At 51.4% G+C, this 57,671-nt stretch carries 45 protein-coding genes and 5 pseudogenes; 28 read left to right on the top strand and 22 right to left on the bottom strand.

Annotated elements, in window-relative coordinates:
* The first annotated feature begins 101 nt into the window (after positions 1–101).
* The gene (locus SAQUA_RS00505) at positions 102–1,241 is read left to right on the top strand and encodes an MFS transporter (protein WP_380673848.1); all 1,140 of its coding nucleotides are present in this window, start codon (positions 102–104) and stop codon (positions 1,239–1,241) included.
* A gap of 109 nt (positions 1,242–1,350) precedes the next feature.
* Here SAQUA_RS00505 and SAQUA_RS00500 read toward each other — a convergent pair whose 3' ends face one another.
* A complete protein-coding gene (locus SAQUA_RS00500; protein ID WP_380673849.1) occupies positions 1,351–1,893 on the bottom strand; it encodes a CS1 type fimbrial major subunit in 543 nt (180 codons plus the stop codon).
* 422 nt (positions 1,894–2,315) lie between these two features.
* On the opposite strand from SAQUA_RS00500, the gene SAQUA_RS00495 reads away from it, so the two are divergent.
* Positions 2,316–2,876 (top strand): isochorismatase family protein, encoded by a 561-nt coding sequence (locus tag SAQUA_RS00495; protein ID WP_380673850.1) that lies wholly within the window; start codon positions 2,316–2,318, stop codon positions 2,874–2,876.
* A 2-nt stretch (positions 2,877–2,878) separates the two neighbouring features.
* The gene (locus tag SAQUA_RS00490) at positions 2,879–3,796 is read left to right on the top strand and encodes a GlxA family transcriptional regulator (RefSeq protein WP_380673851.1); all 918 of its coding nucleotides are present in this window, start codon (positions 2,879–2,881) and stop codon (positions 3,794–3,796) included.
* A gap of 135 nt (positions 3,797–3,931) precedes the next feature.
* Here SAQUA_RS00490 and SAQUA_RS00485 read toward each other — a convergent pair whose 3' ends face one another.
* The gene (locus SAQUA_RS00485) at positions 3,932–4,588 is read right to left on the bottom strand and encodes a helix-turn-helix transcriptional regulator (protein WP_380673852.1); all 657 of its coding nucleotides are present in this window, start codon (positions 4,586–4,588) and stop codon (positions 3,932–3,934) included.
* Positions 4,589–5,960: 1,372 nt separating this feature from the next.
* Positions 5,961–6,884 (bottom strand): LysR family transcriptional regulator, encoded by a 924-nt coding sequence (locus tag SAQUA_RS00480; RefSeq protein WP_380673853.1) that lies wholly within the window; start codon positions 6,882–6,884, stop codon positions 5,961–5,963.
* 449 nt (positions 6,885–7,333) lie between these two features.
* On the opposite strand from SAQUA_RS00480, the gene SAQUA_RS00475 reads away from it, so the two are divergent.
* Together SAQUA_RS00475 and SAQUA_RS00470 are read left to right on the top strand one after the other, a co-directional pair.
* Complete coding sequence (locus SAQUA_RS00475) at positions 7,334–8,749, top strand: M20 family metallopeptidase (protein ID WP_380673854.1); 1,416 nt, start codon at positions 7,334–7,336, stop codon at positions 8,747–8,749.
* Positions 8,746–10,023: an MFS transporter gene (locus tag SAQUA_RS00470; RefSeq protein ID WP_380673855.1), complete on the top strand. Its 1,278-nt coding sequence runs from the start codon at positions 8,746–8,748 to the stop codon at positions 10,021–10,023. The genes SAQUA_RS00475 and SAQUA_RS00470 overlap by 4 nt, the downstream gene beginning before the upstream one ends.
* A 560-nt stretch (positions 10,024–10,583) precedes the next feature.
* Here SAQUA_RS00470 and SAQUA_RS00465 read toward each other — a convergent pair.
* On the bottom strand, positions 10,584–10,862 hold the full coding sequence (locus SAQUA_RS00465; protein ID WP_404413226.1) for a transcriptional regulator: 279 nt from the start codon (positions 10,860–10,862) through the stop codon (positions 10,584–10,586).
* Positions 10,863–11,712: 850 nt separating this feature from the next.
* Here SAQUA_RS00465 and SAQUA_RS00460 point away from each other — a divergent pair.
* Both SAQUA_RS00460 and SAQUA_RS00455 read left to right on the top strand, forming a co-directional pair.
* Positions 11,713–12,609 (top strand): transcriptional regulator, encoded by an 897-nt coding sequence (locus SAQUA_RS00460; protein ID WP_380673857.1) that lies wholly within the window; start codon positions 11,713–11,715, stop codon positions 12,607–12,609.
* A 334-nt stretch (positions 12,610–12,943) separates the two neighbouring features.
* Positions 12,944–14,188 (top strand): MFS transporter, encoded by a 1,245-nt coding sequence (locus SAQUA_RS00455; protein WP_380673858.1) that lies wholly within the window; start codon positions 12,944–12,946, stop codon positions 14,186–14,188.
* A gap of 52 nt (positions 14,189–14,240) precedes the next feature.
* Here SAQUA_RS00455 and selB read toward each other — a convergent pair whose 3' ends face one another.
* From selB to SAQUA_RS00440, 3 genes are read right to left on the bottom strand one after another with little or no spacing between them, the layout of a single operon-like run.
* Positions 14,241–16,082 (bottom strand): selenocysteine-specific translation elongation factor, encoded by a 1,842-nt coding sequence (selB, locus tag SAQUA_RS00450; protein WP_380673859.1) that lies wholly within the window; start codon positions 16,080–16,082, stop codon positions 14,241–14,243.
* Positions 16,079–17,470: an L-seryl-tRNA(Sec) selenium transferase gene (gene selA / locus SAQUA_RS00445; RefSeq protein ID WP_380673860.1), complete on the bottom strand. Its 1,392-nt coding sequence runs from the start codon at positions 17,468–17,470 to the stop codon at positions 16,079–16,081. The genes selB and selA overlap by 4 nt, the downstream gene beginning before the upstream one ends.
* A gap of 6 nt (positions 17,471–17,476) precedes the next feature.
* Complete coding sequence (locus SAQUA_RS00440; RefSeq protein ID WP_380673861.1) at positions 17,477–18,118, bottom strand: DcrB-related protein; 642 nt, start codon at positions 18,116–18,118, stop codon at positions 17,477–17,479.
* Positions 18,119–18,192: 74 nt separating this feature from the next.
* Between SAQUA_RS00440 and SAQUA_RS00435 the strand changes: the two are divergent.
* Positions 18,193–18,428, top strand: a pseudogene (locus SAQUA_RS00435) (SymE family type I addiction module toxin).
* A 298-nt stretch (positions 18,429–18,726) separates the two neighbouring features.
* Here SAQUA_RS00435 and SAQUA_RS00430 read toward each other — a convergent pair.
* The 3 genes from SAQUA_RS00430 to SAQUA_RS00420 all read right to left on the bottom strand — a co-directional run bounded on the left by SAQUA_RS00430 (position 18,727) and on the right by SAQUA_RS00420 (position 19,567).
* Complete coding sequence (locus tag SAQUA_RS00430; RefSeq protein WP_380673862.1) at positions 18,727–19,029, bottom strand: hypothetical protein; 303 nt, start codon at positions 19,027–19,029, stop codon at positions 18,727–18,729.
* Positions 19,016–19,183, bottom strand: coding sequence for a hypothetical protein (locus tag SAQUA_RS00425; RefSeq protein WP_404413125.1), 168 nt, complete (start codon positions 19,181–19,183; stop codon positions 19,016–19,018). Before SAQUA_RS00425 ends, SAQUA_RS00430 begins: the two co-directional genes overlap by 14 nt.
* 87 nt (positions 19,184–19,270) lie before the next feature.
* Entirely contained in the window at positions 19,271–19,567 is a 297-nt protein-coding gene (locus SAQUA_RS00420; RefSeq protein WP_380673863.1) for a hypothetical protein, read from the bottom strand.
* Positions 19,568–19,667: 100 nt separating this feature from the next.
* Between SAQUA_RS00420 and SAQUA_RS00415 the strand changes: the two are divergent.
* Together SAQUA_RS00415 and SAQUA_RS00410 are read left to right on the top strand one after the other, a co-directional pair.
* A pseudogene (locus SAQUA_RS00415) lies at positions 19,668–19,889 on the top strand (XRE family transcriptional regulator); the annotation flags it as partial.
* Between the two features lie 74 nt (positions 19,890–19,963).
* Positions 19,964–20,251 carry a SymE family type I addiction module toxin gene (locus tag SAQUA_RS00410; RefSeq protein WP_380673864.1) on the top strand — a complete coding sequence of 96 codons (288 nt, stop codon included), beginning with the start codon at positions 19,964–19,966 and terminating at the stop codon, positions 20,249–20,251.
* 104 nt (positions 20,252–20,355) lie between these two features.
* On the opposite strand, the gene SAQUA_RS00405 is transcribed toward SAQUA_RS00410, so the two are convergent.
* The 4 genes and pseudogenes from SAQUA_RS00405 to SAQUA_RS00390 all read right to left on the bottom strand — a co-directional run.
* Positions 20,356–20,652: a hypothetical protein gene (locus SAQUA_RS00405; RefSeq protein ID WP_380673865.1), complete on the bottom strand. Its 297-nt coding sequence runs from the start codon at positions 20,650–20,652 to the stop codon at positions 20,356–20,358.
* Positions 20,649–21,323, bottom strand: coding sequence for a hypothetical protein (locus SAQUA_RS00400; RefSeq protein ID WP_404413123.1), 675 nt, complete (start codon positions 21,321–21,323; stop codon positions 20,649–20,651). Before SAQUA_RS00400 ends, SAQUA_RS00405 begins: the two co-directional genes overlap by 4 nt.
* A gap of 185 nt (positions 21,324–21,508) precedes the next feature.
* Positions 21,509–21,757 carry a hypothetical protein gene (locus tag SAQUA_RS00395; RefSeq protein ID WP_380673867.1) on the bottom strand — a complete coding sequence of 83 codons (249 nt, stop codon included), beginning with the start codon at positions 21,755–21,757 and terminating at the stop codon, positions 21,509–21,511.
* Positions 21,744–25,006, bottom strand: a pseudogene (locus SAQUA_RS00390) (hemagglutinin repeat-containing protein); the annotation flags it as partial. The pseudogene SAQUA_RS00390 and the gene SAQUA_RS00395, both read right to left, overlap by 14 nt.
* A gap of 450 nt (positions 25,007–25,456) precedes the next feature.
* On the opposite strand from SAQUA_RS00390, the gene SAQUA_RS00385 reads away from it, so the two are divergent.
* From SAQUA_RS00385 to SAQUA_RS00375, 3 genes are all read left to right on the top strand, one after another.
* Positions 25,457–25,780, top strand: a complete 324-nt coding sequence (locus tag SAQUA_RS00385; RefSeq protein ID WP_380679126.1) for a helix-turn-helix domain-containing protein — start codon at positions 25,457–25,459, stop codon at positions 25,778–25,780.
* Between the two features lie 83 nt (positions 25,781–25,863).
* Positions 25,864–26,088, top strand: coding sequence for a SymE family type I addiction module toxin (locus tag SAQUA_RS00380; RefSeq protein WP_380679129.1), 225 nt, complete (start codon positions 25,864–25,866; stop codon positions 26,086–26,088).
* Entirely contained in the window at positions 26,085–26,429 is a 345-nt protein-coding gene (locus SAQUA_RS00375) for a hypothetical protein (protein WP_380679132.1), read from the top strand. Before SAQUA_RS00380 ends, SAQUA_RS00375 begins: the two co-directional genes overlap by 4 nt.
* Before the next feature lie 596 nt (positions 26,430–27,025).
* Here SAQUA_RS00375 and SAQUA_RS00370 read toward each other — a convergent pair.
* The 3 genes and pseudogenes from SAQUA_RS00370 to SAQUA_RS00360 form a co-directional block, all read right to left on the bottom strand.
* Positions 27,026–27,865 (bottom strand): hypothetical protein, encoded by an 840-nt coding sequence (locus tag SAQUA_RS00370; protein ID WP_380679135.1) that lies wholly within the window; start codon positions 27,863–27,865, stop codon positions 27,026–27,028.
* A 262-nt stretch (positions 27,866–28,127) separates the two neighbouring features.
* Positions 28,128–28,682 carry a hypothetical protein gene (locus SAQUA_RS00365; protein WP_380679138.1) on the bottom strand — a complete coding sequence of 185 codons (555 nt, stop codon included), beginning with the start codon at positions 28,680–28,682 and terminating at the stop codon, positions 28,128–28,130.
* Positions 28,669–31,347 (bottom strand): annotated as a pseudogene (locus tag SAQUA_RS00360) (hemagglutinin repeat-containing protein); the annotation flags it as partial. The pseudogene SAQUA_RS00360 and the gene SAQUA_RS00365, both read right to left, overlap by 14 nt.
* Between SAQUA_RS00360 and SAQUA_RS00355 the strand changes: the two are divergent.
* Positions 31,318–31,581: a SymE family type I addiction module toxin gene (locus SAQUA_RS00355; protein ID WP_404413120.1), complete on the top strand. Its 264-nt coding sequence runs from the start codon at positions 31,318–31,320 to the stop codon at positions 31,579–31,581. The pseudogene SAQUA_RS00360 and the gene SAQUA_RS00355 sit on opposite strands and share 30 nt — an antisense overlap.
* On the top strand, positions 31,578–31,997 hold the full coding sequence (locus tag SAQUA_RS00350; RefSeq protein ID WP_404413121.1) for a hypothetical protein: 420 nt from the start codon (positions 31,578–31,580) through the stop codon (positions 31,995–31,997). The genes SAQUA_RS00355 and SAQUA_RS00350 overlap by 4 nt, the downstream gene beginning before the upstream one ends.
* 37 nt (positions 31,998–32,034) lie before the next feature.
* Here the strand turns inward: SAQUA_RS00350 and SAQUA_RS00345 are convergent, their stop codons facing one another.
* Together SAQUA_RS00345 and SAQUA_RS00340 are read right to left on the bottom strand one after the other, a co-directional pair.
* Positions 32,035–32,427, bottom strand: coding sequence for a DUF6911 family protein (locus SAQUA_RS00345; protein WP_380671819.1), 393 nt, complete (start codon positions 32,425–32,427; stop codon positions 32,035–32,037).
* A pseudogene (locus SAQUA_RS00340) lies at positions 32,427–35,150 on the bottom strand (hemagglutinin repeat-containing protein); the annotation flags it as partial. The pseudogene SAQUA_RS00340 and the gene SAQUA_RS00345, both read right to left, overlap by 1 nt.
* On the opposite strand from SAQUA_RS00340, the gene SAQUA_RS00335 reads away from it, so the two are divergent.
* The gene (locus SAQUA_RS00335) at positions 35,121–35,384 is read left to right on the top strand and encodes a SymE family type I addiction module toxin (protein ID WP_404413120.1); all 264 of its coding nucleotides are present in this window, start codon (positions 35,121–35,123) and stop codon (positions 35,382–35,384) included. The pseudogene SAQUA_RS00340 and the gene SAQUA_RS00335 overlap by 30 nt on opposite strands.
* Complete coding sequence (locus tag SAQUA_RS00330) at positions 35,381–35,725, top strand: hypothetical protein (protein WP_404413119.1); 345 nt, start codon at positions 35,381–35,383, stop codon at positions 35,723–35,725. The genes SAQUA_RS00335 and SAQUA_RS00330 overlap by 4 nt, the downstream gene beginning before the upstream one ends.
* A 37-nt stretch (positions 35,726–35,762) precedes the next feature.
* On the opposite strand, the gene SAQUA_RS00325 is transcribed toward SAQUA_RS00330, so the two are convergent.
* From SAQUA_RS00325 to SAQUA_RS00315, 3 genes are all read right to left on the bottom strand, one after another.
* Positions 35,763–36,131: a hypothetical protein gene (locus tag SAQUA_RS00325; protein ID WP_380679802.1), complete on the bottom strand. Its 369-nt coding sequence runs from the start codon at positions 36,129–36,131 to the stop codon at positions 35,763–35,765.
* On the bottom strand, positions 36,128–46,669 hold the full coding sequence (locus SAQUA_RS00320) for a hemagglutinin repeat-containing protein (RefSeq protein WP_404413118.1): 10,542 nt from the start codon (positions 46,667–46,669) through the stop codon (positions 36,128–36,130). Before SAQUA_RS00320 ends, SAQUA_RS00325 begins: the two co-directional genes overlap by 4 nt.
* A 74-nt stretch (positions 46,670–46,743) precedes the next feature.
* Positions 46,744–48,468 carry a ShlB/FhaC/HecB family hemolysin secretion/activation protein gene (locus SAQUA_RS00315; protein ID WP_380678588.1) on the bottom strand — a complete coding sequence of 575 codons (1,725 nt, stop codon included), beginning with the start codon at positions 48,466–48,468 and terminating at the stop codon, positions 46,744–46,746.
* Between the two features lie 505 nt (positions 48,469–48,973).
* Between SAQUA_RS00315 and SAQUA_RS00310 the strand changes: the two genes are divergently transcribed.
* The 11 genes from SAQUA_RS00310 (at position 48,974) to SAQUA_RS00260 (ending at position 57,558) form a co-directional block, all read left to right on the top strand.
* Positions 48,974–49,714: an XRE family transcriptional regulator gene (locus tag SAQUA_RS00310; protein ID WP_380678590.1), complete on the top strand. Its 741-nt coding sequence runs from the start codon at positions 48,974–48,976 to the stop codon at positions 49,712–49,714.
* A gap of 517 nt (positions 49,715–50,231) precedes the next feature.
* Positions 50,232–50,774, top strand: a complete 543-nt coding sequence (locus tag SAQUA_RS00305) for a hypothetical protein (RefSeq protein ID WP_380678592.1) — start codon at positions 50,232–50,234, stop codon at positions 50,772–50,774.
* A 3-nt stretch (positions 50,775–50,777) separates the two neighbouring features.
* On the top strand, positions 50,778–52,358 hold the full coding sequence (locus SAQUA_RS00300) for a DUF3383 domain-containing protein (RefSeq protein WP_380678594.1): 1,581 nt from the start codon (positions 50,778–50,780) through the stop codon (positions 52,356–52,358).
* 9 nt (positions 52,359–52,367) lie between these two features.
* Positions 52,368–52,808: a DUF3277 family protein gene (locus SAQUA_RS00295; RefSeq protein WP_380678596.1), complete on the top strand. Its 441-nt coding sequence runs from the start codon at positions 52,368–52,370 to the stop codon at positions 52,806–52,808.
* A gap of 2 nt (positions 52,809–52,810) precedes the next feature.
* Entirely contained in the window at positions 52,811–53,218 is a 408-nt protein-coding gene (locus SAQUA_RS00290) for a phage tail assembly chaperone (RefSeq protein WP_380678598.1), read from the top strand.
* An 11-nt stretch (positions 53,219–53,229) separates the two neighbouring features.
* Positions 53,230–53,406 (top strand): DUF6889 family protein, encoded by a 177-nt coding sequence (locus tag SAQUA_RS00285; RefSeq protein WP_380678600.1) that lies wholly within the window; start codon positions 53,230–53,232, stop codon positions 53,404–53,406.
* Positions 53,396–55,186 carry a lytic transglycosylase domain-containing protein gene (locus SAQUA_RS00280; protein WP_380678602.1) on the top strand — a complete coding sequence of 597 codons (1,791 nt, stop codon included), beginning with the start codon at positions 53,396–53,398 and terminating at the stop codon, positions 55,184–55,186. Before SAQUA_RS00285 ends, SAQUA_RS00280 begins: the two co-directional genes overlap by 11 nt.
* A complete protein-coding gene (locus SAQUA_RS00275) occupies positions 55,186–55,794 on the top strand; it encodes a phage baseplate protein (RefSeq protein ID WP_380678604.1) in 609 nt (202 codons plus the stop codon). Before SAQUA_RS00280 ends, SAQUA_RS00275 begins: the two co-directional genes overlap by 1 nt.
* Positions 55,791–56,099, top strand: a complete 309-nt coding sequence (locus SAQUA_RS00270; RefSeq protein WP_380678606.1) for a phage baseplate plug protein — start codon at positions 55,791–55,793, stop codon at positions 56,097–56,099. The genes SAQUA_RS00275 and SAQUA_RS00270 overlap by 4 nt, the downstream gene beginning before the upstream one ends.
* Positions 56,099–57,190, top strand: a complete 1,092-nt coding sequence (locus SAQUA_RS00265) for a hypothetical protein (protein ID WP_380678608.1) — start codon at positions 56,099–56,101, stop codon at positions 57,188–57,190. The genes SAQUA_RS00270 and SAQUA_RS00265 overlap by 1 nt, the downstream gene beginning before the upstream one ends.
* Positions 57,190–57,558, top strand: coding sequence for a hypothetical protein (locus SAQUA_RS00260; protein ID WP_380678610.1), 369 nt, complete (start codon positions 57,190–57,192; stop codon positions 57,556–57,558). Before SAQUA_RS00265 ends, SAQUA_RS00260 begins: the two co-directional genes overlap by 1 nt.
* Positions 57,559–57,671: the final 113 nt, after the last annotated feature.

Here is a 57,671-nt window from a genome sequence, read left to right as displayed (position 1 = left end):
AATTGTCCGATTATAGATATAAACTGTCTTTTTTATTGTAATCGCCAAACCAATCGGCAGCTATCATTTCCACATTGTTTGATTGATAAAGTAAAAATAACATGAATAAAAATATAGGCTTGGTATTACTTACCGTTCTGATGATGTTTCCTCAAATAGTAGAGACCATCTACAGTCCAGCCTTAACCCATATTGCGCATGGCTTTCGGGTCAGTCCTGAAGAGGCATCTCAAACCCTGTCATTGTACTTTTTTGCCTTTGCGTTTGGCGTCGTATTCTGGGGACGAGTTTGTGATATTGCGGGGAGACGCCCCGCCATCCTCGGCGGTTTGCTGTTGTATAGCGTCGCTTCCTTGATTGCATTGTTTAGTCGGCTGTTTGAAGTCCTTCTGGTTGCCAGAATGTTGTCAGCTTTTGGAGCGGCGGTCGGCTCCGTAGGCACGCAAACCATGATCCGCGATACATTTCAAGGAACGGCATTAGCACGTGTATTTTCAGTTATGGGGATAGCTCTGGCAGTCAGCCCTGGAATAGGTATGTTGGCAGGCGCAGCACTAACCCGCTTTTGGGGTTACCAGGGTGTCTTTGCCGGTTTGGCGTTATTGGCAGCTACCCTGATTGGCTGGTCGGTAATAAAACTACCAGAAACTCGCCCTGAAAATGTGAAAACCGCGCCATTGATGCAAACCTTGGCCAAGATGATTATGGATCGTGGTATCTGGCGTACTGCCTTCCTGGTTGCATTATTCAATATCAATCTGTTCAGCTACTACCAGTTGGCTCCTTTTCATTTTGCAAAGTCAGGGTTATCGCCAGAGATGCTTGGGTATAGTGGGTTGTTACTGACTTTGGGCGTAGGCATCGGGGCCTGGGTGAACAAGTTTATGCTGAAGAGGAATGCAAACTCCGCATATCTGGTGTTACTCGCCGCGATAACATCAATAATTGGCAGTATTGTTATAGCTGTATTATTGATGATTAACAGTAAATCATTTATGTGGCCAATGCTGCTGATTGTCATGGCTTATGGGATTGCCATTCCTAATATTCTGGCCTCAGCACTTGCCCACTACTCTGACCGTTTGGGGACGGCTGGTGCCGTATTAGGCCTGTTTTATTATTTACTGCTCGCTTGCGGGTTGGCTCTGGCAGGGTGGAACCAGCATCTGGGAATTGTACTGATGTGTAGTAGCATTTTGGCATTACCATTAGCCTTCAATGCCTATTTCAGGGGCCGCTAGTGAAATATAAGGCCCTCTATACCCACACTTATAACGATATGATATTCAGCAGAGAAACACCCAGAGTATCGCTACTCTGGGTGCAAAAACGCTGCAACCTGCCCGCAGGCTAAATGGAATTTACCGGGACCTCAAACAGCATCACCAAGTCGCCAGTATACAACCCCTGAATATCGGAGCCTCTGGCGGCGGCCGGGGCTTTTGCGTTAACCTGAAGTTGATAGACACTCTCATAACCTTTACCCACTTTCGCCTTCTGAGTAAAGGTCTGGGCTAAACCGTTGGCGCTGAGATCTTTGCCGTCACTACCAGGCTGGGCAAACTTGATGTTAACCCCTGCCATTTTATAGGCAGAATCCGAACGGGTAATTTCCAGAGGGTGCGCCAGGGAAACTGTGAACCCCTGCGTGGTACTCCATACCTGCACCGGTATGCTGTTGGAGAAGTTTGTTTGAGTCCCGTCTGTTGGTGCCAGACTTACCGTGCTATACCATCCGTCACTAGCAGGCTGGGATACATAAATGTTGTCGCCGATGGTGGCGGTGATCCGGATGGTTTTTGTAACACCAGCATGTTGCTCTTGTGCCTGGATCATCCCTGAAAAAAACAGCAGTCCGCTCGCAACTATCACTGCTAATTGACTGTTTTTCATGTTTAAACACCTATTCAGCTACATTAATCATTACCGATAAGGCTGCAAACAGTTCAGTTTCTGATCCCTTTTGTATTACCCCCACAAGCCGCTGTAGATGAAACCTGCAAACCATTTCAGACAAACGGTCAGGCTCCTGCCATCTGAGAACTCCAATCTTGAAGCAACATCATTTGGTTAACGGAGGGGTACCTTTGCGGCACCCACCTTCTCCAATAAAAACACCATTATGGATGGTCAGATAATTATAGGTACGAATACGGCACATATCAGTTTTTGGTGGCAACTTATCATGGGCATAACGTGCAAAACCTTTGGGATCTTTCGGTCCGTTACTGACGTAATGATGGCCGTTTTTGGCATTCTATTCCGCTAATTACCTGTGCAATATAGCACCGCACTTATTCTTGATAGGGCTCAAAATGTCACATAGCGCGTTATTAATCATCGATGTTCAGCAATCATTTCAACACCGCCCATTTTGGCAGGAGGACGATCTGCCCGCATTTCAACAGGCGCTGCAACGTCTGATCGCCGGTTGCCAGCAACAGGGTGTAGCACTGGTTGACATATTCCACACCGCTGCCGAAGGGCCATTCTCTTTAGCATCGGGCTATGTCAAGCGGTTACCATTCCTTACTCACCAGGCAGACGTAACGGTTTATAAACAAGTGCACAACGCGTTGACCGATTCAGGCCTCGATGCTTGGTTACGTGAACGCCAGATCGACCATCTGATTATCAGTGGTATGCGCACCGAGCAATGCTGCGAAACCACCACGCGTGTCGCTTCAGACTTGGGCTACAAAGTGACATTCGTGACCGAAGCCACGCTCACTTTCCCGATGTATCACCCTGATGACGCTCTCTTTACCCCTGAGCAGCTAAAACGGCATACTGAGACAGTGCTGGTTAACCGCTTTGCCACGATTGCCAACGTTGATGATGTTTTGGCGCAACTTAATGCCGCGATACAGGAATAATCATGTCCAGAGCCGTTTACTTTTTGATGCTGCCCAATGTGCTTTCACTGGATGTCAGTGGTCCGGCAGAAGTTTTACGGCTTTCTGGGCAGTTCCAATTGCATTATGTCAGCCCGGTGCCACAAATCAGTTGCTCCATTGGTATGACGATAGGCCAACTTGCGCCGTTACCACAGCAGTGGGCAGAAGGAGATATTCTGGTCATACCGGGGGTTTCAGATTCAAGGCAGTTCTTTGCCAGTGATGAAGCAGAACAGGCTCGGCGGTGGCTTCAGACACTACGTCCAGCGCTGGAGCTGCGGCAGATCAGTCTGGTGTGCGTGTGTTCTGGCGCGCTGCTGGCCGCTCAGGCAGGGTTGCTGGACGGTTATCACTGTACCACTCACCACAATGTACTCGAACGCCTGCGCCAGCAAGCATCCACCGCACAGGTAAGGGAAAACCGTATTTTCGTTGAAGATCGCGGCGTACTGACCAGCGCAGGGGTAACGGCAGGTATTGATCTTGCCTTACATTTGGTCAATCAATACTGCGGTGCCAACAGTGCGTTGGAGATCGCACGCGAGTTGGTGATCTATTTCCGCCGCTCTGGGGACGATCCGCAGCTATCCCCTTGGCTACGTTATCGCAATCATCTGCATCCCGCGGTTCATCGCGCTCAGGACATAATGGCAACCGAGCCGGAGGCCGATTGGTCAGTTCCCTTGGTGGCAGAAAAAGCCCACATCAGCAGCCGCCATCTGGCACGGTTATTCCGCCATCATATTGGTATCAGCGTGCGGGAATATCATGAACAACTGCGGCTGGCGGTAGCTCAACAACGGTTACAACAGGGTTACGGTCTGGAAAAGGCGGCGCTGACAGCAGGTTTTTCATCAGGCCGACAACTTCGCCGGGCGCAACAGCGCTGGCAAACATAGCTAGGCTGTGTCCCTTTAACTGTCCGTAGTGCCATCGCAGCCCCAAAAGCCCGTTATCAAGGCGGAGGGTGAAGGGCAGAGTGGCCCTCTGTTCAAACCCGACAACACCACTGCTGCTTGCAGGTGATGGAGATATCAGACTCTGTGATGTAATAACTGATACATAAGTTCACGATTATTACCACTGGTCAACAGGCCATTCAGAGAACGGATACCCAGCTTATGCAATGCTGACTGCTTATGGCTGCTCACCGTTTTGTAGTTGATGCATAACTTGTGAGCAACTTCATCTGGTGATTTTCCCTTCAGCAGAAAGCCCAATACGCTGAGTTCGCGATGTGTTAAGGGTGCCACCAACAATTTAAACGTGCGTGGTGATAAATCAACAGAAAAATTTAATACGCCTATCAAATGGTTGCGCATTTCTTTTAGCGTCGAGCCATTGTCTATAATTGCATAGACATTATTAAGACCTAAGATATAATCCTTCAGCCCTCCCATACTGTTAAGTTGAGTCATAATAATTACTTTAGCATCAGGGAAAGATGATGGCACTGTTTTTATAATAAAGGAGAGTATCTCGCTGGCATTATTACCGTCACTCTGCAATCCAAGAATAAAAAAATCGACACCGGGTTTTAACATCAATTGAGAAACATTAGATTGTAATTGTTTGTCTTCAGCAACAATATTGATAGGGAATTCTTCACTCAACTCTAACAAAAGTGACTTTAACCCTTCACGGGTGTAACCACATGTATGTTGTAAAAAAATGTTTACTCTATTACTCATGGTTTTCTCTCCTGAAACCTATTTATACTTAGGTGAATTTCACTTTGTATATATTGGCAAGTTTAAAAAAAACCTGCCTTCTCCGTGTGTACTATCCCATGATAATTGAGAGCAGCCATTCTATTAATAGTGCCTTTAAAGTACGCAATACTCGCCTTGCTTCAATTAGGCTGCGGGCTTGGTTATCCGGCGCTTCGATAGGGTCTGCCCCTTCGGTGCCACTGCCAGCAACGTTAATATAACTCTAGTTAGTTATTAGACCATCCTTTACAAAGCAGGATACAGTTGATTCATCCTATTAATAACTAACAATAAAATTAATTTTAAATTTATCTTCACACGGCCTATAATAATGACCGCACGGGTCTGATATAACAAGCTAAAGTAAGTTACCTAGCTTGGCTGGTAATATCTTATTTCAATACTTGCCGAAAATTAAATCACTCAGGCGTTACTCATCCATCCTGTAAATAAATAAAATAACGTAACCGCCCCATTGAAAAACAGGCTGATTTCATCGAGTGTTTTTAAACAGGCAAATATTATTAATTAATGTACAGTGATTTTACCTTTGAGCAACAAACAGAGTAACCCGCGCCATATACGTTTTAATAAAACTCTTTGGAAGACTAAGGGAGGTCGGATTTTTCCTTGTCTCGTTAACTCTTTCCAGAGATACTGATTGGAAGATCATAAATTAAACTCATCCAAAATACATTTTACAATATTATCTTTATCAATAAGATCCTGAGTGAAATTCATTAACAAGGAAATCGGCAGTCTAGCTTGCACCTTGTTTAGAGAGACAGGCTTGAAAAACACTGAGTGCCCAGAAGCCTCTTCACCGTAATACAGTAGCTGTCTGTTGGCAATTTTGAAGAGAATATCATCATAGTGTGAAAATCCATAAATCCTATTATTTATATACATCTCGGTTTATTATTTCGCTATGAAAACCAAAATAACAAGCCTCCCTTGTTGCCGTACATTATAGAATCAACTCTTACATGGCAACCGTTCTAAAAAGATAGTATTGCTATCTGGCATGATTTAAAATTAGCATTAAATATCAACATTTATTTTAATTTAAAATTTTAAACCAAGAAGTTAATTTTAATCAGTGATTAAAGTTGCAATTACTGTAAGTTTATCATTAGTCAGAAAATATAAAATTTGCCAAAAAAAAGACGCAACCTCTTTAATCTATAAATTTAAGTTAATATTCAATAAGATATAAATCATATGATGATTAAGATTCGTCTGCTATTAGAGTGTGCCATGACCTATTTCATATAAGTAAAAGTGCCTTATTTATTTTTAAAATTAGCACTTCTAATATATTGGTGATTTAACCTGCCCTTTCCCCATTAATTCACAACGCGAAAGTCTCGCGCACGGCCCGATCTTTCTCGCTTAATGTCTGACTGACAAATACCAAAAACGAGTTCAAAGCGGCGCTACGCTGCCGTCCTATGGGGAGTTGGAGCTGCAACGTTCGCTGGCTGAGCAGTTCGACAGCGAAAGATTTCAGGATTAACCCCTGAGGTTGCAAAAGTGGCATTGCGGTGAATTGGCTACAGATAGTCACCGAAAGAGGTGAACCGAGCAAAAAGTTATGCAGTGTTGAGAAATTGTCACAGGTGAGTACAGGTTCAATGAATATCCCACTCATTTGACAAGAGATATCAAACAGTTGGCGAACTGTAGAGCCGGGCTCGGGCAAACATACCGGATAGTGGCAAAGATCTGCCAACGCCACCTCTCTGGCTGCCAGCGGATGTGCCCGGTGCATAAGCAACAGTACTGGCGCTGGCCACGAGGCAATGACCTCTACATCACGCTCTGGGTGGAGGCTGAACTGCAATACCAGGTCACACTCACCATGACGTATCAACTGTGCCAAGGTTTTACTGTCAGCCACCGTCAACACAAAGCTCACCGTGGGATACGCTTCACGAAAGTGGGCCATCAGTTGCGGTACCAGTATAAAAGCCAAGCCATTGGTACAGGCTACGCGCAACGTTTTGCTGCGGGTATCATTGAGTCCCTTGATCTCCGCGAGTGCCAGATCAATATCCAGCAGGCTCTTGCGGACATATTTTTCAAAAATCTGCCCGGCTTCGGTCAATATCATTCCACGTGCGTGGCGTTCAAACAAAGGTTCGCCGACCTGCGCTTCCAAGCGTTGTATCTGTCGGCTGATTGCCGATACCGCCACAAACAGTTGTTCGCTGGCCGCACTGAGTGAACCGCAATTGGCGACCATCAGGAAAAACCGCACTTCGCTGCTGAGCATTAACGTCCTCATCTTGATGCAAACATCACGAAAGAGCAGACTAGGCTGTGTCCCTTAATTGCACGCGAGCGCCGCTGGCGGTCATTTGCGCACAGGGCAAGGCGTGAGCCGCGAGGTTTGGTGGACCAAATAAGCGGCGAACAACGCCGCAATGCGCGCAAATGGCCCCAGCCCGAAGGGTCGCGCCCCAAAAGCCCGTTCGAAGTAAAGTCGGGCTTGAACAGAGGGCCACTCTGCTCTTCGCCCTCCGCCTTGATAACGGGCTTTTGGGTCTGCGACGGCACCACGGGCAATTAAGGGACACAGCCTAGCGTTGCTTAAAAAGCAAAGCTTGTTTGTTAAATGAACAATTGTAGCAACATTGGATTTTAGCTTAGATAGACACTTAACAAATAAGAAAAATAAAAACAACATAACTCAAACACAACGCAGACATAACGAGGTCAATAATGACAGGTGAACAAGCCGTTGCATTGGCGATGAGATATTTTGACAGTGGAGAATTCCGCCAGGTGTTGGCACGCCGTGTCACGCTAGCAACGGAAAGCCAGCGCGAAGATCGTGATGCCACCATTATGCAGTATCTTGAACAGGAGATTATGCCACCACTTCGCGCACTGGGTTTTGAACTGCAGCTGTTTGAAAACCCGGAAGCAGCCAACCGCCCATTTCTGATTGCCATCCGCATTGAAGATCCCGCATTACCTACCCTGCTGAGTTACGGCCACGGTGATGTGGTGTTCGGTGATGACGAAAACTGGCGCACAGGCCTTTCGCCTTGGGTACTCAGCGAAGAAGATGATCGTTGGTATGGCCGTGGTAGCGCAGACAACAAGGGGCAACACAGCATCAACCTGGCCGCACTGGAGCAAATTTTCCACGCGCGCGGCGGCAGGTTGGGTTTCAACTGCAAAATTATCTTTGAAATGGGGGAAGAGATCAGTTCCCCAGGTTTGGCCGCTATCTGCCAACAACAGCACGAACTCCTGCAAGCCGATCTGTTTATCGCCTCTGATGGTCCAAGGCTAAACGCCATTCAGCCCACTTTGTTCTTGGGTTCACGTGGCTGTGTCAATTTCCGTCTGAGCATTCATGCACGGGAAAACGCCTATCACTCCGGTAACTGGGGAGGATTACTCAGTAACCCTGGAACACAGTTGGCAAATGCCATTGCCTCTATGGTCAACCAGCATGGGCAGTTACAGATTGCTTCACTGAAACCCTCGTCGTTGGATGACACCATGCGCACCATCCTTCAAAACCTCAGCGTGGGGGGCCAAGTTGGCGACCCAACAATTGATGAGAACTGGGGAGAGGCAGGCCTGACGCCAAGCGAACGTTTATACGGCTGGAATACGCTTGAAGTCTTGGCCTATCAAACCGGCAACCCGGCACGCCCGATGAATGCTATTCCTGGCAGTGCCACAGCGGTATGCCAATTGCGTTTCGTGGTGGGTACCGACTGGCAGCATCTGGTAAAACACGTGCAGGAACACCTGGAATCAAAAGGTTTTCATAATATAGAAGTGGAGTGGTTACGGGGCTCACCCGCCACCCGCCTCAACCCTCAGGATCCGCTGGTCCCCTGGACCCTGGATATCATCGAAAAAGCCAGCGGCAAGAAACCGGCGTTACTGCCCAACCTGGGTGGTTCACTGCCGAATGAAGTATTCGCCGATATTCTTGGCTTACCTACGTTGTGGATCCCCCATTCCTACCCCGCCTGTGGTCAGCATGGGGTCAATGAACACATGCTGAAATCGATTGCTCGTGAGGGTTTGCAGATCATGACCCGTCTGTTCTGGGAACTGGGCGAAAAAGGCAGTGCAGTACTGGCACAACGTCAAGTGGGAGAGAGATTATGAGCACCATTGCACAACAGACTGAGGCCGTGACAAAACCGCAGTTATATAAAACGTTGTTCGCCACCTGCATCGGCAATGCGTTGGAATGGTTCGACATCGCCGTCTATGGCTTTTTTGCCAGTTATATTGCCCATGCCTTCTTTCCAACCGAGGATCCGACCGTTTCATTGCTGCTAACCTTTGGCAGTTTTGGCATCTCCTTTCTGATCCGCCCAGTGGGTGCTGTCGTACTGGGAGCATATGCCGATCGCGTTGGCCGCAAGAAAGCATTGCTGATGTCGATCAGCCTGATGTTGCTGGGTGGGGCGATCATTACCTTTATGCCTTCCTACGCTACCATCGGGCTGGCTGCTCCATTACTGATCCTGGTTGCCCGCTTGATTCAGGGCTTTTCAGCCGGTGGAGAGTTTGGCAGTTCAACCGCTTTTCTGGTTGAACACTTTCCCGAACGCAAGGCGTTCATCGCCAGTTTTCAGTTCGCCACACAGGGGGCAAGTACGCTGATGGCCTCAGCCTTCGGGCTTGGCTTGTCACAATGGTTAACGGAAGCCCAAATTCAAGATTGGGGTTGGCGTATCCCCTTTGCCTTCGGGTTGTTGATCGGCCCTGTGGGGTTGTATATCCGCCGCCATGTGCATGAACCAGCCAGTTTCCAACGGCATGAAAAACCAAAAGCACCGCTGAAGTTACTGGTGGGAAAACAAAAAAACCTGCTGCTGATAGCCATTGGGCTAATGGTAATTTCCACTGCGGTAAACTACATGCTTAATTATGTCCCAACCTACGCGACGAAGAACCTCAACCTGTCTGGTTCGGTGGCGTTTAGCGCGACGTTGCTGGCGGGAGTAATTTTGACCGTGGTTACGCCTATAATGGGCTTATGGGCAGAAAAAGTCGGGCGTTTGCCGCTGATGTGGGGCTCTTTGATACTGCTGATACTCACCATTTACCCCGCCTTCAGGATGGTGGTAAACCACACGACGCCAGCCACACTGATGCTATTGGTTGGCTGGATGGCGCTGCTTAAATCCATTTACTTCTCAACGGTGCCTTCGGTCATGGCAGATCTGTTTCCTATGGAAACACGAGCAAGCGGTATGGCGATTGGTTATAACGTTGCGGTGACGGTATTTGGCGGCTTTGCGCCATTTATCTGTACATTGCTTATCACCGCAACCGGCACCAGCTTGGCACCGAGCTATTACCTGATGGTGGTGGCAATCCTCAGCGGTTGGGCACTGTTAAGCAGCAGGAAACATCTGCGTACCGCCTGATACCGAGAAAACAGGGATGTTTTCTCACAAGGAATGATGCAGAGCTTTCATATACTGGCTACTGACGAACCCCGAGCCTGGGCAGAGTCAGTATGCCTTTCCGGCTGCCGCGCTATACTAGGGATACCGCCTGAAATGCGGCTTAATGACAGAATCGCAGAACCATCCCGTAATCATTAACAAAACTGCCGCTGATGTTACTATCGCCATTGGCGGTTAGATCCAGAACCATAGTCGAACACGGTAGTATCATCGCACTCTCACGTCTTTCCCCCTGACCAACAGGCTCACGAAATAGGCATAGTATCGTGTCAGGTTATTCGCCTGCATCTCCCCCTGAGAGTTCAGTTTGCAGTCAGTTCACGATTGGAGTGATGCGACTTATTGAAGTCACCTTAGTCAGGTTTGCTGAACCGAATGCAACGTCCAGGGAGGCACTTTTCACATCTATTCATACTTACCTTGGTGTCGTTAAACCATTTTAATATTCACTAGAATGACGTTTTTATACCTATGAAATACTGGCACCTGATGTTCGTCACGTTATTAATTGAGCAATATTAATTAATATTTAATGAATGGACTTTTGAGTTACATACGGAGTAGCCAACACCATGAACATTCTCAATGAAATCGGCTGGAAGACCGATAGATGATAATTTTTTTCTTAATTCGTTTATGGTTTGCCATAACCGTTGGTTGGATGACGATAAACTGAACTCATCCCAAACGCTCTTTAATATGTCATCTTTATTAATCACATTTTCTTTTCGATTCAATAGCAAAAAAGTCAATAGCCGCGACTGGATCTCATTGAGAGAGACGATTTTGAAAAACATGGAGTTCTCAGAAAGTTCATCGCAGTAATGCAATAGCTTTCTATTGGCAATATTGAATAGAATGTTATCATCGAGCAAAAACCCGTAAAGTCTATTTTCCATATATATCTCGGTTCATTATTTCGCTTTTAAAAACAAAAATAACAAGCCTCCCTTGAGCTGCACATTATAGAATCAATCGTCTCAATGGCAACTTATCCTAAACGATAATGTTTCCATTATTCCCATAACACCAAACAGTTTAATATGCTAAGTATTTGTTTTTAATCAAAATTAAAACCCAAAAATAAAGCAAAGCACAGCACTATTATTGCGCGAATACTCCGAAATTTCTGTTAGTCAAAAATATCGAATATAAGTAAATTACAGTTTTAAAAGCTAAAAAAAACAAAAAGTTGTTTTTATTTATAAACATAAAATAAATGATAACTCTAGGAATAATCTATTAACCAAGCAATCAATATGGCCAAAATGGGGCCTTTGAATGATAATGAATATCATTTGACCGCCATTTACCTTACAGATCCTATGGCCATGTTAAGAATTTACTTACATTCCGCAACCTGCCTGATGGGATAAATAGTAACCCACCAATAGGATATTTCTTGCTGAACTAGTATTAATTGTCCTTAATAATTAAAATAACTTTATTTTTCAGTATTTTATATAAAAATATTAAGTGGGATAATATTGAATCTTTAGTTTCCTTTAGTTGCTCATCTCTTTGATTCAGATTTTAACTTAACAATATGATTTTAAATTGAAATACTTGAATAAGAAAAATCAGTTGCTATAGTTATGTTTATACTTATGATTTTTTTCTCCTTAGCTCATCGGCAGGTGATTGAAAATGAATGAAAAATTTTTAATCAACGATTCTGTTTTATACTCACCAGATGAGCATAGATTAACGCCATTAGGCTCACGGGGGCGTGAAACCGTACTGAATGCTCCGGTCAATCGCTGTTTACTGTTATTGCTCAAAAATCCAGGTGTTGTAGTAAGTCAGGAGGAAATCTTTAGAGAGGTTTGGGAAAAACAGGGGCAGTATGTAACGATGAATACCCTTTACCAAAACATTCTCTTACTAAGAAGAGCAATGCTGAATGCAGGAGTAATAAAAAAAACCATTAAAACAATACCCAAAGTAGGCTTTGTTTTTACTGGAAACGTGCAGGTCCTTGAGAGTGAAAGAGAAGACATCGCACAAAGTGTCGTTAACGTTGAGTTTACCGACACATCTTTTGCTATTGATGCCATAGAGCATGAGCAAGAAAATAACACCAAAGATGCCGAAGGCTATAATACAGCATTACCTAACTCAAATAGTACTACGAAGATTGCCAACAAATGGCCATTGATAAACTCCGTTAAATGGAAGACGATAACTCGCTTACTTTCCCCTGCGGCATTCCTAGGAATTTTATTTATTCTGTTAACCATCGGCCCAGCAAAAAACATTCTTTTTTTTAACACCCATGATAAGTGGGCTACTGTTAATCAATGCTCTATTTACATCGACAGAGGAGAGCGAGCGAGCTATTCAGAAAATGAGATAAATTTCTTGAAAGCAAGAAACGTTACGTGTGGTCCTGATGAGTTCATTTACATTACCAAAACACCCACCAATGACAATATCCTGGTGCTATTTTGCGATACCGCGTCGGCAGGGGACGGGGACATGCGTTGCTCAACACGGTTTAACATGGCGTCGAACACATTGGAACCGATGGCCAATAAAGGCTGAAACAGCACGATACACATAGCGCTCAGCCCCCCAAACAACCCTCTCCACCGGACGCACCTCACTTTACAACCTTCCCGCAAACCGCGCGCTTGGGTAGCCGCAACCTTAAAGATTGGCTATCCAAGAGGTACCTAACTATAGGCCATGGCATGATCGCAAACCTGAAAACCCAATTGAGGTTTTTTCGGACATTCCCCATCCGCCAGAGGGATAAATATCACCTTATGATTGCTAAGGCGAACAATTGGCGGCAAAATAGCCGAAAAACTCGCTCAGATTGCGCTTCCCGCCCTGGCAGTTCCTTATTTATTCATTGCTATCAGTAGTATAAAAAATGAAAACAACGTTACCCCCTGTTGCACGTTTAGGCCGACAGGCGCTTTTGTTCCCCCTTTGTCTGGTGCTGTTCGAATTCTCGACCTATATCGCCAACGATATGATCCAGCCCGGTATGCTGGCAGTAGTCGAGGATTTCAACGCTGGAATGGAGTGGGTACCAACATCTATGACCGCCTATCTGGCTGGCGGTATTTTTCTACAGTGGTTGCTTGGCCCACTGTCGGATCGACGTGGCCGCCGCCCAGTGATGCTTGCCGGGGTTGCCTTCTTCATTGTCACCTGTCTGGCCATTCTGTTGGTAACCAATATCGAGCAGTTTACCGTTATGCGTTTCCTACAGGGGATTGGCCTGTGCTTTATTGGTGCGGTGGGCTACGCCACCATTCAGGAATCCTTTGAAGAAGCCATGTGCATCAAGATCACTGCGCTGATGGCCAATGTGGCTTTGATCGCACCGTTACTCGGGCCGTTAGCGGGCGCAGCGTGGATCCATGTTGCCCCCTGGCAGAGCATGTTTGTGCTGTTCGCGGCACTCGCCGCTATCGCTTTTATCGGTTTGTGGAAAGCGATGCCGGAGACCGCTACGCTACAAGGTGAGGCGTTTTCCGCCGCCAACCTATGGCGCGACTATCGTCAGGTGTTGGTTAACCGCCGCTTTATCTGCGGTTCACTGGCCATCGGTTTCGCCAGCCTGCCACTGTTGGCGTGGATTGCCCAATCACCGGTGATCCTGATTAAGGGGGAATCACTCTCAGCATTGGAATATGGCCTGTTGCAGATCCCGGTTTTTGGTGCGTTGATCCTTGGCAACCTGACGCTAGCGCGCGTGACGGGTAAACTCTGTGTTGAACGGCCGATTAAGCTAGGTGCCTGCCCAATGATTTTGGGCCTGTTGATTGCCGCCCTGGCTACCGTATTTTCGGCCCATGCCTATCTTTGGATGACCGCCGGGTTGAGTCTTTATGCTTACGGTATCGGTTTGGCAAACGCGGGCTTATACCGGTTGACGCTATTTTCCAGCAGTGTCAGTAAAGGTGCAGTTTCTGCCGTTATGGGAATGCTGAGTATGTCGGTCTTCACCGTCGGTATAGAGCTAGCCAAGGTAGCTTATGTCTGGGGAGGTAACGGATTATTCAGCCTGTTCAATCTACTGAGTGGTCTGTGCTGGTTTACGCTGGTCATCCTGTTCCTGAGTAAACGCCGTAACAAAGTGACATCAGCGCCAGATACAACGGCATAAATACGCTTCAAGCCAAATAGCGGGGGGACGGCTGCCCCCTTGCTCTCACCGTTTAACCACCAAACAACCCACTGTCCCGCAGCAGGTGCTGATTACCCTTGCGGCGGGTAAACCCGCTGCGATCAAAGAACTCCAGAACCTGGATCGCCAGTTTGCGGCCAACGCCCAGCCGGTCACGAAAATCGCCTGCGTTGGTGCTGCCCTGTGTTGCGTCCAACTCACGGATCAGCATGGCGAACTGCTCAATTCGTTGGCTAAGATAATAACGATCAACCACAACCGCAGTCACATGACCAAGCTGGGCCGCTTTACGCAACGTTCCACGAACAACATTTTCCTCTTCACCCAACGTGTTTGCCAGATCGCGTACCCACCAAGGCTCTTCGCCAAACAACGGTGCAATGCGGGCCCACAGCGCCTGTTGCTCGCTAGAGAACGCCAACCCATGATCGGGTAAATGCAGCCAGCCACGCGTATTGACAAGCAACCCAGCAGCCAGCAACCGTTCGATCATCATAAAGACCAATGGCTCATCCAACATAGGTAATGCCATACGCCGCAGGCGGGCACGCCCAAGGCCCAGTTGATCGCCATGTTGGCGGTGGTATTCGGCTAAGACCTGCAGCAAGCGCTGTTCTTTCACCTGCACGTTAGCCGGGGCCAAAGCCATTCCGTCGGCAATCAGTAAAGCATAGCTGTCCAGTAGCTCCCGCAAGCCGCTTTCCGTTAGTTGTCGCGCCCAGGCAAAGGCGGCCAAATCCAACGCCCCCGCCGGTAAACGTAAATCCAGTACCTGTCTGTCACCCTGCGCCTGCGCCAGTGCCCCCAACCAGGCAAGGTAATCGGGTTGGCGTTTACCCCGTTTAGGAGCCGAGAGCACCAGCACGCGCGCAGCCCCCAAGGTTTGCCGAGCGCTGATGTCGCGAAGCACCAGCCGATCGTTTTCCACCAGCCACAGGGGACGGTCGAGGATCAGTTCCGCCAACGAGTCGGTTAACAACGAGATACGGCCCGTAATATGGCTGGCAGCATGATGGATATGCAGCGATTGCCAGTTCTGTAACGGCAAGTCGGCCTCAATAGCCACCAGAATACGCTCTGCTGCCGCTGGGGGTTGTTGTGCCAGCAGCCAGTCACCGCGCGTTACCTGTTCTTTGCTGACATCACCACTGATGTTCAGCGCGATACGTTGCCCAGCGAATGCCTGCTCTGCAGGTTGGTTTTGCGCATGTAAGCCCCGTATACGCACCGGTACATCGGCACCGGTCAGCCATAGCGTATCCCCCACGGCAACACTGCCACCCAATGCCGTGCCGGTCACCACCAACCCTGCCCCTTTTACGCTGAAAGCACGGTCTACTGCCAACCGGAATCGCCGGGTCTGCTGGTGTTCACCCGCTTTCAGCGTCAATAGGTGCAGCCGCAAGGCATCAATGCCCTCACCTAGCGCCGCCGCAGTAACAAACTGTGGAACGTCATGCCACCCCTGATGCGCCAGTTCGGACACCACCTGGGTTTGGACCTCGGCCACGCGTTCTTTTTCCACCCGGTCGGCCTTGGTCAACGCAACCGTCAGATTTGCCCCTCCGCTCAGGCGCAGGATCGCCAGATGTTCACGGGTTTGCGCCATTACGCCATCGTCACAGGCCACCACCAGCAGCGCATGATCGATACCGCCAATACCGGCCAGCATATTGCCAAGGAATTTTTCATGGCCGGGCACATCGATAAACCCCAGCACACGGCCGTCGGGCTGCGGCCAATAGGCATAACCCAGATCGATAGTCATGCCACGGCGCTTTTCCTCCGGCAGGCGGTCTGCGTTAATACCGGTGAGTGCCTGCAGCAGGGTGGTTTTACCATGGTCGACATGGCCAGCAGTGGCGATAATCATGCTATCAGCGCCTCAACCAGTGCGCCCTCCTGTTCCAGGCAACGCAGATCGAGCCACAGTTTGCCGTCGTTAATTCGGCCAATCACTGGCTGCGGCAAGCGACGCCACTGCTGTGCCAACGTCTCCAGAGTTGAGCCACGGCCATCAAGCGGAGCAAACGTCAGGGCATAGCTGGGTAAACGATCCACCGGCAACGAACCGCTGCCAATCTGCGACCAGCACGGCTCGCTGCGAAGTTCAAACAGGCCCACAAACTGCGGGGCCAACTGGTTCAGCAATCGCTCGGCGCTGGCCTGCATTTCCTGCTGTGGGCGGGTCAGCAAACGCAGCGTGGGCAGTTGTTCAGCCAATAATTCTGGCTGTTGGTACAGGCGCAAGGTCGCTTCCAAAGCTGCCAGCGTGATTTTACCAACGCGTAACGCTCGCTTGAGGGGATGTTGTTGCAGACGGGCGATCAGCGCCTTTTTACCGACAATAATCCCAGCCTGTGGCCCCCCGAGCAATTTGTCGCCGGAGAAGGTCACCAAATCAACACCGGCGGCGATCAAACGTTGCGGCATTGGCTCGGCGGGCAGACCGTACTGTGTCATGTCGATCAGCGAGCCACTTCCCAGATCGGTCGCGGTAGGAATATTCAACTCGCTGCCCAGCACTGCCAGTTCGCTTTCATCCACCGCAGCGGTGAAACCTTGAATACAGTAATTACTGGTATGTACCTTCATCAGCAAGCCGGTTTGCTCATTGATAGCGGCACGATAATCTTTCAGATGCGTCCGGTTGGTGGTACCCACCTCCACCAATTGGCAACCGGCCTGACGCATAACGTCCGGAATGCGGAACGCACCGCCAATCTCCACCAGTTCCCCGCGTGACACCACCACCTGCTGACCCGGCGCGACCGCCGCCAGCATTAGCAGCACTGCGGCGGCATTATTATTGACGATGCAGGCATCTTCCGCTCCGGTGAGCTGACATAACAGATCCGCCACAGCCCGATCGCGATGCCCACGGCCCGCACCGTCCAAATCATATTCCAGTGTGACGGCGTTAGTCATCGAGCGAACCACCGCATCAATCGCGGGCTGTGCCAGCAGGGCACGCCCCAGGTTGGTATGTAACACGGTGCCGCTAAGATTAAACACCGGTTGCAGTGCTGAACGCTGTTGCTGGTCAAGACGTTCCTGCAGTGCCTTTGGCCAGTCCTGGCACCATTGGGGCAATTGCTGCTGCGTCTTGATGAACTCTCGCGCCTGCGCCTGCATCTGTCGCAGCAACTCGCTTATCAGGGTCTGGCCATGTTTGGCCACGTTGGGTTCAACGGCAGGATCGCGCAGTAGGCGGTCAATAGCAGGTAACTGGCTATAAAGTTGCTGGAATTCAGTGCTCATGGTCGCTTATTTAACCTGAATGGTATCGATAATACGCTGCACCAAGGCCTGATGAGCCTCCGGTGTGGTAGCCGGTGATAGCATCTGCAACGTTATCACTCGCTTATTGAACACCGTCAGTACCACGGTGGAAACCACTTTCTGCCCATTTACGCTCTGTTCGGTATCCAGACGGCGAAACTTCTGCTCGCCGGCAGTGAAATTGTCTTCTTTGGTTTTCTTGATGTCCTGATAGCGATCGGCGAACTCCGTCAGCATGCTTTGCGTCAACTCTTTCAGCATCGCATCGCTGGTATTGAGCTTCATCCCTTCCGGTGGGATCACTTCGGAAGACAAGGTACGTTGGCGCGATTTGATATCGAGGAATAGCTGATTCGTCGATTTCTCGCTGTTAACGAAGCCACTTAGCTCCGTCTGATCGCTAAAACCCGGTGGCAGTTCAAACGTAATCCTACCCTTCTGCAGTGAAACGCTCAGGCCAGGTAAGGGTTTAGGTTCTTCCTCCTGTGGCGTAGGGGCAGGCTGCGTAACGATTGGTTTAGGTTCTGGCTTTGGCACCTGCGGTTTGTTAGTGTCCTGATTATCACAGGCCGCTAGCCCGGCCAGCAGCATAGCCAGCACAGTACATCTGGCAATGGTCTTCAACATCAATCCGTTCCTTTCGTGTTACGCGTTATGGCGTAACCGTAGCAACTCACTCCCCGGTTTGCCAGACGTGTGTTGTGAATATATCACTCAAAGCCCGTAAGAGCGTTGTCAGCTACCGCCCCTACGGTGGCAGACCGAACCCTCTGCCACAACTGACGATTAGGGGAAGATGGCTGGAACAGTGGGTTTCACCACCGAGCAAGCGGTCAGCATTACTGCCGAACAGGGCCAACTGATTATCCGCACTGCGCCCACCACGGAGGGGAACGCATTAACATCACCTTTACCCCTGAACCGATCCCGGAGCTGAGTTTGGGAACAACTCTGCCGGGAGCAGAGTTGAACGCTGCTTGCAGCGGCCCCAGGGGGCGAGGCCCAGGATGGGCCGAGTATACCTAGCCAACACCGCCCGGATCTTGGCGCGGATTGGGTACGGGAGAACGGCGAGTTGGTGGTTGCTGGCGACTGGCTCGCCGAGTCCGGCATTACCGATGCCGAACAACTGGAAGTTGCCGCCGCCCCCGGTGTGATCCGGTTGCAGCGGCGAGAAGTGGAGATTTTTAGGGCATAAAAGCAAGAACCCCGGCCAGTTAACCGGGGTTCGATATTTACTTCAACGTCCTGAGTAACTCATCCATTAGTTCGGAAGCATCTCGCTTATAGTCTGACTCCCAACGAGTTTGCCAGTTCGCAGGACGCCCCTCACTCTCCCATTCTGATAGAGCAAGTGCGTTGATGATTTCCATCTCAAACCAGATTTTCTGGTAATTAACTCTGCTTTTTTCGTCCTCAAACAACTCGTTTAACTGAGCCAATTCCTCCGCATAACTTACGAACTTGGCAAAGTTAACTACGTCATTTAACGAACTAATTGCATATTCACAAATAACATTCTTCTTACTTGTCGCCATATTTAACCGTCACCACTTTTCCAGATTCATTCGTTACCACTGAGACTTTACTTTCGGGATCAAAGTGCACTGTTGTTCCGCCTCGGCTAGGAGTTGATTTCCCATTTTTAATCGTATTTTCAACAACAGAAGGAGTTATTCCTCGATCCTGCATTCTGTCTAAAGCATGGCCTGAATATTCTCGGTTACCTATCGAACCTGGTTGACTCCTGACAGGTTGATAAGATGGATTACGCTTACTTCACATAGGGAGTGTTGCCGATACTTCATCACTGGCCTTGTTAATCAGCTTCGATGCTTCAGCAACATCACCTTTCTTCAGCGCCGCTTCTGCCGCCTTGATAGCCTTACCCGCCGCATCACCGGCACCGGGTATAATCCCTATCGCCGCAACCAGGTAATCCAGCGCACTCTGTGCTTCTGCAAAGCTCTTGATATCGCCAACCACTGGCACAAAATCCGCACCTGTCGACAGGATATCTTTTAGCTCTTCCCGGCGCTGTTCATACATCTTCACCGAGCACGTTTCCGCGCACATCCCGGCACAGTTTTCCTGCTTGTACCGCTCATTTTGCTCTTCAACACGCTCTTCAGCCTGTTGTTAAGGCGTCTTCCCAGCGGCCAGCGCATCATTTAAATCACTCAGCGCGTTATTCTCCACGACGATTGATTATCTGTTGCTCGGTTCGCATAACGAGCAGTTACCGATTAGCAACACGCGCCTAATGGAACGATTCCGGGCGTTAGCTCAGTGTGAGCCGGAAGAACAAGAGACGGTCATTAAACTCATTGACGCCGTCATTGTGAAGCATCGGGTTGAGTCTGCTATACGGCCCGTTGACCAAGATAGGAATAACTAGTTTTTAATCACGAGGTTGAGGTGCTCGAACACCCCAACCCCGCTAACCACAAGCAACTAAACGAGGTAGTTACTATGGCTGCAAGCGATGATAAAGCAATACAACGCATTTCCCAAGCCGAGCGCTATTCACGCGCTCGATTTCAGGCGATCAGTCTGCGGGGGAAGTGGCTCACCGAAGCCGGATTTACCGAAGGGATGCCGTTAAAAATACGCATCATGCCCGGCTGCATGGTGATCACTGCGCAGAACACCCGCGAGCTATGGAGCTGTTTGGAAGGACTCAGCATCGAACCGTTTAACCCTGAAGCAGCGGCCAACTGGATCACGCATTACCCCGGTGGCCTGATGTTTGTTGAGTAACAGAGATAACCCCCGGCAACTGCATCCGGAGGTTTTATTTTGTCGGTGTGGGGTGTCGGGGCGCAGCCCTGACCAGGTTGTTTTGTCGCACAGTTGAGTACGGTTTAGTAATCAGCGTGATATATAATTTTATATGTACTTCCTAGTTCTTTCTGAAGAAGCTCAGCTAATTTATAACCATCATCAATAAATCGCTTTTCCTCTTCTACACTGTTAAAACCAGACGATGCCGGATCATCTGTATTGAGTATGGCATCATATCGCTTTGCCCAAGCGTCAAGGCTATCTTTTAACTCCAAAGATATCGGCAACTCGTCGGGGGATATGTCCCCAAAATCATCTGGAGTTGTTCCCCATAATGGATGGCAATGATAATCAGCCATTAACTTTATTTCTTTCATTTTACTGAGCCTCGCAAATTAGCTCCTACTACGTATCCATTATTTCCTACAGTAACAGCAATATTATATTTTTTACCGTCGATCATGGTTTCGTAAATTGGACGACCAGTTCCAGTATCCTGATAACCAAAAATTTTACCGTCAGTAACAGCCTTCATTACGACATCTGGAATACGTGCCTCTGATACGCCAATTTGTGCAAATTGGCTACCATGCTCTTTCACTATATGTTGCAATCCTGATTTTGAATTACCTTTCTCAAGGAAGATGATTTTCCCACTATTATCCTTTGCCGCACCAACAACATTTTCAGGTGTGAATTTAATACCCTGAGTCGTCATTTCTTTGAATAATGATTTAGTTGTTAAGCTATTTTTTGCTATCGCAATCAGATCCTTACCCAATACACCCAGAGATGTTAGCGCTGCTTGATTCTCCGGATCTGATGCGTATGATGCAAAACTCATCCAGCCGGGGCTGTTTACATCAATATTAACCAGATCCTGACTATTCCGCTGCTGGACATAAGCTTTGGCTTCTTCGCTGGTCATCACATCCACGCCAGGAATGCTACCCAACCAACCGGGCCGTTCTGCCATCTCAATGCCGCCCTGAGCCAGTTCTTTATCAATAACTACGGCTTCCAGTGGGTTATCTTTCAGCTTCTGCACTTTGCTTATCACTGATTTGTTTCCACTTATCAATAACTGCCTGGCAGTCACCACCCGATGCTTTACACGCCAGCATTTCTTTGTCGAATGCAAGGGACTGCGTCGCACTCAGATAGTTATTCTCCACATTAATATCTGACTGACAAGCAAAAAAATCCCAGCCAAACGGCTGGGATTCGTTTTATTCATTGATTTTTATTTTTTCTTTCATTTAACTTACCTTTAATCCAGATACCGAAACCAAGAATTACTCCACCAATGCCTCCTTTCCTTACGGTCTCAGGAATAATTATTTCCCAATTAAGATTAAATATACCTATCTTAAAATAAACAATAACAGCAGCTATCACATAGCCGAGCACTACAGCAAAACATAGAATGCAGACACAATAAAAAATCAATAAAAACAAATCATTAATATTAATTTTTCCCATTTTTGTCACCTACATTATTCAAAGAGTCTTGTACATTTTTTCCTGTAATCTCACCCACAGTACCACCTGTTACTGCTCCAATTATTTCTGCACTTCCTTCTTTAATTGCAGGTTTCAACTGCTCTGTAGCTATTTTCCCTGCGGCCCCTCCCAATACAGAACCCACCCCAGCAGCAATAGCAGAATTAGCAGGATCTTCCCCCTTAATACTGCTACCAATTGCAGCCCCTCCCATATTAATAGGTGTTGAGGCTACAATTCCTTTCCCAGTCGTAGCTGCCGCTGTCACTCCAGCCATTATCGCATCAACATAGCTGAACGGATCTTTCCCACTGAGCTGAACACCTGCATTTACACCAACACCGATTGCCGCATTAGCTGCCATACCTTTTATCGTGGTACCCAGCACACTGCTGCCAAAAATCAGCGCAGAGTCTCCTATGCTGGCATTCGATTTATGGTAGCCCCACGTGTTCATAATCACCTGAGCCTTTGCCATTGCTTCTGAGTCAGGGTTACGTTTTATATAGTCCCGCCCTGACAGCATGCCTTTCACCAGTTCCTGTGCCACCGCCGAACCATAGGTTTTTTCCATCTCTGAAGCATAAACACGTAAATAACCCGCCAGCTCGGCACGCTCTGTGCTGCTCATTTGTGAAGGGTCTTTGGTGAATTTGGAGACCAGAGCATCACTGCGTTTATCCGCATTTGCCAGCGTGAGCAGGTCATTTGCAGCAGCAAGTGATTTATCACCCTGCATAATTTTCTCTACGGCTTTATCAAGTTTGTTTGAAGATGTGGCTCTCAGGAAGTTATTCTCCGTCGCGTTCTTCCCTGCCTGAGCACCCGCCAGAGCGTTAGCGCTGCTGTCACCCGTTACACCACCCGCCAAGCCTGCCGCCGGCGTCGACAGTGCACTGATATTCTGCTTCTGCTCTTCAGTCAGGTCTTCCGGCTTCACGCCCGGATACAGTTGGCTGACCAGATAACGCGCCGCCAGTTCGCCACCCGCTGCACCTGCCGCCGCGCTGTTGCCGCTCATTTCTGCCGCTATCGCGCCCCATACCGCGTGGGCCAGTACGTTGGCGGTGTCATTACCTTTGGTGTACGCCTTGATTTGCTCCACCGCATACGGGCTTAATCCCCCCGCAATGGCCGCCGCCATATTCCCGCCAGCTAACCCCTGCAACGCCGCCGTTACGGCCTGTGCCGCTTTCTGCACATCGCTGCCGGTGCCGTATTTCTGCATTGCGGCTTGGTATTCCGGCGTGTCACGCAGCGCTTTCTCATCACCTTTCAGTTTCGGATTGGCCTTCAGCGCCGCTTCCAGCCCGTTGATATCCCCCTGGGTACGGAGGATATCCATCGCCTGACCGCCGATTTCACCAATCAGTTGCGCCTGCTTCAGCCGGTTCTGCTCCTTCTCTTTATCAAAGATCGGCGCAATACTGCCGTTGGCATTCTCGGTGTCACAGCTCAGGTCATTCACATCCTGTTTCTGGTTCGCCGGGTCACGGATGATGATCGTGCCATCACTCACTGCCGCCTGTGTTGTCCCTTCGGCATGGCCGCTGTTGTTGGCACCCGCCAGCGACAGGTTGTTGCTGTTCGACAGCACGTCACCCAACAGGCTGCCGCCGGTGCTGAAGCTGCCCCCCTGGTGCTCGGCCTTGAACTCCGCCTTGTTTTCGATATTGCTGAACCCCAACGTGCCGGTATCGAGCGTGTTCTTCTCTGCCGGGGCCGTGCTGGCGATGACCGCACCGTCCAGTTGCGTGTGGTTCCCCACCGTAATATCGAACCCACCTTGACCCGCGAAGACCCCGGTCTGCTCCTGCACGCTATCATAGTTGCTCTGCAACTTGTCACGGCTGGTCGAGAACTGTGCGCCACCGACGCCTGTGCCAATCGGCACCGACAGCCCGCCCGATACGCTGGTCTGCTTGGCATCAAAACGGTCGCTGTCCTGCTGGCTGCTCAGCGTCAGGTCGCGCCCGACGTCCATCTTCACGCTGTCACCGCTGACTTGCGCGCCACTTAACGTGGTGTCGCGTCCGCTGGTGATGTTCACTTTGTTGCCACTGTCGACAGTGGTTTCCGTCCACTGGGTGCCGTTGCCGTTCTCGGAGCCTTGGCCTTTGTTGGCGTTCACCGAGGCCATCACGCCTGCGGTTGATACATCAACACCCACACCGAAACCGCTGCTGCTGTTCTTGCCACTGCTCTGCTGGGTATTGGCTGCGCCGCTGAGCAGTATATCGCGTTCAGCGCTGAGCGTGGTATCTCCACCGGCTTTCAACTGGCTGCCCGCAATCACAATATCCCCACTATTAGCGGCAGGGCCTTTACCCGTAGCGGTCACCGAGAGGTTATTACCCGCCGTCAGCGTCGAGCCACTTACCGTATTCGACTGCGAATGGGACTCCGAGGACGATTTCTGGCTCCCCAACGAGGCACTGACCCCCACGGTGTTGTTGATATTGCCACCTTTGGCCTGCTCCAATGCCACCGCTTGACCGGCCTGCACGCCAGACAGCGCCGCTTTGGTGCCCTGCAAGGCGGCAAGACGACTATCGGTTTCTTTCTGGGCCTGCTGTGCGGTGTTCACCGCCGTATTCACCGCGCCACCTGCCGCACCCGAGAGTGCCACGGTCAAGCCGCTACTCTTCTGCTCGAAGGTTTCATCGCGGCGACGGATATCATGGCCTGGGTCGATCTGCACGCTATCGCCGGTAACCGACAGGTTCTGGCTGGCTAACAGGTCAGCACCACCGATATGCGCTTTGCCCCCCGCCACAATATTCACATCCCCACCGGTCGAACCGATGGTACTCACACTCTGGCTCTGGGTGATACCGTCTTCGTTCACCTGATGGCGTGATGAGGCGCTGCCGATGGTGAACCCCAGCCCGCCGCCGCTGAATATGCCACTCTTTTTCTTCTCATCCAACCGGTAGTTTGATTGCTCTTCGGTCGCAGCCACAATCTCGACGTTATTGCCTGCCTGCAGATCCACCTTACCGTCACCAACCACCGATGAGCCTTTCACCGTCAGGTCATTGCCTGCCAACAGCGATACGTTGTCGCCGCTCAGCATCGATCCTTTTTCCTGCGTGGCGAGTCTTCCCGTACCGTATGCGAGGTAGTCTTCGACAGGAAGCCTTTCTTGGTTTTGGTTTCTTCAAAGAAGTGGTAGTCACTTTCGGTGGCACTGTTGAGCGTGATATCCCGCCCGGCACTCACCGCCACTAGTCTGTATTGATAAAGCGGGTATCAAAGGTCACATCCCCAAGGAAACGGTAGTTGTAATCCCGGTGGGGGTTCAGGCGATCAAGGAAATAGGGCGAACCGATAAACTGTGATTCGTTGGTTTGGCGGCTGTCGTTTTCAGTTGAGACGGCACGCTACCGCCCAGCCATGGAATGCTTGCCTGCACGTTGCGCATCATAGCAATACGAACCGAAAGTGACATTACCGGTTTATTGAAATAATTAGGTACATTAACCAAGAAAATAATCATTGATATATTAGGTATATAAAAACAAATCAATCCTATTAGTTGATAACTTAAATCCTAAAAGAACATTGTAATAGACCCATTTAGGGCTTAAAATATGCTCCAATTGGAACAAAAAGTAACTCTATCTAGAACCAGAGGGTATGATGCAAAGTTTAGCTTAATACTAAGGCAGGTTTTGGATGGGATTCTCTACCCGTATTCTGCAATTGCGAAAGCAACATGGGCTGACTCAGAGTCAAATGGCTGAAAAAATTGGTATTCATTTAACTCAGGTCCGCCGTTATGAATCTGAAGAGGCCAATCCTTCGTTGGATATCCTTAAACGCATAGCGATGGTGTTTAGTGTCTCTACGGACTGGCTCATCTTTGAAGATAAAGAACGCGAACCGACTGACGAGATGAAATTGAGGTTTGAAGCTATTAAACAATTGGATGATGAAGAATTACGTACAGTGAATAACGTTTTGGATGCAATGATACTCATGCATAAGAGCAAGAAATAACAGGATAAAATCTATATCGCGGAAATGAGGTGCTACCAACACCTCATTCCGCTAACCACAAGCAACTATACGAGGTAGTTACCATGGCTAGAGCAGATTCTACGTCACAACCCGCCACACCCCAAGCCCGTAAGAGCATTGTGGGCTACCGCCCCAACGGTGGCAGACCGAACCCACCGTCGCAACTGACGATTAGGGGAAGATGGCTGGAGCAGTTGGGTTTCACCACCGGGCAAGCGGTAAGCATTATTGCCGAACAGGGCCAACTGATTATCCGCACCACGCCCAGCACGGAGGGGAACGCATGAACATCACTTTTACCCCTGAACCGATCCCGGAGCTGATATTGGCAGACGATACGCTGGCGACACTCGGTTTTACCTGCGGCACCCCGTTACAACTGACGCTCCAGAACCATACGCTGTGGATCACCCCCGTTACCGATGAAGCCGTTTGGGAGCAACTCTGCGAGGCTAGCCAACACCGCCCGGATCTTGGCGCGGATTGGGTGCGGGAGAACGGCGAGTTGGTGGTTGCTGGCGACTGGCTCACCGAGTCCGGCATTACCGATGCTGAACAACTGGAAGTGACCGCCGCACCCGGTGTGATCCGATTGCAGCGGCGAGAAGAGGACGTTTTCAGAGCATAGATACAGTAACCCCCGACAGCTAAGCCGGGGTTTATTTTATCGGTGTGGGGTGTCGGGGGCGTAGCCCTGACCCGGTTGTTTTGTCGCACCGCCACCGCATGGCGGTACGTACAAAACATTTCCTGTCCGACGATTTCGTCTGATTAGCGATTCACCTTCGGATGCTGGGCAGTTAAAAGAGAAGATAAACCGCCACCACTTTGCGGAACAACAGGAAGCCGCCGCCGCAACCAATGTGATTCAGTTGCAGCGGTGGGATTTGGGAGGATTTTGGGCTTAAAAGCAAAAATCCCGGCCAACTGGCCGGGATTCGTCAGCCTACTGTCACAATTTTGTAAAAGTGAAGCTAATTGGATCTGTTGTTTTTTTTCCTAATTTGATGCTCTTGTATCTTAATTTTAATCCAAATAGCCGTCCCTAAGACGATCCCTCCTATGTATCCTGTCTGCAAAAATGAGGAAAATATATCTGCCCAGTTAAGTAAAAAAACTTCCGTTTTAAAATAAACCAACAACGACGCGAGTAGTACGGAAGCAGCATCAAATAAAAAAAATAGAACAAGACACATTAGTACAAGCCTGATCAGGCGAAAAAAATCATTTTTTAGCATTGTTTTTATCTATTTCCTCAAGCGTGTCCTCTACCAACTTCCCAGTTTTTTCACTGATATAGCTTCCCCCTACTGCACCAGTCAAGTCAGATATACTTTCTTTAGCAACTGTTGAGGTTGAACCTTTTATTACCGCCCCTCCGGCACTACCAAGAACAGAACCAACCCCCGCGCCAATCGTGGAATTAGTAGGGTCCTCACCTTTCACAGCACTACCAAGAGCAGCTCCACCCATATTGATTCCAGCAGATACTCCTATCCCTTTCCCTGTAGTCGCAGCGGCGGTAACACCAGCAAGTATCGCATCAACGTAGTTAAACGGATCTTTACCGCCAAGCTGAACGGCTGTATTAACACCAACACCTATCGCCGCATTACCTAGCATCCCAGCCTTGATTGAGTTCCCCAGAGGCCCTAGACCATAAAGAACAACAGGGTCCCCAATACTCGCATTGGATTTATGGTAGCCCCACGTGTTCATAATCACCTGAGCCTTTGCCATTGCTTCTGAGTCAGGGTTACGTTTTATATAGTCCCGCCCTGACAGCATGCCTTTCACCAGTTCCTGTGCCACCGCCGAACCATAGGTTTTTTCCATCTCTGAAGCATAAACACGTAAATAACCCGCCAGCTCGGCACGCTCTGTGCTTCTCATTTGTGAAGGGTCTTTGGTGAATTTGGAGACCAGAGCATCACTGCGTTTATCCGCATTTGCCAGCGTGAGCAGGTCATTTGCAGCAGCAAGTGATTTATCACCCTGCATAATTTTCTCTACGGCTTTATCAAGTTTGTTTGAAGATGTGGCTCCTAGGAAGTTATTCTCCACAACAACTTCATCCAGTGCGGAGTCAGCCAGATAACACCATTTTTACCAGTACACTCAGCAGCTTACAACTATTTTTTGCCAATGCATTTTGGCCCAGGCAACTTTTTTCCCAGACGCGCTTTTTCAGCCCGCTACGCCATTTTCCCCTATGTTGTTAAAGAGCAATACCAGCCCCCTGTGTGATCTGGCTGCAGCGGCGGGAGAAAGGGGAATTTAGGGCTTAGGTTTAGGAACCAAGACCTAATTTTGCTGGGATTTGGATTTATAAATCATCTTCTGAGATAACCTCTTCCGCCCCACAGGCTTTAAATAACCATTTCAAAGCACCAGACATAAAAGGGGAGTCAAGAGCAGTTACCTCGATTATGAAATGGCTATTATTTAACGGTGCATCAAATAACACTGCATTCCACCAAAACCATTCTCGCTCATCAGGCTCTAGCCAAGATAACCATGATGATAATGTCCATTTATTATCGTTGGAAGCTTCAGTAAGCTTTTCTTCATAAGATAACCCCCCCCAGTTTTGAATTTGCTTTTCTCTTTCTTTTTCAGTTGGTTCTGGCAAAAAACCATCAACAAACTGTGATGGAAGAACATTTGACCATTCATCAAGAGAAGGCCAGTTTTGCGTAGAATGATTATTTACTGTGATTAGCACCTCTTTTGCCAAGTCTAATACTGCGCGTACATCATTACAGGACACAATGAATCTGGCGATTCCGACACCAGTGGCTTTTTCTGTTGACTGGGGAGGGTTTTGCAACCTCTCCCTCTCCAGTAATATTTGCCGCAATTTTTCATCACTTACTTGCATCTTTTCCTGTCCCCTGAATGATTTTGTCTTGTAACTCTTTCAGTTTTTCGGGCCTTATTCCATATTGATCCTTAGCTTTAGTTGGATCAGCAATAACAGGTTTTCCTTTATTTTCTGGCAATCGAGCAACACTTTCTTTCACAGCAGTATTTCTTAAATCATCCAGAACAGAGTGAGGTACTTCAAACGTTTTTATCGTTGCACCATCCATATTCTGAGTGCCACGTTTTTCGAAGAATTCCAGCGCCCTGGCTTTATCACCAAAATTTAAATATAACGTTGTACTGCCAGTGATACTAACCTGCCCGTTGTCTCCGATTAAAATACGAGTGTTTGGTGCTCCCTCAACACGATAAACAGTTACAGTACTTGGGCCTTTCAACCCCCATACAGCACCACCTATAGCTGCTGTGGTGTGTGTTATCGCCATTCCGGTATACAGCGCAGAGGCTGTTTCGATGCTGACACCCCAGTTACTGGCGATGGTCTGGATGTCTTTGGCTTTCTGGGCTTGAGCGTCTGCGGTTGCGTATTGCCACATCAGACCATCGACTTTATCAGCACCCTCTTTGTATACACTGGCCATCGTGCCAATATACTGACCGTCCATCTGTTCGTCGTAGCTCTTGCCCATCGCGGCCAGTTCCTGACGCAACCCACTACATTGCGCTGAAGACAAGCTCTTACACGCATCATCAATCGCTGTATCAAACGCCTTATCCTTCGCGTTCAGGTCACCAATTAACTGCTCTGCCTGCTGTTTCTTCTCACCTTCCAAGTATGGCAGCAACCATTTCGCATCCTGACGTTGCTTCTCGTCAGTCGCATTCAGCGCGTTATTCTCCACAGCGTTCTTACCTGCCTGCGCACCCGCCAGAGCGTTAGCACTGCTATCACCCGTCACACCACCCGCCAAGCCTGCCGCCAGCGTCGACAGCGCACTGATATTCTGCTTCTGCTCTTCACTCAGCTTGGCGATTTTCTCATCCGTATCTGCCCCGTACAACTGCCCAGCCAGATAACGCGCCGCCAGTTCGCCACCCGCTGCACCCGCTGCACCTGCCGCCGCGCTGTTGCCGCTCATTTCTGCCGCTATCGCGCCCCATACCGCGTGGGCCAGTACGTTGGCGGTGTCATTACCTTTGGTGTACGCCTTGATTTGCTCCGCCGCATACGGGCTTAATCCCCCCGCAATCGCCGCCGCCATATTCCCGCCAGCTAACCCCTGCAACGCCGCCGTCACGGCCTGTGCCGCTTTCTGCACATCGCTGCCGGTGCCGTATTTCTGCATTGCGGCTTTGTAGGCATCGGTTTTACGCAGCTCTTCAGCATTGCCTTTCAAACTCGGATTGGCCTTCAGTGCCGCCTCAAGCCCGTTGATATCCCCCTGGGTGCGGAGGATATCCATCGCCTGACCACCGATTTCCCCTATCAGTTGCGCCTGCTTCAGCCGGTTTTGTTCCTTCTCCTTGTCAAAGATAGGCGCAATACTGCCGTTGGCATTCTCGGTGTCGCGGCTCAGGTCATTCACATCTTGTTTCTGGTTGGCTGGGTCACGAATGATGATCGTGCCGTCACTCACTGCCGCCTGTGTCGTCCCTTCGGCATTCCCACTGTTGTTGGCACCCGCCAGCGACAGGTTGTTGCTGTTCGACAGCACGTTACCCAACAGGCTGCCGCCGGTGCTGAAGCTGCCCCCTTGGTGCTCGGCCTTGAACTCCGCCTTGTTCTCGATATCACTAAAGCCAAGCGTGCCGGTATCGAGCTTGTTCTTCTCTGCCGGGGCCGTGCTGGCGATAACCGCACCGTCCAGTTGCGTGTGGTTCCCCACCGTAATATCGAACCCACCTTGACCCGCGAAGATGCCCGTCTGTTCCTGCACGCTATCATAGTGGCTCTGCAACTTGTCACGGCTGGTCGAGAACTGTGCGCCGCCGGTGCCTGGGCCAATCGGCACCGACAGACCGCCCGATACGCTGGTCTGCTTGGCATCAAAACGGTCGCTGTCCTGCTGGCTGCTCAGCGTCAGGTCGCGCCCGACGTCCATCTTCACGCTGTCACCGCTGACTTGCGCGCCACTTAACGTGGTGTCGCGTCCGCTGGTGATGTTCACTTTGTTGCCACTGTCGACAGTGGTTTCCGTCCACTGCGTGCCGTTGCCGTTCTCGGAGCCTTGGCCTTTGTTGGCGTTCGCCGAGGCCATCACGCCTGCCGTTGATACATCAACACCCACACCGAAACCGCTGCTGCTGTTCTTGCCACTGCTCTGCTGGGTATTGGCTGCGCCGCTGAGCAGTATATCGCGTTCAGCGCTGAGCGTGGTATCTCCACCGGCTTTCAACTGGCTGCCCGCAATCACAATATCCCCACTATTAGCGGCAGGGCCTTTACCCGTAGCGGTAACCGAGAGGTTATTGCCCGCCGTCAGCGTCGAGCCACTTACCGTATTCGACTGCGAATGGGACTCCGAGGACGATTTCTGGCTCCCCAACGAGGCACTGACCCCCACGGTGTTGTTGATATTGCCACCTTTGGCCTGCTCCAATGCCACCGCTTGACCGGCCTGCACGCCAGACAGCGCAACGGTCAAGCCGCTGCTCTTCTGCTCGAAGCTTTCATCGCGGCGACGGATATCATGGCCTGGATCGATCTGCACGCTATCGCCGATATGTGGCACTTTAGAGCAGATTCTACGTCACAACCCGCCACACCCCAAGCCCGTAAGAGCATTGTGGGCTACCGCCCCAACGGTGGCAGACCGAACCCGCCGCCACAACTGACGATTAGGGGAAGATGGCTGGAACAGTTGGGATTCACCACCGGGCAAGCGGTCAGCATTATTGCCGAACAGGGCCAACTGATTATCCGCACGGCGCCCACCACGGGGGGGAACGCATGAACATCACCTTTACCCCTGAACCGATCCCTGAGCTGATATTGGCAGGCAATACGCTGGCGACACTCGGTTTTACCTGCGGCACCCCGTTACAACTGACGCTCCAGAACCACACGCTGTGGATCACCCCCGTCACCGATGAAGCCGTTTGGGAACAACTCTGTGACAACTCTGCCGGGAGCAGAGTTGAACGCTGCTTGCAGCGGCCCCGAAGGGGCGAGGCCCAGGATGGGCCGAGTATACCTAGCCAACACCGCCCGGATCTTGGCGCGGATTGGGTGCGGGAAAACGGCGAGTTGGTGATTGCTGGCGACTGGCTCACCGAGTCCTGTATTAGCGATGCGGAACAGCTGGAAGTCACCGCTGCGTGCGGTGTGCTCCGGTTGCAGCGGCGGGGAATGGAAGTTTTTAGGGCATAAAAGTAAAGATCCCGGCCAGTTGGCCGGGATTCTGATCTCAGTTCAGAAGCTCCGTTGATACGTTGCCAGTATCGAAGAACTCCTTAAAGATCCTGACAACAAGCTCGAAGTTTTTTGTAAGTTGACGCTCAGGCCAGTAATTACCAAGAATCATGATGCTCCCACCAGACGAAGATGTTTTATCCCATATGGATCTTACATCCCCTCCAGATTCATCATATTCGAGCAGAGTAACCAGATAAAAACCATTCTCTGCCTCAACGCTGAGTCTTTCAGGGCCAACATCTGGCGCATTGATAATTCTGATATTTACGCTACCGCTGCTATTTTTCAAGACGTTTAAAAAATCGATCACATCAGACCATAAAGGAGACTTATTCCTGACATGTTTCTCACCTGCACATAAACGAGAAAGCTCATAATTCACCATCACTTTGCTGGCCCTCTGTTCTCTATTTTGTTCATACCTTGCTGCCAAAAAAGAACGTTACCTGTTGCTTCTTCATATATCGTCAGTGACTTTAATCCGGCCTTTTCTGCCATAGCTCTTACATCGCTCAAACAATAGTTACATACTTCCTTGCCAGCGACACTCATAGCCATTTCACGCCCTTGAGTCATTCCCTTGTCAAAAGCCTGCTGAATCACACCAACTTCCGCATGAGCAGTGCCCATATTACCATTAGGGTAATTTTTATCAGGGCGCTTATCTATCTTGGCCTGTACCACATCGTTGATCAGAGTCGGTTTATTAAAGTCGGCCAACTGTGAAGGTCTAGCTCCTTGGTTAGTATCACTGAACTTATTACCGTCAACGTTCCCTTTCGCCACAACCTTCAGATTCGCATCAACAATCTTGCCAAGTTGTTTCGCCGCTGCTGCACCAAGTACCGGAGTGAGCGAAGCAACAATAATATCTGCCCCTTGCTTCAACTCGGCATAATCTTTGGCCGTCGCGTAATCAACTCCTTTCGTGGTCATGAAGAAGTTGATCATTGCGTCTTGGATCTGCTGCTGATTCTGCGCATCAACACTAGTGATATTCAGTAGGTTCACTATCTGGCCGTAAGCATCAGAGTATTGCTGGCTAACCTTTGAGTTATACGGCCCGGTTTCGTATTCCCCCTTGGCCGCGATAACTTTCAGTCTTGCACTCGCACAAGCCGCGCTTCCTGCATTGCCATTGCCACAGGCACCGATCACTTCCTTATCGCTGGCGATATCCTTTTCACGCAGTTCATTGATTTTCTGCTGGGCCTGCTCACGCTCTGCCAGATCTTTGCTGTTCTGGAGTTTCTGTTTCGCTAACTCAAGCTCTGTCTTCTCCTGAACGCTCAGATAGTTATTCTCCACCGCCGACTTACCCGCCTGAGCACCCGCCAGAGCGTTAGCGCTGCTATCACCCGTCACACCACCCGCCAAGCCTGCCGCCAAGGTCGACAGCGCACTGATATTCTGCTTCTGCTCTTCGGTCAGGTTTTCAGGCTTCACGCCCGGATACAGTTGGCTGACCAGATAACGCGCCGCCAGTTCGCCACCGGCTGCACCTGCCGCCGCGCTGTTGCCGCTCATTTCTGCCGCTATCGCGCCCCATACCGCGTGGGCCAGTACGTTGGCGGTGTCATTACCTTTGGTGTACGCCTTGATTTGCTCCGCCGCATACGGGCTTAATCCCCCCGCAATCGCCGCCGCCATATTCCCGCCAGCTAACCCCTGCAACGCCGCCGTGACGGCTTGTGCCGCTTTCTGCACATCGCTGCCAGTGCCGTACTGTTTCATCGCTTTCTGGTATTCCGGCGTTTCACGCAGCGCTTTCTCATTACCTTTAAGCGTCGGATTGGCCTTCAGCGCCGCTTCCAGCCCGTTGATATCCCCCTGGGTACGGAGGATATCCATCGCCTGCCCACCGATTTCCCCAATCAACTGCGCCTGACGCAGCCGGTTCTGCTCTTTCTCGCGGTCAAATATTTGTCCGATACTGCCGTTGGCATTCTCGGTGTCGCGGCTCAGGTCATTCACATCCTGTTTCTGGTTCGCCTGGTCACGGATGATGATCGTGCCATCACTCACTGCCGCCTGTGTTGTCCCTTCGGCATGGCCGCTGTTGTTGGCACCCGCCAGCGACAGGTTGTTGCTGTTCGACAGCACGTCACCCAACAGGCTGCCGCCGGTGCTGAAGCTGCCCCCCTGGTGCTCGGCCTTGAACTCCGCCTTGTTTTCGATATCACTAAAGCCCAGCGTACCGGTATCCAACTTGTTCTTGTCTGCCGGGGCCGTGCTGGCGATAACCGCACCGTCCAGTTGCGTGTGGTTCCCCACCGTAATATCGAACCCACCTTGACCCGCGAAGACCCCGGTCTGCTCCTGCACGCTATCATAGTTGCTCTGCAACTTGTCACGGCTGGTCGAGAACTGTGCGCCACCGACGCCAGTGCCAATCGGCACCGACAGCCCGCCCGATACGCTGGTCTGCTTGGCATCAAAACGGTCGCTGTCCTGCTGGCTGCTCAGCGTCAGGTCACGCCCGACATCCATCTTCACGCTGTCACCGCTGACTTGCGTGCCACTTAACGTGGTGTCGCGTCCGCTGGTGATGCTCACTTTGTTGCCACTGTCGACTGTCGTTTCCGTCCACTGCGTGCCATTGCCCTTTTCCGAGCCCTGGCCCTTGTTGGCGTTCGCCGAGGCCATCACGCCTGCCGTTGATACATCAACACCCACACCGAAACCGCTGCTGCTGTTCTTGCCACTGCTCTGCTGGGTATTGGCTGCGCCGCTGAGCAGTATATCGCGTTCAGCGCTGAGCGTGGTATCTCCACCGGCTTTCAACTGGCTGCCCGCAATCACAATATCCCCACTATTAGCGGCAGGGCCTTTACCCGTGGCGGTCACCGAGAGGTTATTGCCCGCCGTCAGCGTCGAGCCACTTACCGTATTCGACTGCGAATGGGACTCCGAGGACGATTTCTGGCTCCCCAACGAGGCACTGACCCCCACGGTGTTGTTGATATTGCCACCTTTGGCCTGCTCCAATGCCACCGCTTGACCGGCCTGCACGCCAGACAGCGCAACGGTCAAGCCGCTGCTCTTCTGCTCGAAGCTTTCATCGCGGCGACGGATATCATGGCCTGGATCGATCTGCACGCTATCGCCGATATGTGGCACTTTAGAGCAGATTCTACGTCACAACCCGCCACACCCCAAGCCCGTAAGAGCATTGTGGGCTACCGCCCCAACGGTGGCAGACCGAACCCGCCGCCACAACTGACGATTAGGGGAAGATGGCTGGAACAGTTGGGATTCACCACCGGGCAAGCGGTCAGCATTATTGCCGAACAGGGCCAACTGATTATCCGCACGGCGCCCACCACGGGGGGGAACGCATGAACATCACCTTTACCCCTGAACCGATCCCTGAGCTGATATTGGCAGGCAATACGCTGGCGACACTCGGTTTTACCTGCGGCACCCCGTTACAACTGACGCTCCAGAACCACACGCTGTGGATCACCCCCGTCACCGATGAAGCCGTTTGGGAACAACTCTGCGAAGCCAGCCAACACCGCCCGGATCTTGGCGCGGATTGGGTGCGGGAAAACGGCGAGTTGGTAATTGCTGGCGACTGGCTCAACGAGTCCGGCATTGCCAGTGCTGAACAACTGGAAGTCACCGCCGCCCCCGGTATGATCCGATTGCAGCGGCGGGAAGTGGAGATTTTCAAGGCTTAGATGTAGGAACCCCGGCCAGTTGGCCGGGGGTGTTTGACTATATTAGTTGCAACGCTTTCATGTCACACAATAAGTCTTCACGTTCTTCTCCCCCTAACTCTTTTAGTAACTCATCAAGAGGATGGGCTGATAAAATCTGTTTAATTTTTTTTCGATGGAACATTTCAACATGTTCAGGGCCACGCGCAGCCATTAGTATTAGGTTAATAACTGCTAACATTAATTGTTCGATAGGGAGTTGATAGACCTCCTCATATTGATAAGAAGCATATCCTACTCCATCGTCATCTTGTGGCACCCCCGAAGTACCCCTAGCAATATTTTTCAACTTTTGACGACAGCCATCATAGCAACACTCTAAAAAATCCTTTTTAATTTCATAATAATCAACACGATAACCACTCATTTTATATTCCTCGGGGTTAATAACATGTTATTGTTATCCAAGACGTTAACTTGAATACCGGGATATTTTTTCTGGAACTGATTTACCACACCTAAGCAACTGCCACAGGCAGGGCGCTCAGTAAAGATGGTTACACTTCCTTTCGCTGAAGTGTTGTTACCTAACTGGTCTGCAAGGTTATCAAGAATTTTATATTCAGAGTCAGTGTTCCTATCGATAGGCCTACCATCACTAGCTTTCAATGTTTGGTATTGGAAATTCTGACTTCCTTCTCCTACCAACCCTTTACCAGCATTATCGACTCGACTATGTGCTGCCATCTGCTTTGGCATACCAGGTATATCAATTTCAGCAACAGCAGCATTACCAGAATTTTTTACTTTTGAAGATAATCCAGCCCGAACATCAATTACCATCTGTCTAAAAGGCGTTAATTGGGCTTCCGTCACCCTTGTCAGAGTGAACCCCGCAGCCTTAGCACCATAAACCATCCCCACCGTATCCTGGATGGTCATGGCTATCTTGGCCCAGCCAGGAACCTCGTTGATTGCCTGCTGGTATTTGGTTGCGTAGGCGGCATCCTCAGCTATCTTGGCCTTGGCCTGTTCAGGCGTATAACCCTGGTCTATCAGCTTGAGCAGATCACGCGAGTAATCCCCGATTAAATCGCCGAACTTTGCCATTTCCTCTGGGAACTGGTCGCGTAAGTCGTAATAGGTCTGGTATTCCGCATAACCCTGATAACTGTCTTTGGCAGCAAACGCCAGTTTCAGCTCATTAACACAGCCCGCACTGGCTCCATTGGCACAAGCATTCTTCAGATTTGCATCACTGGTAATATCCTTTTGCGTCAGCTCAGCCAGATCTTTTACTTCACTATCAGTAATCGTGCCATTGGCCAGTTTGGCTTCCAGTTGCTGTTGACGGATCTTATCACTGGCGTTGAGGTAGTTATTCTCCGTCGCGTTCTTACCCGCCTGAGCACCCGCCAGAGCGTTAGCACTGCTATCACCCGTCACACCACCCGCCAAGCCTGCCGCCAAGGTCGACAGCGCACTGATATTCTGCTTCTGCTCCTCGCTCAGGTCTTCCGGCTTCACGCCCGGATACAGTTGGCTGACCAGATAACGCGCCGCCAGTTCGCCACCGGCTGCACCCGCTGCACCTGCCGCCGCGCTGTTGCCGCTCATTTCTGCCGCTATCGCGCCCCACACCGCATGGGCCAGCACGTTGGCGGTATCATTACCTTTGGTGTACGCCTTGATTTGCTCCGCCGCATACGGGCTTAATCCCCCCGCAATCGCCGCAGCCATATTCCCGCCAGCTAACCCCTGCAACGCCGCCGTTACTGCCTGAGCCGCTTTCTGCAGGTCGCTGCCGGTGCCGTATTTCTGCATTGCGGCTTGGTATTCCGGCGTGTCACGCAGCGCTTTCTCATCACCTTTCAGCGTCGGATTGGCCTTCAGCGCCGCTTCCAGCCCGTTGATATCCCCCTGGGTGCGGAGGATATCCATCGCCTGACCACCAATCTCCCCTATCAGCTGCGCTTCCCGCAACCGGTTCTGCTCCTTCTCTTTATCAAAGATCGGCGCAATACTGCCGTTGGCATTCTCGGTGTCACGGCTCAGGTCATTCACATCCTGCTGCTGGTTCGCCGGGTCACGAATGGTGATCGTGCCATCACTCACCGCCGCCTGTGTTGTCCCTTCGGCATTCCCACTGTTGTTGGCACCCGCCAGCGACAGGTTGTTGCTGTTCGACAGCACGTTACCCAACAGGCTGCCGCCGGTGCTGAAGCTGCCCCCTTGGTGCTCGGCCTTGAACTCCGCCTTGTTCTCGATATCACTAAAGCCAAGCGTGCCGGTATCGAGCTTGTTCTTCTCTGCCGGGGCCGTGCTGGCGATAACCGCACCGTCCAGTTGCGTGTGGTTCCCCACCGTAATATCGAACCCACCTTGACCCGCGAAGATGCCCGTCTGTTCCTGCACGCTATCATAGTGGCTCTGCAACTTGTCACGGCTGGTCGAGAACTGTGCGCCGCCGGTGCCTGGGCCAATCGGCACCGACAGACCGCCCGATACGCTGGTCTGCTTGGCATCAAAACGGTCGCTGTCCTGCTGGCTGCTCAGCGTCAGGTCGCGCCCGACGTCCATCTTCACGCTGTCACCGCTGACTTGCGCGCCACTTAACGTGGTGTCGCGTCCGCTGGTGATGTTCACTTTGTTGCCACTGTCGACAGTGGTTTCCGTCCACTGCGTGCCGTTGCCGTTCTCGGAGCCTTGGCCTTTGTTGGCGTTCGCCGAGGCCATCACGCCTGCCGTTGATACATCAACACCCACACCGAAACCGCTGCTGCTGTTCTTGCCACTGCTCTGCTGGGTATTGGCTGCGCCGCTGAGCAGTATATCGCGTTCAGCGCTGAGCGTGGTATCTCCACCGGCTTTCAACTGGCTGCCCGCAATCACAATATCCCCACTATTAGCGGCAGGGCCTTTACCCGTAGCGGTCACCGAGAGGTTATTGCCCGCCGTCAGCGTCGAGCCACTTACCGTATTCGACTGCGAATGGGACTCCGAGGACGATTTCTGGCTCCCCAACGAGGCACTGACCCCCACGGTGTTGTTGATATTGCCACCTTTGGCCTGCTCCAATGCCACCGCTTGACCGGCCTGCACGCCAGACAGCGCCGCTTTGGTGCCCTGCAAGGCGGCAAGACGACCATCGGTTTCTTTCTGGGCCTGCTGAACGGTGTTCACCGCCGTATTCACCGCGCCACCTGCCGCACCCGAGAGTGCCACGGTCAAGCCGCTACTCTTCTGCTCGAAGCTTTCATCGCGGCGACGGATATCATGGCCTGGGTCGATCTGCACGCTATCGCCGGTAACCGACAGGTTCTGGCTGGCTAACAGGTCAGCACCACCGATATGCGCTTTGCCCCCCGCCACAATATTCACATCCCCACCGGTCGAACCGATGGTGCTCACACTCTGGCTCTGGGTGATACCGTCTTCGTTCACCTGATGGCGTGATGAGGCGCTGCCGATGGTGAACCCCAGTCCGCCGCCGCTGAATATGCCACTCTTTTTCTTCTCATCCAACCGGTAGCTTGATTGCTCTTCGGTCGCAGCCACAATCTCGACGTTATTGCCTGCCTGCAGATCCACCTTGCCGTCACCAACCACCGATGAGCCTTTCACCGTCAGGTCATTGCCTGCCAACAGCGATACGTTGTCGCCGCTCAGCATCGATCCTTTTTCCTGCGTGGCGTAGTCTTCCCGTACCGTATGCGAGGTAGTCTTCGACAGGAAGCCTTTCTTGGTTTTGGTTTCTTCAAAGAAATGATAGTCGCTTTCGGTGGCACTGTTGAGCGTGACATCCCGCCCGGCACTCACCGCAACGTCGCCGCTGGCCTGCACCTGCGCCGCATTCAGGGCCGCATCCCGGCCCGCACGCAGCGTAGTATTGCCCCCGCTGGCAATCTCGGTGCTCTGCTGGCGAATAACATCGTCCACCTGTTGCCTGCCACCACCCTGGCTCTCGCTGTACTCACGAGTCTGCTGGGTATTGAGGTTAACATCGCGCCCCGCGCTTAGGTTGACATCGTTATCCGCCACCATCGCAGCCGCCTGCGAGTTCAGATCGCGCCCAGCTTCCAGGTTCAGATCGCCGCCGCTAGCCAAAGTACTGCCCGTTGCGGTACTGCTCAGGGCATTTTTACTCCCACTGCTCCCCCACTGCGTCAGATGTTGTTCATCCTGGCTGGCATTGAGCGAGATGTCCCCCGCCGCCTTCAGTCCAACGTTGCCCTTTTCACTTTGCACTGTGCTACCTTGCAGCAGAATATCTCCCTGCTCGGCAATCACCGTCACGCCCTCTTGAGCACTGAACCGACTGCCATGACCAGTGTCGCTGGTGATCTCGCTCTGGCGCTGACTTTGCGATTTACCCACCTTGTTCTGTTCGCTGTCACTGTCGCTTACCTGCTGACGCGCTTCCTTGATGGTCACTTGCTGTGCGCTCAACCCAATACCGCCAGATGCACTCTCAACCTGTGCCCCTTCAGCCACAAAGTTGCCGTCAGCCAGAATGGTGACGCCGTTGTCACCGCTTAATCCGCTGGTGTGAAGAGTATCTGCCTGGCGGCTGTTGCTAACCGTTGAGGTGCGGCTATTAGCCTCCAGATGCGTGCTGTTGGTGGTGGTATCCGCCAGTAACGAGACATTGCCTCCCGCCTGAACCTGCGCTTTGCCCCCAGCGCTGGCCTGGCTGCCTTGCAAAGTAATATCCTGGCCCGCCTTCAGGCTAAGGTTGCCCCCTGCCTCCAGGCTGCTGCCCAATGCCTGCTGCCATTCACCGCTGACCTGGGCCATCCGCTCACCGGCCTCTTCCATCCCCTCGCGTTTACGGTTACCCATTGCTCCGGAGATAACACTCACATCTGCCGTGGTGGTGCTGCGCGCGGTGGTGATGTTAATGCTGTTGCTGGCACTCAGGCTAAGGTTTTCAGTAGCGCTAAGCTTTGCCCCCTGCAGGCTGATATCGCCGCCGCTAAGGCTGAGCTCACGCGCACTCATGCTCGCCTGGCGCAACGCATCCTGCAGGTTGGTGCTCAGGCTGATGCTGTCGGCCTGCACATTGATCGAGTCCGCGCGAATATCGCCCCCCTGGTGCAGGAAGGTGCCGGTATCAATGCTCATGGCCTTGTCAGCGAACAGGTTGCCCGCATTGTTGATACTGCCGGTAGACAGTTGCAGGTTGCCCCCGGCAATCACTGCACCATCGCCAGTTACACGGACCGTGTTGTTAGCCAGATAGACTTTAGGCACCCAAACGGTCTGCGGTCCTTCGGCTGTCTCAACCGTTTCACTTACCAGCCAGACGATATCCTGCTGCAAAGCAGCAATTTGTGATGGCGTGAGCGCAATGCCCGGCACCAGTTGGAAATCGTCCGCCACTTTGATGCCGTTATTCATCAAAGCCTGGTATTGCGCCATCGCATCATCGCCTTTCAACGATGGCCTGCCGGTCAGCATCAGCAACTGTTCACGAACTACCCGTTGCTCATAGTAACCATCCCCCAGGCGTTTGTGCACCTGGCTTGGGTCATACCCCACGCGCTGCAGCAAATAGTCACTACTGAGGAAATTGTTTTTGTTGGCAAAACGCGGGTCGGTTACTACAAGGAACGGACTATTTGCCGCCGTTTGCTGGCGGAACAGGCCATTATTGGGAATAGTCGTCGCCACGCTAGCCAGGTGCTGTTTGTCGGTTAACGCCAGTTCCCCCGGCGTCAGTGGCTGGCTGCTTCCCGCTAGACCAGTATCGGCCGCCTGCCAGTCACCGCCATCGACGTTCACAGCCAATGGATTGCGCTCCCATTCGGCACGCTCGGCCACAGCAGCATTCTGCGCGGCATCGACCGCGCTGATTTGAGCCTGGTTGACCGTGGTGTTTTCCAGGTGTGCACCGCCGATCGTCACATTGCCGTAGCCGCTGATCACCCCGTCAATAGTGGTCAAGACGGTGGTTTCATCCAGATTGTTGGTTGGGTACCAGTGGTTGGTGTCACGGTCGTAGTGATCGACCATAACCTCCTGTCGCCGCTCATTCACCGAATACCCCCGGTTGATGATGTTGGCCGTGCCATCAATCACCAGGTTTCCATTGGAACTGATGGTGCTGGCATCGTTCAGCAACTGCTCGCCAATATGCAAGGTCATATTGCCGCCGGAGAGCAGGTTGGCCCCAATACCGGCAGAGATCAGTTTGTCGCTGGTCAGCGTACCGGTTACCGAGCGCTCACGGAAGTTATTGTAGTCGGTCACAAACGGCGCAGCGGCGATATCAATATGCAACTCTGGGTTCCATTGTTCCAGCGATCCCCAGTCATGCTCCCGCCATACCGTGTTCTGGTAAGGAGTCGGTACGGTATTCTGCCGGAAACCACGCGTTTCATAGAACGTCATGGCGTAGCTGCCGTCGGCATTCGGAATAAGGGTCAGATAGTTCACCCACAGGCTGATCAGTTGGCCATTATTGTCCTTCACCTGCACTTCCGCCCTTTTGGTGGCGGCATCAATATTCAGCAGCGTGCCGTACGGATTACTCACGGCAGCTGCATCGTCACGGAAGGTCAACTGTTGGGTGGTCGGTGCCATAGTGCTCAGATCGGTATTTACCCCGGAATCGTAAGAGCGCCAGTAGTAGTTGTAACGGTGCCAGTTGTATTCGCTGCTCTCTGCTTCACGCGCAATCTCCAGCCCTTCACGCAGGTTGTCAAAACGCTTGGCAGTCAGGGTCAGATCCCCTTCCGCTTCAATATTACTGGCTCGGTTTTCAATCAGGTCACCGCTGGTAAGCTGCAGCGTACCAGCACTGTATATCAGCGAACCGTCGCGGTTGGTCAACCGCTCACCAGTCATCAGACTGATGTTTTCTGTGGCAGCAATCAGCGCCTGGCGGCCATGGTTGTCGATGACCCGGCTGTTGATCGCCAGTTGGTCCGCCATCAGCGTGGCCTGGTTGTCCAGGTTGTCAACATCAAGGGTCAGCGTATCGGCTTCGATACGCCCCTGATTGACCAACGCTCCGGTGGTCAGGTGTAACTGGTTACCCACCAGGCTAGCCAGGTTGGTCAAATGGGCACTGTGGATCGTCAGATCGCCCGGTAATAGCCAGTCTGCCAGGTTGGTCAACACGCCTGCCACGCTGAAGGTCACGGCCGTGTTACTGCTGATAGTATCCCCAGCGCGATGGGTGTAATCCTGTTGTACGCTAAGCTGCAGCGCCTGTTGGCTGAGCAGGGTTCCCCCTTGGTTATCGAGCCACTGGGTGGCAACCGTTAACCCACCGCCGCTTTGGACCGTGCCGCCTTGGTTAAATAGCGACAGGGAGCCACCACTGATGTTCGTGGTGTTATTAGCCAAGATAAATCCTTGGCGGTTATCCAGCGAGTCCAGCTTTGACAGGGTCAGGGTGCCCGCGCTTTGCACGCGCCCGGCGGTATTGTCCAGCGTGCGGGCATTTATTTCGGTCTGTGTGGTGCCAATCAGCAATCCACCGTCGCGGTTGTTCACCTGCTGGGCATTAACGGTCAATGCGCCTTGGCTGCTGATAACCCCTTGGTTGCGATTATCTACACTCTCGCCATTGAGCGACAGTGCCTGGCTAGAGACTAATTGACCACCCTGATTATCCACACTGTCGCCGCTCAGTGTGAGTGCACCGCCGCTGTGGATTTTACCCTGCTGGTTTTCGAGCGCGTTGAAGTGATAATCGCCCTCACCCTGGCTGATCACCATGCCCGCAACGTTGTCAAACTGGTTGGTAGTAAGCTGGAGATTACCCAAGCTGCTGATCACGCCTTGCGCGTTCAGTAAGCGCTCAGCCGAGATTTGCTGGGCCTGATTGGCACGCAGCGTACCCTGCTGATTATCCAGCAAACCAAGGAGCTGCAAACCGAGCTGTTGCTGGCTGTCAATCACCCCTTGCGTGTTCAGCAGCTGTAATGCGTTGATCTGCATCCCTTCACCACTTTGCACTTTGCCCAGACGGTTATCCAGCGTATCGCTTAGCGTCAGTTGTAGCTGTTTTTGGCTATAAAGCAGGCCATTTTGCTGGTTATCGATGCCTTGAGCACTTATCCATAGCTGTTCACCCGCTAGCAATTGCCCCCCTGCGTTGTATAGCACTCCGGCAGGCGCACCGCTGGTGAGCCCTTGCAGCAAAAGACGGGCTTGAGCACCGATCTTCCCGCCCTGATTGGTGATGTCCTGAGCAACACGCAACACCAGATTGGCGGCAGACTGCATGGTGCCGTATTGGTTATTCAAGTTGGTCGCAGCCAAGTCAGCATCCTGTTGGCTGACCACTTCCCCCAGTTTGTTGTCGAAACCTTGGCTGATCGTCGTCAGCGTACCCAGGCTACCGATCCACCCTTGGGTGTTAAAAATGTTCTCGGCCTGCAAGCGCTGTGCCTGCTGGCTGATGATGTTACCGCTGCGGTTATCCAACTCGCGGGTGAACTGCATATCCAGGCTATCTAACGCCTGGATTTCACCCTGCATATTGGTCAGGCTGAGCGCACGCAGCGTGCTGCTACCGCCGCTGGCCAGCTTCCCGCTCTGGTTGTTCCATGCACCGCTAAGGTTCAATGTCAGCGCTTGCTGGCTTTGTATCAAACCTTGCTGGCGGTTGTTCAACTGTCCGCCATTCAGTGACAGCGCGCTGCCGCTTAACAGCTTGCCCTCATCATTATTAAACAGGCTGAGTGCTCCGCCTTGCCAATAGAGGTTCTGCTGCGCCGTTAACGTACCCGCTTGGTTATTAACGTTGCCGGTAGTGTTGAGTGTTAACTCACCGCCGGATTGCAACTTGCCCGCCGTATTGTCCAGGCTGCCTACAGTGACTTTGGCCTGTTTTACCCCCAGTGCGGTGCCTTTACGGTTATCCCAGTTCCCTGTAGTGCTGATATCCAGCGTATCGCCCGCTTCTATCAGCCCTTGCTGGTTATCGATCGACTGACGAGCGTCAAGCTGCTGTCGTCCTTGGCTGATCACCTGGCCCTGCGCATTGTTCAGCGCCTGCGTAGCAAGTTGCAGGTTCTGACCACGGATCTCACCGGCACTGTTGTTCAGCGTGCCCTGGCTGTTCAGGGTAAGATTACCACCCGATAATAGCTTGCCATGGCGGTTATCCGCCCCTTGCTGCGTAGTAAGTGTCAGGTGTGACTGGCTTTGCAGTGTGCCATGCAGGTTATCTAAACCACCTATATCCAGTTGCAAGCTGCCGTTACTGCCAATAACCCCGGACTGGTTAGCCAGCAGAGCGCTGACACGCCAGTGTTGTGCCGTGCCATCCAACGCCACCAGCCGACCACGCAAGTTGTTGAGAACTGAGGTATTCAGGCTGAGTTGCTGAGTTTCAATGCTACCGTCGGTGTTATCCAGTGCACTAGTGAGGGCAAAGCGGCTTTCACCAGTACCCACCTGTGACCAGATACCCGCCTGGTTGAACAGGCTGTTGGCGGTGATTTGCCAGTTGCCCGCACGGATTTGCGCCTGCTGAGAGTAGAGATTACCCTGACTGTTTACGGTGAGCTGCTGGCTATCAACCTGCGCCTGTTGCAGCGCTACATCCCCGGCAAACGACGTCAATACCGCCTGCTTGGCCGCCAGACGGCTCTGGCTGATATCCACTCTGCGGCCAGTAACGCTGACCTTGTTCTGGCTCATCAGGCTGCCACCGGCATGAATATCTGACTGGCTTTCAAGCGTTAAATCCGCCGGGCGGACCAGGGTGCTGTTTGCATCACTACCCGCCAAAAGATGCCCTCTGCTATCTATGGCCTGTGCGGCTTGCAGCGTGACATTACCACCCGCTGCCAAGGTGCCGGATTGCTTGATCCCTCCCTGGCGGCTTTGCACACTGAGCTGACCACCGCTATACAGTTTGCCATGATGTTCAACGCTATCTCTGGCCGTAAGGGTAATGTCCCCTCCGGCCTGAGTGTAAGGCTCTGCCGTGCCAGCCTGCCAGGTCAGTTTACCTTCGCTGTTCACTACCAGGGTTTTTTCGGCCTGCAAATGCCCACCCTGATTGCGCACGCCAACCCCAGCTTCTGTACCAATCATGCGAATGTGGCCGCTGTACATACCGCCCATCTGCCCCATATCGATCGCCAATTCAGGGGCATTGCCGTCTGTACCCGGCAGGGCATCGATCACTTTGCCATCTGCGCTAATTTGGTTGCGCCCCGCAGTCACAGAGACGCCCTCTCGCGCCCAAACCCCAGCGTTCACCTGCACTGCTCGTGCCAGAATATCGACATACTCGGTGTCGTGGCGCGGGTCACCATTAAGGCCACCGCCTTGAACCTGGATCACTCCGCGTTCGACCCGATAACCGGCCACACTACCATCCGCATTCAATTGCGGTTTACCGGTGGTGAGGGTCATGCGCCCGGCATTGATGGTGCCGCAGCCGTCACACATGATACCTGACGGGTTTGCCACCACGACTTGCGCCTTACCGCCCGCGACCTCCAGAAAACCGCGTAGTTGGCTAGGGTTGTTGCTGTTGACTTCATTGATAATGACTTTGGCAGGGGCCGCATTCGGGTCAAGCTTGGCGTTCCCCTGAATGTAACCGGCCAGTTGGGTGGAGGTCATCACCGCAGAGTTATTGAGGATCGCACCTTGCTGGCCGACATCGAACTGCTGGTACTGGTTATGCGATACTCCAGCCGGATTTGGCGCATTAATATTGACCTGCGGCAGCCCGTTCTGGGTATTGATCACCTCAGGGCGCTGTGCGGGTGCCAATTGACCATCTGCCACGATACCGTTGGCCAATACGGGTTCGGCAAACAGAATGAGACCAATCAGCCATAGGGCAGGACGGAGCGTTACCCACAGGCGGGAGGCACCCGTTCCACGGCTTTGCCCGGGTTGGGTGCTGCAACTGCGGGCCAGTTCGGATACCACTCTCAACTCACCTTGAGTTCGGCTGAAAATGATGCGGTAGCAATGTTTATTCATGGAGCAAATTCTCTAATAAATCTATTAAATAAGTAAAAAGGTGTCTGCTTGTTGTTTCTGGTCTGCCGTAGTGGCTAGATTTGCAGGTTGATGCTGAAACCGGTGGTCACACCCGAGGTGTGGAAGCTTTCTGGCTTGTAAAGCGGAACGCCGGCAAACAGGTCATAGCTGAAGCGTTGCCACAATGCTCCACGCAGGCCCAGTACGCTACCTGCCAACTGTTTCCCTGCCAGATCACGAGTTCCGGGGCCATCTACCCGGCCATAATCCAGCCCCCAATACAGTTCATGGTCACTTGCCAGCATCTTCCAGGCCAGTTCATTGCGCCAGATCAGGCCTTTTTCACCGGATAAGCTCTGCTCGCCGTCAAACCCGCGTACGGTGTAGCGCCCGGCAATCGTCAGGCGATCTTGTGGTGTAAGTGGCTGATTACTCCATTGCCCGCGCAGGCTGGTGTTGAAACGCCAGGATTGGCTAGCCCACAGGAAAGGCTGGTTGAAGCTGATATCGCCCATCAGCATGCTGGGGCGAGACGTTCCACCGTTATAAGCTTCTTCCGGTGCAGGCAGCGCACCAAAAGCGCCGATCCCACGCCGCCAATTGATGTTGGCATCGAGGGTGGCATCCCCGAGATAGCTGTGTTGGTTAAGCCCAAGCTCCCAGCCTGTTACACGCCGTTCTTGTTGTGTAAGTTCAATGTCGCCAACTGCGTTAGTCGAGTGACGGCGGTAGCCACGCATGTTGAGCGTGGTTTTGTGGGCCTGATTACGGAACAGCAAACGCGACACCGTAAACTGGGCATTTTCACTTTTTCCGCTGTAGGTGAGGATCTCGTTGGCATTAGCGATATTCTGGTTGTAGTTGTAGTCGCTGTAGTTGGCTGCGAAGCCCCAGTAACCAACAGGAATGCTGTAGTTGACGGTATGGGAACGGCTGTCGTAGGGGCCATCGCGGAACAGGCTTCGGCCCAGGTTGACATAGAAAAGATCGTTCTGAGCAAAGGGGGCATCTATGGAAAGGGTGGCAGAACCCTGATATTTGCCGGTGTTTTCAGAGCCGCTATCATCCAGCCCGAGGCTGAGATGGACCGGACGGTTCTCTTTCCAGGTGATCAGCAGATCGCTGGTCGCTTCTTGCAAACCCGGCACAATCTTGATATCCGCCTCAGCGTTGGGAACTCGCTTGAAGTTCTCCAGAGCCTGTTCAATATCGCGTAGGTTGAGAATATCCCCGGAACGCGCTGGGACGGCATTCCATAATCTGGCGCGATAAGATACCGGTTCAGCAAAGCGGATATTGGCAATGCGGCCTGGTTGAAGGGTGAGTGTAAATACACCCTTGGTGAGATCCTGCTCTTGTGCCATGACACGCGTGGTGACATAACCCTGCTCCAAAAGGGCATTCTGCACTTTATTGATCACCAGCAGGATCCCTTGTGATCCCAGGCAACGGCCTTTAGCACCATTGGCAGCGTCAAGTGCCCATTGGAAACGGTTGGCTGAGTCCCCTTCCAACGTAAAACGGTTAATGGTAAAGCACGGGGATTCATTGGCCGGGTAATCGGGTAGTGAAACACTTGGCCGGGTCAGTCGAACGTTGGTTTCTGGGTTATTTTGCTGCTGTATTGCCCGTTCACGCTCTTGCTGACGACTTTGCTCTTGGGCATCAATGGCTGCAGCATTCTGTGACGCGTTGGGTGGGAGCATGTTAGCCGACACCAGCGCCACAGGTTGTACTGCCAAACAGAAGAGACCGGCCTTGAAAAATAGCGCCAAGTCGCGAGCATTATTACGATTCATCCTTGTAACCTTTAATTAATTTAAACAAAATAATCACCCGCCGGTATCTGGCAGTCATGCACATATGTTGATAGCAATGATTGAGCAATGCCTTGCCGCCCAAGAAAACTCTCATCAGGAGTGAATAAACAAGTGAGGGCAACACCAAATACGCTGAGTGAAAATTGAGCGAATGATACCGGTAGAAAGGCAAGGTGACAATTGTTAGTTAAACAATATTTAATTAACTTGGGCTATGCTGGTCCAGCCACATTTAGCGAATGTGAACTGCACACACGCCATTTAGCAGAATGGCTATGTATTTATACTCGTCATACTTCGAGTTGCATTTGTGTTGGCTTTCATCGCTCACCACAGTCACTTACCTAAGTAAGCTCCTGGGGACTCACCGCGTTACCACCTTCACGCAACACGAATTATTTAGAACAGAGGATGGGCTTTTGGGGCGTCGTTAATGTGCGTGCTGCACCTTGCGTATCACGCACATTAATGAAAAAATGACAAAATGGAAAACCAAAAGAAACTCCCCAAAGAAATCGATCCCACCGTGGGTCGTAACATCAGGCATCTCCGCATCAAAAAGGGGTTAAACATTGCCGATCTCGCTAACGCCATAAGCAGTGACGTGGGTAATATCTCGCGTCTTGAAAGGGCTAAGCAAGGTTATAGCGATGAAATGATCAGAAAGATTGCTGATTTCTTTGGCTGCCCAGTTGCAGACCTGTTTAAGCCAGACCTCCCTTTCGAGCAACCGTCGACAGAGTCCGATATTCAGCCTACCAGGCTAAAAGCGACAGTGTGGGAAGAAGGGGAGCAAGACAGTGAAGAGTTTGTGGAAATACCGCTGATCGATGTTCATTTCTCTGCTGGAAGCGGATGCATGGAACTTATTGAAGAAGAAGAGTTTGCACTGATTTTTCGCCGCTACTATCTACACAAGCTGGGGATTTCAGCAGCGGCTGCGAAACTCGTTCGCGTGATAGGCAACAGTATGGAGCCGCGCCTGGCCGATGGTGATGTTGTTGGTATAAACACCGACGATACCAGGATCAGGGATGGTAAAGCCTATGGCATACGCCATGGCGATTTATTACGCGTTAAGTACCTGATAGAACAGCCCGATGGCGGTGTGATTATTCGGTCAATGAATCGCGAAGAATTTGCTGATGAACAGCTCTCTTATCAGCAAAGAAAAGAACAGTTGGTCATTCTTGGCCGAGTGTTCTGGTCATCTTCCACCTGGTAATACCCCTCCCTAAAATCTGCTAGCTACCTCTATCCCATTGACCCAGAAAGATTTCTTTCTGGGTTTTGTCCGTTATACCGTGCTGAGTACCAAAGCAGCCCCTACCGCGCAAAAATAGTTAACCAAACATTTCAATTAATTAAGTGCGTACGCATTTAATTCCGCAAATATGCATTTGACGCATTTGCTAATCACGCATAGGCTGTATGCATAAACAGTACATTTGGTAGGAAACCACACAAGCAGACGCATCGGGTGAGCGACGTAATCACCCACCGACCCCGAATAGGGACCGATCGGTAAGTTCTTTATGGAAAGCCTGTTTATCCCGCCATTGTCTCCACGAAGTGGCGAAACGTGCAGATGGGTCAACAACCCCTTTGCACTGTGCCCTATCACTTACGTTTGTCAGGAATTAACAACATGCCAATAACGCTGGCCGACTCGTGTGTCGCTTACGGTCTCGAATTTATGTGGATGTATTGTCAATTGCTGCCATTCGGCGGAGGGAAAGTGAATGAATAACAGCACCGAACCCGGCTATTTGACCCCGCGGCAATCACTCCAACTGGATGATCTGGCGCTGGAACAATTACTGAGCCGGTGGGTGTGCGGCGTTTCCGGGTTACCAGCCGCCTCGGTACTTTTACGTTGGCTACCGGAACAACCACCACAGCCCGCCGCAGATGTGGATTGGTGCGATCTGGGGGTGATGACCCTGACTACCGATGCCGCGCCAGCCTTGGTCAATCAGTCTGACGACAGCGTAGCGCTCTGGCGGCACGACGGCGTTGAAGTGGAAATCAGCTTTTACGGTCCCAACGGTCAGCACTTTGCACGCTTGTTCCGTGACGGTCTGACTCTCCCGCAAAACAATGCCGAACTGAACGCTGCTGGGCTGTCATGTGAGTCCTACGGCGCGGTGGTGTCCGCACCCAAGCTGGTTAAGGACCAGTGGGTACGCCGCTACGATCTGAAAGTTCAGTTGCACCGCAAAGAAATCCGCGAATACGGCGTTAAATCGCTGGTGGCCGCACCCGTTAAATTTTTTGGAGATTAAAACATGTCACTACAGGGATTACCCGTATCCAACATTGTCAATGCGACAATCAATATGAGCGCTCGCACCGCGCAGTCGCGTAACTTTGGCGCATTATTGGTGGTCGGTTCCTCACCGGTGATCGACGCCGGTGAACGGATCCGCGCCTACAGCGATATTTCAGGAGTGGCAACAGACTTTGGCATGAACACGCCGGAGTATGCCGCCGCCAATTTGTACTATCAGCAATCGCCTCGTCCGGTAACGCTCTTTATTGCCCGCTGGTTAGAAACTGATACCGCAGCCATGCTACGTGGGGCGGTCTTGACCACGGAACAAAAAAACCTCAGCCGTTTTACTGCGGTAAAAGATGGGGCGCTGAAGATCACCATTGATGGTACCGCCAAGACAGTGAGCGCACTCGACTTTTCAGCAGAAACCAACCTCAACGGGGTTGCTCTCAAACTGAGTAGCGCACTGGGCAACGCCACCGTAACCTGGAATGGCAGCCAGTTTATGGTTGCTTCAAAGACCACTACCGCCGCTTCCGTTGTCACCTTCGCAACGCCGGGTACTGCGGGAACCGATCTATCAGAGTTAATGGGGCTGGCACAAGATACCGGCGCACGCCTGATCCCCCGCCAAGAGAAAGAAAGTATTCAGGCCTGCATCGCTGAATTGGCGAACATCTCTACCGCCTGGTACGGCCTGGTTATCGCGAATACCAACCTGAATGATGATGATGTCCTGGCCGTGGCAGCATTTATCGAGGCTGATGGCGTATCACGCATCTACGGCCACACCGTGCAGGATCCCGCAGGGCTGGAAGCCTACCTGCTTACCGAGAGAAGCGTCGTTATCCAGTCAGAAGATGAAAATGGTCTACTGGTAGAGCCTGTCGTCGCGGGTACCCCGACAAATCTCTCGGCCTTTGCCGCTAGCGGTGATATTACCAGCCTGTTGAAGGCAAGGAAGTTTTCTCGCACCTTTGTGCAATATTCCAGTACTACCCCTTATGCTGCCGCTTCACTATTTGGCCGCGCCTTCAGCGTCAATTTTAACGGCAATAACACCACCATCACCCTGAAGTTTAAACAGCAACCCGGTATCGCCGCCGAAACATTAACCCAGACGCAGGCGAACGCCCTGGCAGAAAAAAACTGCAACGTATTTGTCAACTACAACAACGATACAGCCATTATCCAGCCAGGGGTAATGTGTAACGGCGATTTTATCGATGAGCGCCACGGGCTGGACTGGTTGCAGAACTTTGTCCAGAACAACCTGTTCAACCTGTTGTACACCAGCACCAGCAAGATCCCACAGACCGACACTGGCGTAACCCGCTTGCTGACCAACGTAGAAGCCTCACTGGCTCAGGCAGCAAATAACGGTTTGGTGGCGCCAGGGGTATGGAATGGTGGGCCTGTGGGCATCGTGCAACCTGGGGATACCCTGACAAAAGGTTATTACACCTACGCCAACCCAATCGCCGAACAGGCGCAAGCCGAACGTGAAAAACGCCTTGCCCCAGTGATCCAATGCGCGATCAAGCTGGCTGGCGCGGTGCACTTTGCCGATGTGATCATCAACGTAAATCGCTAAGGAGCGAACATGTCTACTTACAGTTTTATTGACGTCTCGGCCAGCCTGGTTGGTCCGACGGGAGTTATCGACCTTGGTTATGGTTCAGCCACCTCAGAAGAGGGGATCACCGTTACGATGGCTGAAGCCAAGAATACCATGACGGCTGGGGCTGACGGCGAGGTAATGCATAGCCTGCACGCGGGTAAAAGCGGCACGCTTTCCGTCACGCTGCTGAAAACTTCACCCACCAACAAAAAGCTCTCGCTGGCGTATAACGCACAGAGCCAGTCGTCGGCATTATGGGGCAATAACGTGATTACGGTACGCAACAGCGCCTCTGGTGATACTACGGTAGCGCGCAGTGTGGCATTCCAAAAACAACCCGATCATGCCAATGCCAAAGTGGGTAACACCGTTACCTGGGTATTCGACTGCGGCAAAATTGATCAAGTGCTTGGGGAGTTTTAACGGTGGAATTTGAACTGAAAGACAACCACTACCGCGTGGCAAAAATGGACGTTTTCGCCCAGTTCCGCTTATCCCGCAAGCTCCTGCCGATGTTGATGGGGGTGATTGGGGATCCTAAAAACATAAAAAACGGCGGCACAAGCATGGAAACCCTACTGCCGAAAATGGCAGAGGTTATCTCAAGCATGAGCGATGAAGACTGTAATGCCGTGATTTACCCCTGCTTAGCTGTGGTGTCACGCCAGAACGGCAAAACATGGTCACCGGTGTTCTCCCAGGATGTATTGATGTTTGACGACATCGATATGATGGACATGCTGCAGATTGTTGGCCGTGTCGTGGGGGATGCGCTGGGGAGTTTTTTGCCTACAGCCCCCGCAAACGGGATGGATATCCTGCCAGCGGGTTAACCCTTGATGTCTTGACCGGTGGTGAAGACTGGATCCTACGCCCGGTTGATGCCGGGCTTATCCCCTATACCGCCCTCAAAGACGGTACCGTTGATCTGGGCGACATCGCCCTGATGAACGACTACCTCGATCTCAAAGCAGATAACGCGGTGCGGATTGAAAAATGGAGAAACGATCATGAATCCTGATGCGATGCGTGATTTTTTAATCGGCTTTGATGAAGCGACAGCAACCCGCGTTACACAAAAGCTGAAAGATGTCACACACCAGGTCGTGAAGCTGGAAACAGTCATGGGTTCTTATGATATGCATGACTTTTTCATCAATCTTGATTTTGGTGTTGATCAGGCGGCGGCAAGCCGCTTTACACAAACGGTACAAGACATTGCACATAGAGCCATAAAGATGGGCGCTGCGGTACAAACCGCAGCGCTGGAAGTGGCGACGTTTACAACTAAAATAGCCAGCAATCTGGATCAGCTCTATTTTTCCGCCCAGCGCACCGGCGGCAAGGTAGCAGGGATCGAGGCCATCAATTACGCGGCCTCACAGGTTGGCGCATCCGCGCCCGCCGTACAGGATTCACTGGCAAACTTCACACGCTTTCTGCGCCAATCACCCGATGCAGAGGGTTACCTGCAACGCCTTGGGGTGCAAACGCGCGATGAGCGACAGCGTGCACTCAGCCCGGAAACCCTGTTCACCAAACTAGGCAACCGGCTGAATCAGATGCCATTGAACAGTGCCAATCAGCATGCGCAAATATTCGGTATCAATGAAGACACCACGCTGGCCATGCGTAACGGTTTGGGCCAGTTCAGTACCCAGTATAGCGAGATGGCGAAAGCCATCGGCTATAACGCCGAATATTCTGCGAAACAAGCCAACCAGTTTATGACCGCAATGCGCGATATCACCGCGCAGTTCGGCATGGCGCAAAACAAAATCGGTGGGGAACTTGCCGGTGGTTTGGCCGTAGAGGTTGAGCAGTTCAGACGCGGTATTATTGATAACTGGCCAAAGATTGAGAAAATCCTTACTGCGCTATCAAAGGGCATACTTGCGCTGGCCCACGTTACCAGGATCCTGGCAATATACGCCATCGAAAGCATCAGCACGCTGATAGATTGGTGGGAGAAACTGGATGATAGCACCAAAAACATAATTACCAGTGCGGGTGTACTGCTAGTAGCCTGGCGGCTCTTGAACACGGCATTCATGGCCACACCTCTGGGTCTTATTCTATCATCCGCCGCTGGGCTAGTGTTGCTGCTGGAGGATTTTCAAGCCTGGAAAGAAGGTAGCGAAAGCCTGATTAATTGGGGGAAATGGGAACCCGAAATTAACTACGTCAAGAATGGCTTGAAAGAGATAGGTGAGAGTTTCATTCCCGTAACGAAAAATGCCGGTGAATTGTGGGATGCGGTAGGCGATCTGGTTGTGAAGCTTGCGGAGATGGTAGGGATAGACCTGAGTAAATTTTCGTTCAAATCTATTTCTGACAAGATTATTGACAGCATCAAGGGTGCAAATGCGCTGCTTGCAGCCTTACTACACTCGCTCACGTTACTGGTAAAAGGTGATTTTGATGGTGCCTTCAAGTCGCTTAAAGATATTGTGCTCGATGATAAACTTTTGGGTTTCTCGCCCAGCGCAAAATTTGGAAAGTTTGTTACTGATAAAGTTCTTGACCAGATAAATAATATTGAATTGCCCTCTTGGCTCTCCTTACCTTCAGTAGAGTCAATGCAAGAGATATTGCATCGGACCGGGGAAAGTATGCCTCTTTACAATTACGGAATGATGTTTGGTGCCGGGCGGTGGAATAATGGTTCTTCTATTAACCAAAAAACGTATATCACGGTTAACGGCTCCAACAACCCGCAGGAAACGGCTTTTGTCATCGCCGATCGGCAGGTTGCCGTAAATTCCAGACTGACGCAGCAATCAGAGAGGGCCAGAGTATAATGGATATCCTATCGGTTTTATTCTCCCAGCAGAAACGGCGTATTGGAACTATCGTGCCAAGTGTCGTTATTTCAGAACGTCACACCGATACGCTGGTGATCACAGAACATCCCGTGGAAAAAGGCGCTCCGATTAACGATCACGCCTTTAAGCAACCCGCTGAAATAGTCATGGAGCTGGGCTTTTCTGGTGAGGGCTCGCTGCTGGACCTGGCAGATACCACAAGAATGTTTGATATGAACACCGGGCTTTCAATGGGTACCTCCCCACGTGATATCTATCAGCAACTACTCGATCTGCAGAATAACCGTCAGCCATTCGATGTAACAACCGGAAAGCGACATTATAAAAATATGCTACTGCGCTCCCTCGATATCACCACGGATAGATACAGCGAAAACGTGCTGATGTGTGTATTGACAATGCGTGAGGTTATTATATCGGAAACGTATGCAATAGGCGTGGTCCATAAGGATAATATGGCAGCAGGGGTTAGCACATCGCCTATATATAATACCGGAATGAAATCTCCCGTTCCGGCAAATAAAGCTTTGGTTCGCGACACTATCAACAAACAGCGGCGCTCTTTACAAGGTGGTACCAGATGAATATACAGGAAATACCGCTAAGCCCAATTAACCAGCAATTCAGCATATCGCTTGGCGGACAGCTATTGAATATGCGCATTAACTGGTGTGACGATGCAGGGTGGATATTAGCTCTGATAGATAGCACCGGGGATACACTGATTAATGGTATGCCGTTGGTTCCGGAGGTTGATCTTTTAGAACAGTATGCTCATCTGGGCATTAACGGTTCCTTGTTCGTGGTTAACGATATCGCAGCAGAGGAATACCCGACAAAAACGAATCTTGGCATTAGTAGCCATTTATATTTCGTGCAGGGGGAATAATGAGACAAAACTGGATACGCCACTTCGAGCTACAGTTGCTGAATCACAATGGGGTGGGCGTTAACCTGTCAGATTTCAAGGTTAATTTCAAGATTGAATGGCATGATATCAATCAGCCCCGTATCGCAACCTATATTAAGATATATAACTTATCAACGGATACCACCAACAATATTATCGGCAAAGAGTATTCAAAGATCCGCATTATCGCCGGTTATAGCGGTATCGCGCCGGAGGTTGATGCCAGCCAGGTGGGAACAGTTCGTCCCGTTGATCCAACACAGAGCGGGCAACGGGACGGACAAAACTTCGGGATGATATTCAGCGGTGACATTCGTTTTGCCATTACCGGCAGGGATAATCCGACAGATACCTTTGTATTAATCCAGGCGATCGATGGACATGACGCCTTTATCAACTCGACCATCAGCCTAACGCTGGCCGCAGGCTACACGCTGGAGGATGAGTACAATATTCTGCTAAACAACCTTGCACCATTCAGCATTACGTCCGGCTTCAGGCCCGTTTTTCCTCTGTCACGCTCGCCACGTGGCCGAGTATTTTACGGCATGACGCGGGACTATCTGGATAATATCGCCCGCCAGTGCAAAGCAACCTGGCAGTTTGTTGATGGTTGTCTGGATATGGTGCCAAAGGACCAGGCTGTCCATCCGGCTATTGTACTCAATAGCGAAACCGGTCTGATAGGTATGCCGCAGCAAACCATGGATGCAGGAGTAAACGTGCGTTGTCTGATTAACCCGAATATCCGGCTTAACGGGCTGATCCAGCTTGACCAGGCCTCGATCTATCGCATCGCTCTGCCTGATAGTGCGATTCGAGCCGCCAAGGATAAAATCATCCCCGCCGAGACGAACGGCATTATCACCACAGAGATCCCAAGCGCAGACTCGAAGTCGGAGTCGGAAAACCTTCCCGCCAGCCTTGCCACCGATGGTATCTATATAGTACGTTCTATCACTATTACAGGAGATACACGCGGTCAGGATTGGTATATGGATATGATGTGTGAGGCACGTGAAAACACTGACAAGGTAAGTGACTCTACACTTTTAAAAACTGGTGCGTAATGAAAAAGATATTTTCTTTATTAATCGCTTTGTCCGCTTTATTTACTTCCAGCGCTGTTTTCTCGGCAGGAAAGCCTTATATGAGATGCGGCGATTTTGTTTTTTCAACGAGTGGCACTGATGATGGCTTTGTTCGTATCAATGGCGCAAAACCAGAGTCGCAGAAGATAACCTTCCTGAAAGCAAAAGAAGATTACGACAACATCAAAATGGTGTGGCGCATGGCAACCAACCAGCCAGGACTATGGATTGCAATGGAATATATAAAACGTGATGGTAAGGCATTCCTGAACACTCAGCAACTCCGCGCCAGCATGAACGCGCCAAAGGTGTTTGGAACTTACGATTGTGTGAGAATTAAAGACTAAGCGTAGATAAACCCGTTTATACCGAATCGCCCTGCACGAAGTGCGATTCGGGCCGCCAAGGGAAAAATCAGTTCCGTTGCAGGCTCAAGCTCGGGGTGTTGATATGGTGTGTG

This window comes from Serratia aquatilis, from assembly GCF_044865145.1.
Taxonomy (GTDB): domain Bacteria; phylum Pseudomonadota; class Gammaproteobacteria; order Enterobacterales; family Enterobacteriaceae; genus Chania; species Chania aquatilis.
The sequence above is the reverse complement of the archived record's forward strand: the minus strand, read 5'-3'. Positions and strand labels throughout refer to the sequence as shown.

Excerpts from the sequence above, each read along its gene's own strand:
- SAQUA_RS00505 (WP_380673848.1), top strand. The coding sequence starts at position 102 with ATGAATAAAAATATAGGCTTGGTATTACTTACCGTTCTGATGATGTTT.
- SAQUA_RS00500 (WP_380673849.1), bottom strand. The coding sequence starts at position 1,893 with ATGAAAAACAGTCAATTAGCAGTGATAGTTGCGAGCGGACTGCTGTTT.
- SAQUA_RS00495 (WP_380673850.1), top strand. The coding sequence starts at position 2,316 with ATGTCACATAGCGCGTTATTAATCATCGATGTTCAGCAATCATTTCAA.
- SAQUA_RS00490 (WP_380673851.1), top strand. The coding sequence starts at position 2,879 with ATGTCCAGAGCCGTTTACTTTTTGATGCTGCCCAATGTGCTTTCACTG.
- SAQUA_RS00485 (WP_380673852.1), bottom strand. The coding sequence starts at position 4,588 with ATGAGTAATAGAGTAAACATTTTTTTACAACATACATGTGGTTACACC.
- SAQUA_RS00480 (WP_380673853.1), bottom strand. The coding sequence starts at position 6,884 with ATGCTCAGCAGCGAAGTGCGGTTTTTCCTGATGGTCGCCAATTGCGGT.
- SAQUA_RS00475 (WP_380673854.1), top strand. The coding sequence starts at position 7,334 with ATGACAGGTGAACAAGCCGTTGCATTGGCGATGAGATATTTTGACAGT.
- SAQUA_RS00470 (WP_380673855.1), top strand. The coding sequence starts at position 8,746 with ATGAGCACCATTGCACAACAGACTGAGGCCGTGACAAAACCGCAGTTA.
- SAQUA_RS00465 (WP_404413226.1), bottom strand. The coding sequence starts at position 10,862 with ATGTTTTTCAAAATCGTCTCTCTCAATGAGATCCAGTCGCGGCTATTG.
- SAQUA_RS00460 (WP_380673857.1), top strand. The coding sequence starts at position 11,713 with ATGAATGAAAAATTTTTAATCAACGATTCTGTTTTATACTCACCAGAT.
- SAQUA_RS00455 (WP_380673858.1), top strand. The coding sequence starts at position 12,944 with ATGAAAACAACGTTACCCCCTGTTGCACGTTTAGGCCGACAGGCGCTT.
- selB (WP_380673859.1), bottom strand. The coding sequence starts at position 16,082 with ATGATTATCGCCACTGCTGGCCATGTCGACCATGGTAAAACCACCCTG.
- selA (WP_380673860.1), bottom strand. The coding sequence starts at position 17,470 with ATGAGCACTGAATTCCAGCAACTTTATAGCCAGTTACCTGCTATTGAC.
- SAQUA_RS00440 (WP_380673861.1), bottom strand. The coding sequence starts at position 18,118 with ATGTTGAAGACCATTGCCAGATGTACTGTGCTGGCTATGCTGCTGGCC.
- SAQUA_RS00430 (WP_380673862.1), bottom strand. The coding sequence starts at position 19,029 with ATGGCGACAAGTAAGAAGAATGTTATTTGTGAATATGCAATTAGTTCG.
- SAQUA_RS00425 (WP_404413125.1), bottom strand. The coding sequence starts at position 19,183 with ATGCAGGATCGAGGAATAACTCCTTCTGTTGTTGAAAATACGATTAAA.
- SAQUA_RS00420 (WP_380673863.1), bottom strand. The coding sequence starts at position 19,567 with ATGTGCGCGGAAACGTGCTCGGTGAAGATGTATGAACAGCGCCGGGAA.
- SAQUA_RS00410 (WP_380673864.1), top strand. The coding sequence starts at position 19,964 with ATGGCTGCAAGCGATGATAAAGCAATACAACGCATTTCCCAAGCCGAG.
- SAQUA_RS00405 (WP_380673865.1), bottom strand. The coding sequence starts at position 20,652 with ATGAAAGAAATAAAGTTAATGGCTGATTATCATTGCCATCCATTATGG.
- SAQUA_RS00395 (WP_380673867.1), bottom strand. The coding sequence starts at position 21,757 with ATGGGAAAAATTAATATTAATGATTTGTTTTTATTGATTTTTTATTGT.
- SAQUA_RS00385 (WP_380679126.1), top strand. The coding sequence starts at position 25,457 with ATGGGATTCTCTACCCGTATTCTGCAATTGCGAAAGCAACATGGGCTG.
- SAQUA_RS00380 (WP_380679129.1), top strand. The coding sequence starts at position 25,864 with ATGGCTAGAGCAGATTCTACGTCACAACCCGCCACACCCCAAGCCCGT.
- SAQUA_RS00375 (WP_380679132.1), top strand. The coding sequence starts at position 26,085 with ATGAACATCACTTTTACCCCTGAACCGATCCCGGAGCTGATATTGGCA.
- SAQUA_RS00365 (WP_380679138.1), bottom strand. The coding sequence starts at position 28,682 with ATGCAAGTAAGTGATGAAAAATTGCGGCAAATATTACTGGAGAGGGAG.
- SAQUA_RS00355 (WP_404413120.1), top strand. The coding sequence starts at position 31,318 with ATGGCCTGGATCGATCTGCACGCTATCGCCGATATGTGGCACTTTAGA.
- SAQUA_RS00350 (WP_404413121.1), top strand. The coding sequence starts at position 31,578 with ATGAACATCACCTTTACCCCTGAACCGATCCCTGAGCTGATATTGGCA.
- SAQUA_RS00345 (WP_380671819.1), bottom strand. The coding sequence starts at position 32,427 with ATGGTGAATTATGAGCTTTCTCGTTTATGTGCAGGTGAGAAACATGTC.
- SAQUA_RS00335 (WP_404413120.1), top strand. The coding sequence starts at position 35,121 with ATGGCCTGGATCGATCTGCACGCTATCGCCGATATGTGGCACTTTAGA.
- SAQUA_RS00330 (WP_404413119.1), top strand. The coding sequence starts at position 35,381 with ATGAACATCACCTTTACCCCTGAACCGATCCCTGAGCTGATATTGGCA.
- SAQUA_RS00325 (WP_380679802.1), bottom strand. The coding sequence starts at position 36,131 with ATGAGTGGTTATCGTGTTGATTATTATGAAATTAAAAAGGATTTTTTA.
- SAQUA_RS00320 (WP_404413118.1), bottom strand. The coding sequence starts at position 46,669 with ATGAATAAACATTGCTACCGCATCATTTTCAGCCGAACTCAAGGTGAG.
- SAQUA_RS00315 (WP_380678588.1), bottom strand. The coding sequence starts at position 48,468 with ATGAATCGTAATAATGCTCGCGACTTGGCGCTATTTTTCAAGGCCGGT.
- SAQUA_RS00310 (WP_380678590.1), top strand. The coding sequence starts at position 48,974 with ATGGAAAACCAAAAGAAACTCCCCAAAGAAATCGATCCCACCGTGGGT.
- SAQUA_RS00305 (WP_380678592.1), top strand. The coding sequence starts at position 50,232 with ATGAATAACAGCACCGAACCCGGCTATTTGACCCCGCGGCAATCACTC.
- SAQUA_RS00300 (WP_380678594.1), top strand. The coding sequence starts at position 50,778 with ATGTCACTACAGGGATTACCCGTATCCAACATTGTCAATGCGACAATC.
- SAQUA_RS00295 (WP_380678596.1), top strand. The coding sequence starts at position 52,368 with ATGTCTACTTACAGTTTTATTGACGTCTCGGCCAGCCTGGTTGGTCCG.
- SAQUA_RS00280 (WP_380678602.1), top strand. The coding sequence starts at position 53,396 with ATGAATCCTGATGCGATGCGTGATTTTTTAATCGGCTTTGATGAAGCG.
- SAQUA_RS00275 (WP_380678604.1), top strand. The coding sequence starts at position 55,186 with ATGGATATCCTATCGGTTTTATTCTCCCAGCAGAAACGGCGTATTGGA.
- SAQUA_RS00270 (WP_380678606.1), top strand. The coding sequence starts at position 55,791 with ATGAATATACAGGAAATACCGCTAAGCCCAATTAACCAGCAATTCAGC.
- SAQUA_RS00265 (WP_380678608.1), top strand. The coding sequence starts at position 56,099 with ATGAGACAAAACTGGATACGCCACTTCGAGCTACAGTTGCTGAATCAC.
- SAQUA_RS00260 (WP_380678610.1), top strand. The coding sequence starts at position 57,190 with ATGAAAAAGATATTTTCTTTATTAATCGCTTTGTCCGCTTTATTTACT.